The organism is Bacteroidales bacterium (genome assembly GCA_035647615.1).
GTDB lineage: Bacteria > Bacteroidota > Bacteroidia > Bacteroidales > 4484-276 > SABY01.
Genome location: DASRND010000025.1, coordinates 1 through 57,671, shown reverse-complemented (window position 1 = coordinate 57,671; position 57,671 = coordinate 1). Strand labels below are relative to the sequence as shown.

52 protein-coding genes (1 of these 52 running past the window's edge) are annotated in these 57,671 nt (G+C 44.6%); 19 read left to right on the top strand and 33 right to left on the bottom strand.

Annotated elements, in window-relative coordinates; all coding sequences use genetic code 11:
* The 3 genes from VFC92_08085 to VFC92_08075 form a co-directional block, all read left to right on the top strand.
* A protein-coding gene (locus tag VFC92_08085) for a GlmU family protein (protein ID HZK08147.1) crosses the window boundary here: on the top strand, positions 1 to 696 show its 3' portion. The gene continues 492 nt to the left of window position 1, outside the view; only the last 696 of its 1,188 coding nucleotides appear in the window; its start codon lies beyond the left edge, outside the window; it ends in the stop codon at positions 694 to 696.
* Positions 697 to 929: 233 nt separating this feature from the next.
* On the top strand, positions 930 to 3,401 hold the full coding sequence (gene lon / locus VFC92_08080) for an endopeptidase La (GenBank protein HZK08146.1): 2,472 nt from the start codon (positions 930 to 932) through the stop codon (positions 3,399 to 3,401).
* Positions 3,402 to 3,412: 11 nt separating this feature from the next.
* Positions 3,413 to 3,823 (top strand): hypothetical protein, encoded by a 411-nt coding sequence (locus tag VFC92_08075; protein HZK08145.1) that lies wholly within the window; start codon positions 3,413 to 3,415, stop codon positions 3,821 to 3,823.
* Positions 3,824 to 3,857: 34 nt separating this feature from the next.
* Here VFC92_08075 and VFC92_08070 read toward each other — a convergent pair whose 3' ends face one another.
* From VFC92_08070 to VFC92_08060, 3 genes are all read right to left on the bottom strand, one after another.
* Entirely contained in the window at positions 3,858 to 5,054 is a 1,197-nt protein-coding gene (locus VFC92_08070) for a mechanosensitive ion channel family protein (protein HZK08144.1), read from the bottom strand.
* A 459-nt stretch (positions 5,055 to 5,513) separates the two neighbouring features.
* Positions 5,514 to 5,738, bottom strand: a complete 225-nt coding sequence (locus VFC92_08065) for a hypothetical protein (protein ID HZK08143.1) — start codon at positions 5,736 to 5,738, stop codon at positions 5,514 to 5,516.
* Positions 5,739 to 5,819: 81 nt separating this feature from the next.
* Positions 5,820 to 6,581, bottom strand: a complete 762-nt coding sequence (locus tag VFC92_08060) for an RNA methyltransferase (protein HZK08142.1) — start codon at positions 6,579 to 6,581, stop codon at positions 5,820 to 5,822.
* A 372-nt stretch (positions 6,582 to 6,953) separates the two neighbouring features.
* On the opposite strand from VFC92_08060, the gene VFC92_08055 reads away from it, so the two are divergent.
* Genes VFC92_08055 through nqrF form a run of 6 tightly spaced genes read left to right on the top strand, consistent with a single transcriptional unit; the run spans position 6,954 to position 12,906 of the window.
* Positions 6,954 to 8,306 (top strand): Na(+)-translocating NADH-quinone reductase subunit A, encoded by a 1,353-nt coding sequence (locus VFC92_08055; GenBank protein ID HZK08141.1) that lies wholly within the window; start codon positions 6,954 to 6,956, stop codon positions 8,304 to 8,306.
* A 21-nt stretch (positions 8,307 to 8,327) separates the two neighbouring features.
* Positions 8,328 to 9,482: an NADH:ubiquinone reductase (Na(+)-transporting) subunit B gene (locus VFC92_08050; GenBank protein ID HZK08140.1), complete on the top strand. Its 1,155-nt coding sequence runs from the start codon at positions 8,328 to 8,330 to the stop codon at positions 9,480 to 9,482.
* Between the two features lie 44 nt (positions 9,483 to 9,526).
* Positions 9,527 to 10,282, top strand: coding sequence for an NADH:ubiquinone reductase (Na(+)-transporting) subunit C (gene nqrC, locus VFC92_08045; GenBank protein HZK08139.1), 756 nt, complete (start codon positions 9,527 to 9,529; stop codon positions 10,280 to 10,282).
* Positions 10,275 to 10,919 (top strand): NADH:ubiquinone reductase (Na(+)-transporting) subunit D, encoded by a 645-nt coding sequence (locus VFC92_08040; GenBank protein HZK08138.1) that lies wholly within the window; start codon positions 10,275 to 10,277, stop codon positions 10,917 to 10,919. Before nqrC ends, VFC92_08040 begins: the two co-directional genes overlap by 8 nt.
* A gap of 54 nt (positions 10,920 to 10,973) precedes the next feature.
* On the top strand, positions 10,974 to 11,591 hold the full coding sequence (gene nqrE / locus VFC92_08035) for an NADH:ubiquinone reductase (Na(+)-transporting) subunit E (protein ID HZK08137.1): 618 nt from the start codon (positions 10,974 to 10,976) through the stop codon (positions 11,589 to 11,591).
* A 58-nt stretch (positions 11,592 to 11,649) separates the two neighbouring features.
* Positions 11,650 to 12,906: an NADH:ubiquinone reductase (Na(+)-transporting) subunit F gene (gene nqrF, locus VFC92_08030; GenBank protein HZK08136.1), complete on the top strand. Its 1,257-nt coding sequence runs from the start codon at positions 11,650 to 11,652 to the stop codon at positions 12,904 to 12,906.
* A 222-nt stretch (positions 12,907 to 13,128) separates the two neighbouring features.
* Here nqrF and VFC92_08025 read toward each other — a convergent pair whose 3' ends face one another.
* From VFC92_08025 to trkA, 3 genes are all read right to left on the bottom strand, one after another.
* The gene (locus VFC92_08025) at positions 13,129 to 14,490 is read right to left on the bottom strand and encodes an MATE family efflux transporter (protein HZK08135.1); all 1,362 of its coding nucleotides are present in this window, start codon (positions 14,488 to 14,490) and stop codon (positions 13,129 to 13,131) included.
* Positions 14,491 to 14,671: 181 nt separating this feature from the next.
* Positions 14,672 to 16,174 carry a potassium transporter TrkG gene (locus VFC92_08020; protein HZK08134.1) on the bottom strand — a complete coding sequence of 501 codons (1,503 nt, stop codon included), beginning with the start codon at positions 16,172 to 16,174 and terminating at the stop codon, positions 14,672 to 14,674.
* 5 nt (positions 16,175 to 16,179) lie between these two features.
* On the bottom strand, positions 16,180 to 17,520 hold the full coding sequence (gene trkA / locus VFC92_08015; GenBank protein ID HZK08133.1) for a Trk system potassium transporter TrkA: 1,341 nt from the start codon (positions 17,518 to 17,520) through the stop codon (positions 16,180 to 16,182).
* 190 nt (positions 17,521 to 17,710) lie between these two features.
* Between trkA and VFC92_08010 the strand changes: the two genes are divergently transcribed.
* Positions 17,711 to 20,038 (top strand): hypothetical protein, encoded by a 2,328-nt coding sequence (locus VFC92_08010; GenBank protein HZK08132.1) that lies wholly within the window; start codon positions 17,711 to 17,713, stop codon positions 20,036 to 20,038.
* A 46-nt stretch (positions 20,039 to 20,084) separates the two neighbouring features.
* On the opposite strand, the gene VFC92_08005 is transcribed toward VFC92_08010, so the two are convergent.
* Positions 20,085 to 20,882, bottom strand: coding sequence for an amidohydrolase (locus tag VFC92_08005; protein ID HZK08131.1), 798 nt, complete (start codon positions 20,880 to 20,882; stop codon positions 20,085 to 20,087).
* The gene (locus VFC92_08000) at positions 20,870 to 22,024 is read right to left on the bottom strand and encodes a methionine aminotransferase (GenBank protein HZK08130.1); all 1,155 of its coding nucleotides are present in this window, start codon (positions 22,022 to 22,024) and stop codon (positions 20,870 to 20,872) included. Before VFC92_08000 ends, VFC92_08005 begins: the two co-directional genes overlap by 13 nt.
* Positions 22,025 to 22,379: 355 nt before the next feature.
* Here VFC92_08000 and VFC92_07995 point away from each other — a divergent pair, with 355 nt between their 5' ends.
* Positions 22,380 to 23,570 (top strand): phosphoglycerate kinase, encoded by a 1,191-nt coding sequence (locus VFC92_07995; GenBank protein ID HZK08129.1) that lies wholly within the window; start codon positions 22,380 to 22,382, stop codon positions 23,568 to 23,570.
* A gap of 799 nt (positions 23,571 to 24,369) precedes the next feature.
* On the opposite strand, the gene pyrF is transcribed toward VFC92_07995, so the two are convergent.
* From pyrF to VFC92_07980, 3 genes are all read right to left on the bottom strand, one after another.
* Positions 24,370 to 25,212: an orotidine-5'-phosphate decarboxylase gene (pyrF, locus tag VFC92_07990; GenBank protein ID HZK08128.1), complete on the bottom strand. Its 843-nt coding sequence runs from the start codon at positions 25,210 to 25,212 to the stop codon at positions 24,370 to 24,372.
* Positions 25,213 to 25,355: 143 nt separating this feature from the next.
* Positions 25,356 to 26,498, bottom strand: coding sequence for an acyl-CoA desaturase (locus VFC92_07985; GenBank protein HZK08127.1), 1,143 nt, complete (start codon positions 26,496 to 26,498; stop codon positions 25,356 to 25,358).
* A 363-nt stretch (positions 26,499 to 26,861) separates the two neighbouring features.
* A complete protein-coding gene (locus VFC92_07980; GenBank protein ID HZK08126.1) occupies positions 26,862 to 27,617 on the bottom strand; it encodes an NYN domain-containing protein in 756 nt (251 codons plus the stop codon).
* A 202-nt stretch (positions 27,618 to 27,819) separates the two neighbouring features.
* Between VFC92_07980 and VFC92_07975 the strand changes: the two genes are divergently transcribed.
* From VFC92_07975 to VFC92_07965, 3 genes are all read left to right on the top strand, one after another.
* Positions 27,820 to 29,013, top strand: a complete 1,194-nt coding sequence (locus tag VFC92_07975; GenBank protein HZK08125.1) for an amidohydrolase — start codon at positions 27,820 to 27,822, stop codon at positions 29,011 to 29,013.
* A gap of 294 nt (positions 29,014 to 29,307) precedes the next feature.
* The gene (locus VFC92_07970; GenBank protein HZK08124.1) at positions 29,308 to 30,180 is read left to right on the top strand and encodes an SPOR domain-containing protein; all 873 of its coding nucleotides are present in this window, start codon (positions 29,308 to 29,310) and stop codon (positions 30,178 to 30,180) included.
* A gap of 38 nt (positions 30,181 to 30,218) precedes the next feature.
* Complete coding sequence (locus tag VFC92_07965) at positions 30,219 to 31,133, top strand: glutaminase (protein ID HZK08123.1); 915 nt, start codon at positions 30,219 to 30,221, stop codon at positions 31,131 to 31,133.
* Positions 31,134 to 31,217: 84 nt separating this feature from the next.
* On the opposite strand, the gene VFC92_07960 is transcribed toward VFC92_07965, so the two are convergent.
* Complete coding sequence (locus tag VFC92_07960; protein ID HZK08122.1) at positions 31,218 to 32,444, bottom strand: bifunctional alpha/beta hydrolase/OsmC family protein; 1,227 nt, start codon at positions 32,442 to 32,444, stop codon at positions 31,218 to 31,220.
* A 480-nt stretch (positions 32,445 to 32,924) separates the two neighbouring features.
* On the opposite strand from VFC92_07960, the gene ssb reads away from it, so the two are divergent.
* Positions 32,925 to 33,266, top strand: a complete 342-nt coding sequence (gene ssb / locus VFC92_07955) for a single-stranded DNA-binding protein (protein ID HZK08121.1) — start codon at positions 32,925 to 32,927, stop codon at positions 33,264 to 33,266.
* Positions 33,267 to 33,351: 85 nt separating this feature from the next.
* Here the strand turns inward: ssb and VFC92_07950 are convergent, their stop codons facing one another.
* Entirely contained in the window at positions 33,352 to 35,262 is a 1,911-nt protein-coding gene (locus VFC92_07950) for a RecQ family ATP-dependent DNA helicase (GenBank protein HZK08120.1), read from the bottom strand.
* Between the two features lie 107 nt (positions 35,263 to 35,369).
* Here VFC92_07950 and VFC92_07945 point away from each other — a divergent pair, with 107 nt between their 5' ends.
* Positions 35,370 to 36,533, top strand: coding sequence for an AIR synthase related protein (locus VFC92_07945; GenBank protein HZK08119.1), 1,164 nt, complete (start codon positions 35,370 to 35,372; stop codon positions 36,531 to 36,533).
* Between the two features lie 326 nt (positions 36,534 to 36,859).
* Here the strand turns inward: VFC92_07945 and VFC92_07940 are convergent, their stop codons facing one another.
* A complete protein-coding gene (locus tag VFC92_07940) occupies positions 36,860 to 39,727 on the bottom strand; it encodes a PAS domain S-box protein (protein ID HZK08118.1) in 2,868 nt (955 codons plus the stop codon).
* Positions 39,728 to 39,963: 236 nt separating this feature from the next.
* On the opposite strand from VFC92_07940, the gene selD reads away from it, so the two are divergent.
* The gene (selD, locus tag VFC92_07935; protein ID HZK08117.1) at positions 39,964 to 41,022 is read left to right on the top strand and encodes a selenide, water dikinase SelD; all 1,059 of its coding nucleotides are present in this window, start codon (positions 39,964 to 39,966) and stop codon (positions 41,020 to 41,022) included.
* A 100-nt stretch (positions 41,023 to 41,122) separates the two neighbouring features.
* Here selD and VFC92_07930 read toward each other — a convergent pair whose 3' ends face one another.
* Genes VFC92_07930 through VFC92_07905 form a run of 6 tightly spaced genes read right to left on the bottom strand, consistent with a single transcriptional unit; the run spans position 41,123 to position 45,632 of the window.
* Positions 41,123 to 41,689, bottom strand: coding sequence for a hypothetical protein (locus VFC92_07930; protein HZK08116.1), 567 nt, complete (start codon positions 41,687 to 41,689; stop codon positions 41,123 to 41,125).
* 39 nt (positions 41,690 to 41,728) lie between these two features.
* Complete coding sequence (locus VFC92_07925; GenBank protein ID HZK08115.1) at positions 41,729 to 42,472, bottom strand: YjbH domain-containing protein; 744 nt, start codon at positions 42,470 to 42,472, stop codon at positions 41,729 to 41,731.
* Between the two features lie 50 nt (positions 42,473 to 42,522).
* The gene (locus VFC92_07920; protein HZK08114.1) at positions 42,523 to 44,064 is read right to left on the bottom strand and encodes a sugar transferase; all 1,542 of its coding nucleotides are present in this window, start codon (positions 44,062 to 44,064) and stop codon (positions 42,523 to 42,525) included.
* A gap of 40 nt (positions 44,065 to 44,104) precedes the next feature.
* Positions 44,105 to 45,145 (bottom strand): GNAT family N-acetyltransferase, encoded by a 1,041-nt coding sequence (locus VFC92_07915; protein ID HZK08113.1) that lies wholly within the window; start codon positions 45,143 to 45,145, stop codon positions 44,105 to 44,107.
* A 9-nt stretch (positions 45,146 to 45,154) separates the two neighbouring features.
* The gene (locus VFC92_07910; GenBank protein HZK08112.1) at positions 45,155 to 45,430 is read right to left on the bottom strand and encodes a type II toxin-antitoxin system YafQ family toxin; all 276 of its coding nucleotides are present in this window, start codon (positions 45,428 to 45,430) and stop codon (positions 45,155 to 45,157) included.
* Positions 45,423 to 45,632 carry a hypothetical protein gene (locus VFC92_07905; protein HZK08111.1) on the bottom strand — a complete coding sequence of 70 codons (210 nt, stop codon included), beginning with the start codon at positions 45,630 to 45,632 and terminating at the stop codon, positions 45,423 to 45,425. The genes VFC92_07910 and VFC92_07905 overlap by 8 nt, the downstream gene beginning before the upstream one ends.
* A gap of 829 nt (positions 45,633 to 46,461) precedes the next feature.
* Here VFC92_07905 and VFC92_07900 point away from each other — a divergent pair.
* Positions 46,462 to 47,124 (top strand): DUF6266 family protein, encoded by a 663-nt coding sequence (locus VFC92_07900; protein ID HZK08110.1) that lies wholly within the window; start codon positions 46,462 to 46,464, stop codon positions 47,122 to 47,124.
* A 515-nt stretch (positions 47,125 to 47,639) separates the two neighbouring features.
* Positions 47,640 to 48,059 (top strand): helix-turn-helix domain-containing protein, encoded by a 420-nt coding sequence (locus VFC92_07895; GenBank protein ID HZK08109.1) that lies wholly within the window; start codon positions 47,640 to 47,642, stop codon positions 48,057 to 48,059.
* Between the two features lie 139 nt (positions 48,060 to 48,198).
* Here VFC92_07895 and VFC92_07890 read toward each other — a convergent pair whose 3' ends face one another.
* The 13 genes from VFC92_07890 to VFC92_07830 form a co-directional block, all read right to left on the bottom strand.
* Positions 48,199 to 48,570: a VanZ family protein gene (locus VFC92_07890; GenBank protein ID HZK08108.1), complete on the bottom strand. Its 372-nt coding sequence runs from the start codon at positions 48,568 to 48,570 to the stop codon at positions 48,199 to 48,201.
* Between the two features lie 632 nt (positions 48,571 to 49,202).
* The gene (locus VFC92_07885; protein HZK08107.1) at positions 49,203 to 49,472 is read right to left on the bottom strand and encodes a Txe/YoeB family addiction module toxin; all 270 of its coding nucleotides are present in this window, start codon (positions 49,470 to 49,472) and stop codon (positions 49,203 to 49,205) included.
* Positions 49,456 to 49,683, bottom strand: coding sequence for a DUF2683 family protein (locus tag VFC92_07880; protein ID HZK08106.1), 228 nt, complete (start codon positions 49,681 to 49,683; stop codon positions 49,456 to 49,458). Before VFC92_07880 ends, VFC92_07885 begins: the two co-directional genes overlap by 17 nt.
* Positions 49,684 to 50,072: 389 nt before the next feature.
* Positions 50,073 to 50,387 carry a four helix bundle protein gene (locus tag VFC92_07875; GenBank protein HZK08105.1) on the bottom strand — a complete coding sequence of 105 codons (315 nt, stop codon included), beginning with the start codon at positions 50,385 to 50,387 and terminating at the stop codon, positions 50,073 to 50,075.
* A 68-nt stretch (positions 50,388 to 50,455) separates the two neighbouring features.
* Complete coding sequence (locus VFC92_07870; GenBank protein ID HZK08104.1) at positions 50,456 to 50,833, bottom strand: four helix bundle protein; 378 nt, start codon at positions 50,831 to 50,833, stop codon at positions 50,456 to 50,458.
* A gap of 129 nt (positions 50,834 to 50,962) precedes the next feature.
* Positions 50,963 to 51,850, bottom strand: coding sequence for a hypothetical protein (locus VFC92_07865; protein ID HZK08103.1), 888 nt, complete (start codon positions 51,848 to 51,850; stop codon positions 50,963 to 50,965).
* A 308-nt stretch (positions 51,851 to 52,158) separates the two neighbouring features.
* The gene (locus VFC92_07860; GenBank protein ID HZK08102.1) at positions 52,159 to 52,494 is read right to left on the bottom strand and encodes a nucleotidyltransferase domain-containing protein; all 336 of its coding nucleotides are present in this window, start codon (positions 52,492 to 52,494) and stop codon (positions 52,159 to 52,161) included.
* Between the two features lie 91 nt (positions 52,495 to 52,585).
* Positions 52,586 to 52,828, bottom strand: coding sequence for a hypothetical protein (locus tag VFC92_07855; protein ID HZK08101.1), 243 nt, complete (start codon positions 52,826 to 52,828; stop codon positions 52,586 to 52,588).
* 309 nt (positions 52,829 to 53,137) lie between these two features.
* Positions 53,138 to 53,527 (bottom strand): GxxExxY protein, encoded by a 390-nt coding sequence (locus VFC92_07850; protein ID HZK08100.1) that lies wholly within the window; start codon positions 53,525 to 53,527, stop codon positions 53,138 to 53,140.
* A gap of 153 nt (positions 53,528 to 53,680) precedes the next feature.
* Positions 53,681 to 54,679 carry a hypothetical protein gene (locus VFC92_07845; protein ID HZK08099.1) on the bottom strand — a complete coding sequence of 333 codons (999 nt, stop codon included), beginning with the start codon at positions 54,677 to 54,679 and terminating at the stop codon, positions 53,681 to 53,683.
* Between the two features lie 109 nt (positions 54,680 to 54,788).
* Entirely contained in the window at positions 54,789 to 55,727 is a 939-nt protein-coding gene (locus VFC92_07840) for a glycosyltransferase (GenBank protein HZK08098.1), read from the bottom strand.
* An 18-nt stretch (positions 55,728 to 55,745) separates the two neighbouring features.
* Entirely contained in the window at positions 55,746 to 56,561 is an 816-nt protein-coding gene (locus VFC92_07835; GenBank protein ID HZK08097.1) for a polysaccharide deacetylase family protein, read from the bottom strand.
* An 8-nt stretch (positions 56,562 to 56,569) separates the two neighbouring features.
* Positions 56,570 to 57,649 carry a hypothetical protein gene (locus VFC92_07830; protein HZK08096.1) on the bottom strand — a complete coding sequence of 360 codons (1,080 nt, stop codon included), beginning with the start codon at positions 57,647 to 57,649 and terminating at the stop codon, positions 56,570 to 56,572.
* Between the last annotated feature and the right edge of the window lie 22 nt (positions 57,650 to 57,671).

The window sequence follows — 57,671 nt, the reverse complement described above, 5'->3', positions numbered from 1 at the left end:
CTGATCATCGGCAAAGGCAAGCTTTTTATCCACCACGACGCCAAAGTGTTTGGGGCCACCATCAACACCAGCACCGGCTCTGTGTATATCGGCAAGGGCGCCGAAGTGATGGAAGGCTCCATGATTCGTGGCCCGTTTGCCTTGTGCAATAATTCCACCGTGAAGATGGGCGCCAAAATTTACGGCGCAACCACCATCGGTCCGCACTGCAAGGTGGGCGGCGAGCTCAACAATGTGGTGATTTTTGGTTATACTAACAAATCACACGAAGGTTTTATCGGCAACTCGGTAATTGGTGAATGGTGCAACATTGGCGCCGACACCAACTCATCCAACCTCAAAAATACCTACGACGAAGTGCGCGTGTGGAGCTATCCCAGCCAAACATTTGTAGCAACGGGCAAGCAGTTTTGTGGCCTCATCATGGGCGACCATTCCAAGTGTGGCATCAACACAATGTTTAATACCGGAACGGTGGTGGGCGTAAGCGCCAATATTTTCGGGTCGGGATTTCAGCGCCAATTCATCCCGTCGTTTGCCTGGGGCGGCACGGCAGGATTCAAATCTTACAACATCGACAAGGCGCAACTGGTGGCAAGCCGCGTGTACAAACGCCGTGAGGTGAGCTACACCGACGCCGACACAAAAATTATGGCCTACCTCAAAGAACTTACCGACAGCGGAAAACCTTTTTAGCAGTTAGTGGTTTGGGTGGCAGCTTTCCCGATGGTCTTTGCCAATATTTCAGACTACAGCCTGATGGAATGCAGATTGATAAAGGAAGCTTGCTATAAAATTTATTTGCTAATATTTTAATAAAGAATCACCTCATCAGCTATTTACAAGCCAACAGCAGCATTTATTACCGGATGAAGCTGGTGATAGAAATCCAATTTTCCTGACACATTGACGCAGAAGACAAAAAATATATGATTGATAAAATAGAGATCAAAAGCCAACGATTTACTGACATCATCGAAAACGACGCGGAATTTATCCCTTTGCTTTCGCAGGAAGACGAAGAGGTAATGAATGCCGAGGAAGTGCCCGATGTGCTTTCGATACTGCCACTGCGCAACACGGTGCTTTTCCCGGGCGTGGTGATTCCCATCACGGTGGGGCGCGACAAAAGTATCCAGCTTATCCGCGACGCCTACCAGACCAAGAAGCCCATCGGCGTCGTAGCACAAAAAGATCCCGAAATCGACGACCCGACCAAAGACGAGCTCTACCAGATAGGCACCATGGCCACCATCATGCGCATTTTGCAAATGCCCGACGGCAACACCACGGTGATCATCCAGGGCAAAAAGCGCATCATGATCAACCAGATGGTGACCGACCAGCCCTATTTTATTGCGCAGGTGAGCACTTTCGAAACGGCAGCGCGCCCCAGCGAAGATGAAAATTTCCACGCGTTGATTTCTTCGCTCAAAGACCTTTCGATAGAAATCATCAAGCTTTCGCCAAATATTCCCAGCGACGCTGCCTTTGCCATCAAAAACATCGAAAGCACAGTGTTTTTGGTCAATTTCGTTTCGAGTAATCTTAATATTGATATTGCTGAAAAGCAAAAGCTGCTGGAGGTTTCGGAACTCCGCGAACGCGCACACAAAGTGCTGGAGGCGCTGAGCAAAGAAAAGCAGATGCTCGAACTGAAAAACAAAATTCAGGACAAGGTAAAAGTTGACCTCGACAAGCAGCAGCGCGACTATATCCTCAACCAACAACTCAAAACGATACAGGAGGAGCTGGGAGGAACTTCGCAGCAACAGGAAATCGAGGAGCTGCGCGAAAAAGCCAAAACAAAAAAATGGTCGAAGGAGGTGGCAGAGACTTTTGAAAAAGAGCTGCTAAAGTTGCAGCGCATCAACCCCAACGCCATGGATTATTCCATACAGCTCAATTACCTGGAGACCTTGGTGGAGCTGCCCTGGAACGAATACACAAAGGACAACTTCGATCTGAAACATGCCCAAAAGATACTCGACGAGGATCATTATGGTTTGGAAAAGGTAAAAGAGCGCATCATCGAATATCTGGCAGTATTGAAGCTTAAAGGCGATATGAAGTCGCCTATCATTTGTCTGGTCGGCCCTCCGGGCGTCGGGAAAACTTCGCTCGGAAAGTCTGTAGCGCGGGCGGTGGAACGCAAATACATCCGTATATCGCTGGGCGGCCTGCGCGATGAAGCCGAAATCCGCGGCCACCGCAAAACCTACATCGGCGCCATGCCCGGACGTATCATCCAAAGTTTGCGCAAAGCTAAGGCTTCCAACCCCGTGTTTGTCCTCGACGAAATCGACAAAGTGCTGGGTGCCACCCACAGCGGCGACCCGTCGGCAGCGCTGCTCGAAGTGCTCGACCCGGAGCAAAACACTACCTTTTACGACAATTTTCTGGAGATGGAGTACGACCTTTCTCGCGTACTTTTTATCGCCACCGCCAACACGCTTTCCTCAGTTCATCCTGCCTTGCGCGACCGCATGGAAATAATCGACATCAGCGGATACCTGCTCGAAGAAAAAGTGGAGATTGCCAAACGCCACCTCATCCCAAAACAATTGGCAGAACACGGTGTAAAGCGGACGCAAATCTCCTTCCACAAAGCTATTATAGAAAAGGTAATCGAAAACTACACCCGCGAATCCGGCGTTCGATTGCTCGAAAAACATATCGCCAAACTCATCCGTGGCAAGGCACGTTTCATTGCCGAAGGCGAAAAATATACCAAAAAAGTTAGCGAAGAGGATTTGCAGAAAGGCCTGGGATCTGCCCGTTTCGACCGCGAACGTTCTATCAGCAACGACGTGGCCGGCGTGGTTACCGGTCTGGCCTGGACGGCAGTAGGCGGCGAAATATTGTTTATCGAGTCGAGCATCAGCCCTGGCAAAGGCAATCTCACCCTTACGGGCAACCTGGGCGATGTAATGAAAGAATCGGCAACGATTGCCTTCGAATGGATAAAAGCCCACGCCGATGAGCTGGATATTCCGGCAGCAGTTTTTCGCAATTACAACCTGCACATCCACATCCCCGAAGGCGCCACGCCCAAAGATGGCCCCTCAGCAGGCATCACAATGCTCACCGGACTGGCGTCGCTGTTTACACAACGCAAAGTACGCAGTAAAATAGCCATGACCGGCGAGATAACCCTCCGTGGAAAAGTGCTTCCAGTGGGCGGCATCAAAGAAAAAATTCTCGCTGCCAAGCGCGCCAAAATCACCAACATAATCATCTCCAAAGAAAACGAGAAAGATATCAACGAGATCAGCAGCAAATACCTCCAAGGTTTGACGTTTCATTATGTTGATAATATGCGTCAGGTGCTGAAACATGCGCTGCTCGACGAAAAGGTTGAAAATCCTGTAAAGTTTAAATTCGATTACAATATACCTTAAAAGCATCTCCTATGTCCGACAAAAAGCGCCGCATTCTACTGAGAAAAACGCTGGCCTATTTCCGCAACTACCGCTGGGCTGCCAGGCTCAGCGGATTTCTAGGGCTGGTACTAATAATCTCGTTTTTGTTCGGGCAGGGCTTTGCGATATTGCGTGACGCACACGCCTCCTTTGAGTTGCTGTTGGTGCTAACACTTCTCTCGCTGTCGATCTTCGGATATATTGCAGGATGGCTTATCGAGATTGCCGGCGGTGTTCTGCTCACGCTGGCTGGGTTAATCATCGGATTATTCACAGCTTTTTCTCCGGTTTTTGGGACCATACATTACGCGCTGTTGCTTTCGTTACCACTGCTTATCCCTGGCATTTTTTATCTGCTTTCGTGGTACAACAAAATCAGAAGGCGGGAGCTGGGAATTTAGACATCACGGCGTCCATAAAGGACGCCTCTGCTGATTACCTCGGGCTTTCTTTCAACGGATCGGGAGCACTGTCGGGTTGATGGTTGCTGTCGGTTATCTGATTACCCTCTTCTTTTTCGCGCAAGTCGCGCAGGCCAAAGTCGAGCGGGCGACTTTTGTCACCAGCTACATAAATAGTTTGTGTAGGATAGGCAAAATCGATACCAGCTGCATTGAACCGGCTGATAATGTCGAAATTCAGCTTTTCGGAGAAATCCATATATTTCCAATAATCGGGCGGATGGTACCAATAAACCACCAGAATGTTGAGCGAGGTGCTGTTGAGTCCGTTAAAATAAACCCTGGGCGGAAAGTTGGCATTCATACCTTCGTGATTATCGAGGAGTTTTTTGATGATATCGATACCTTCCTGAATTTTCCCAGGCGGGGTGTCGTATGTCACCGTTACATTCATCGTGCGTTTTATGAAAGGTCGTTTGCCAATATTCTGAATAGTCCAATTGGCCAGCTCTCCGTTGGGTATGGTCACCAGATGTCCATCGAGCGTTCGAATGCTGGTGCTCCTCAGCCCGATATTCTCCACAGACCCATCGTGGCCATCCACTTTCACGCGGTCGCCGATGTCGAATGGCTTGTCGCCGGCGATTGCAAATGAACCTATAAAATGCTTAAGGGTATCCTGTGCTGCCAGCGCTATCGCTAAACTACCAATACCCAACCCTGCGATAATAGTGGTGATGGGCTTGTTGCTCAAAATCTGAAGAATCTGCAACAAAATCAGAATCACCACCAACGCCTTCAGCGTCTTGCGGATCACCGGCACGAACATTTTGTTGATTGAGGAGGATTGCCGCCGCTCAATAAGTTTTTCAAACCACAATGCGGGGACTTCTACCAACTGATAAACAAACACTCCGATGGCAATCGCCATCAGTATCTGGCGACTGGTAGAAACCATGTCGTCGTACTTCGGCGGAAAGCTCAACAGGCCCAACCCTACTACCAATCCCAAACTTAATAATACTATCGTGGCCGACTTGGCAATGGCTTCCAAAAAACCGGCGTACAGCGGATTGTCGGCGATGAGATGTTTTTTCGACAATCGTCTGATTAGAAGCCGAACAACTTTACCGATAAAAAACAAGACAAGCAGGGTGACTGCAAGCACCAGATAGCGATGCAGGTCGCTGCTGTTACTCACCTGATCAAACCAAAACTCTATTTTTTCCATTTTTTAAAACAACTATTTTATTCGTAATTTTTAATTTCATTTTTCTGAAAAGGTCAGGCTAAAATTGTATTTGAAATTTCAAAAATACCACTCTTTACTGACTCTTCAGACATCCAAACAAGCTAATTTCTTTTTTTTAAAAATTGATTACTCTCCGGCCTGATGGCGTTGCCCAATCAACTCCAAACTTTCATCCTCTTGCTACGGGACAAAACAGGACATGGGAACTTTATAAACGGAAATGATTGGGTTTCGCAAGTCAAACCGTGAATTACGTCAGACCAGACAACAAAAGGTTGAGGTGTATGCTTTGGGCTTAAACAGCATTCACGGTGTGACTGATGGTATATTTTGACGTTTCTATGTCCTGCGGACGATAGAAAGCCGCAGTCATGCGGCATTCACATTGTGACTGGCGCCTGAAAGGAAATATTGGTTTGGGGATTTAAAAGAAGGAAACTATGCGGTGATCTCCTCATAATCCACTTCCTTGCGCTGGTGTTTGTTGTCGCAGCTATCGTCGCTGCTCTTGCCGCAGCTGCAGCCGATGCGCTGGCCCGTGCTCGGATCGACGCTTCCACAGGATTTTTGAAATTCGCCTCCTTTTTTCAGGAACATTTTGATGGCTAGACCAGCAATTGCCAGTCCTATTAATATGGTGGAAATGATGATGAGCTTAAGCATGATAAAATAATGTTTTAATATTTTAGAGCTAACAACCCGCTAAATGCAATGTTTATTGCTTTTGCAAAATAAAAAAAGAGTTCAGACCAAGCGGCGGCGCAGCTCGTAGCATATCAATGCTGCAGCAATGGAGGCATTGAGCGACTCCGGGCCATTGGGGTGCCATGCAGGAATGAAAAGCCGCCGGGTAAGGAAGCTTTCAACTTCTGCCCGGATGCCATGCGACTCGCTGCCAATTACAAAAACTCCTTTATCATCAAAGTTTATTTTCGGCAGAGATTCGCCAGCCAGCATTGCTCCTATCACAGGGATGTCGTCAGGAAGCTGTTGCAAAAATTTGACGACTTCCACATAAAAAATATTAATTCTGAAAAGCGATCCCATGGTAGCCTGCACCACTTTTGGGTTGAACAACTCTACTGTATCCATCGAACAGACAACATTTTTGAACCCAAACCAATCGGCGGTGCGCAAAATGGTACCCAGGTTGCCCGGATCGGAAATGCCATCGAGCATTAGCACATAATCCGCCCGGATATCGGCGCCGGGAGCCGCCTCGGCGGGCATACGCACCACGGCAAGCACACCGGGAGCAGTGGTAAAAGTAGTAAGGCGCCCAAGCTCCTTTTCGGTTGCCTCATGCAGCGGAATGTCTTCAGGCATAAGTTTTCGGTTTTTGGAAAGCCATTCTTTGGTGGCAATTACCTCCACAATTTGCCATGTACTGCTTGCCAATTCTTCCATCATTCGTGTACCTTCAACGATGAATATCCGATGCTGCTGCCGGTATTTCTTCTGATGCAGCTGACGTATAAATTGTATTTTATTTTTGGAGAGCATCATTCACTGCTTGCGTGTGCGGCAAAATTAATGGAAAAACCCAGTAGTCCGTTTATCTCGTGCTTCAATAATTTTTAACTGATTCATTGATCAAAATTATCGGTCAAATGTTATGAGAATTTTACTTTTAGTGAATTAGTTAACAATACATGTAAGTTTTTGAATATTTTTGCTGTCAAATATTTTTTTGCAATAACACGTAATAAAATGAAAGCATTTACTTGGATTATTGAAAAACGATAGTACATCATAACATTGTTATTCAAGTATCCTTTTACTGAAATAAATTAACAATATCCGCTCTGAGACAGATTTAATTTATAATATTGCACCACTTTTAGAAAGAAATCATTAGGTACTATTTGATTTTACGACATGTCAAAAAAAATAACGATTAAAAAAGGGTTCAACATTCCACTGGCCGGAGAAGCCGAGAAGACCATCACAGAGGTCGATGCGGGGCATTACGCCATCAAGCCGATTGATTTTGTGGGCGTTTTCCCAAAGCCATTGGTACACGAGGGCGACAAGGTAAAGGCCGGCAGCGAATTATTTTTTGATAAATACCGCGAGAACGTCCGCTTTACCTCGCCAGTGAGTGGCACAGTGAAGGAAATCCGCCGCGGCGCCAAGCGCGTATTGCTGGAGATCACCATCGAAGCTGACGGAATGCAGGAATTTGTCGACTTTGGAAAAGCCACCCCCGCTAGTCTTACCCGCGAAAAAATAGTGGAAAAGATGCTCAAAAGCGGCGTTTGGCCTTTCATCAGGCAGCGACCTTACTCGGTTATCGCCAATCCCATCGACGATCCCAAAGCAATTTTCATCTCCGGTTTCGACACACATCCGCTTGCACCCGATTACAATCTGATCGTACAGGGCCAGGGTGCAGATTTCCAAACCGGCCTCGACACACTGAAAAAACTTACCACAGGCATCATCCATCTCAACCTGCAGCAGGGAACTACACCTTCCGACGTTTTTACCAACGCAAAAAACGTTCAGATCAACTGGTTTGCAGGGCCGCATCCTGCAGGAAACGTTGGTACACAAATCAACAAAATTGATCCTGTTAATAAAGGTGAAGTAATTTGGAATCTGCGTCCGCAGGAGGTCATCACCATTGGCCGGCTTTTTAACGAAGGGCGCTTCAATGCCGAACGCATCATTGCCCTTACCGGCTCCGAAGTACTCAAGCCCCGCTACATCCGCACGCGTCTGGGCGCTACCATTGCCAGCATGATCCGCAACAATGTAAACTCGGGCAAGGTTCGCTACATAAGCGGCAACGCGCTTACCGGACGAAAGATCGACAGCATCGGATTCGTCGGCTTCTACGATTCGCAGGTGACCGTGCTGCCCGAAGGCGATTATTACGAATTGCTTGGCTGGGCGCTGCCGGGATTTGGGAAATTCAGCTTCTCGGATGCATTCCCTAATTTCCTTAACGGAAAAAATAAAAAATATCAACTCGACACCAACCTGCATGGTGGACACCGCGCTTTTGTAATGACCGGACGTATGGAGAAGGTTTTCCCTTTCGATATCTACCCATTGCAACTTATCAAATCCATCATGGTTGAAGATATTGATGAAATGGAAAAACTTGGCATTTATGAGGTGGACGAAGAGGATTTTGCGTTGATCGAATACATCGACACATCCAAAACTGAAATACAGACCATCGTGCGACAAGGCATCGACCTGATGAGAAAAGAAATGAGCTAACGAATAAATAAATTGTAGATAATGAATGGCTTAAGAAAATTTGTTGATAAGATCAAACCGCACTTCGAAAAGGGCGGCCGGTTCTCATACCTGCACAGCACCTTCGATGCTTTTGAGACTTTCCTGTTTGTGCCCAACCTCACAACGCGCATGGGCAGTCACATCCGCGACTACATCGACATGAAACGTACGATGAGCTTCGTGGTGATAGCCCTGATTCCTATCCTGCTTTTTGGGATGTGGAATGTGGGTTACCAGCATTTCCTTTCAATGGGTGAATCGGTTACTTTGTGGGAAAATTTCCTGTTCGGACTTGGTAAGGTATTGCCTATTGTGGTAGTATCGTACGCTGTGGGTCTGGGTATCGAATTCATCTTTGCACAGATACGCGGACATGAAGTCAACGAAGGCTTTTTGGTTTCCGGAATGCTCATCCCTCTGGTACTTCCACCCGACGTGCCGTTGTGGATGGTGGCGTTGGCTACTGCTTTTGCCGTGATTATCGGCAAAGAGGTTTTTGGTGGCACCGGTATGAACCTACTCAATCCCGCGCTGACGGCACGTGCCTTTTTGTTTTTTGCCTATCCATCGGATATGTCGGGCGACAAAGTGTGGATACACAGTCAAGGCGACGCTATATCCGGTGCAACCCCTCTTGGCAATTTGCTTACAGGTCATATGCCCACCGCTTCTGCCTCCGATATGTTCTGGGGCTTCATTCCCGGTTCCATTGGCGAAACCTCTACTTTTCTGATCCTTATCGGAGCACTATTTCTCATCATCACCGGCGTAGGCAGCTGGCGTATTATGGTATCGGTGTTTGCCGGTGGCTTTGGTCTGGCAGCCCTTTTCTGTGCTATCGCTCCATACATTGCACCCGACAATGCTTACATGGCTCTCCCACCGTGGTATCATCTCATCATGGGCGGCTTTGCCTTTGGCGCAGTGTATATGGCTACCGATCCGGTGACTGCTGCACAAACCAACCGCGGCAAGTGGATTTATGGCGTATTAATCGGGGTGATGGCCGTGCTCATACGCGTACTCAACCCGGCCTATCCCGAGGGCATGATGCTGGCCATCCTGCTGCTCAACGTCTTTGCTCCGCTTATCGACCATTATGTTGTGGAAGCCAACATTAAGAAACGTCTGAAACGTATTCCGGTGAAAGCCTGACCACGTGAACTATATTTTGTAAATCATCAAAAAAAGATCAGATTATGTTTTCAAACAAATATATTTTCACTTACGCCTCTGTGATGGTTATCCTGGTGGCAGCCATCCTCTCGTCGGCTTCGATGCTGCTCAAGCCCTATCAGGAGGCCAATGTGAAAGCTGAAAAAATCCAGGGCATTCTGGCTTCGGCCAATGTAACGACCGATCGCGATCAGGCCGAAAACATCTACCAACAGCACATCGTAGAAGAGCTTGCGGTAGATTCGTCGGGCAACGTGGTAAGTCGCTACCGCCACGACTCGCTGATAGAAGGCAAGGTGCGCCCTTTTAATATCGATGTAAAAGAAGCCCTCTTGCGCAAACAGGCTATAAAACGTGGCGAATCGACAGATCCACCTTTTTGGCCCATTTTCGTACTCGAGAAGGATGGTAAGAAATTTTACATCGTGCCGCTACGTGGCGTCGGACTGTGGGGACCCATCTGGGGAAACATCGCCTTTGAGAGCGATTTCAACACCATCGCCGGTGCCACCTTCGATCACAAAGGAGAAACGCCCGGGCTGGGTGCTGAAATCGCTACGCCCTCCTTCGAAAAGGAGTTTAAAGGCAAAACTATTTTTAATGAAAAGGGCGAATTCGTTTCGGTAAATGTGGTAAAAGGCGGAGCCGACCCTAATGCACCTCATGCCGTGGATGCCGTTTCCGGTGGTACCATTACCAGCAACGGCGTAAGAGATATGCTCCTGAACGGACTGGATAACTATATTCCTTACATCAAGAAAAACATCAACAATGAGTAATAAAGAACCATTATTTTCAGCTAAAAACCGGCGACTGCTCACTGCACCACTCGGCAAGGAAAACCCCATCACCATTCAGGTGCTCGGCATCTGCTCGGCGCTGGCAGTAACCGTAAAACTCGAGCCGGCCTTTGTAATGACCATTTCGGTAATCGCCGTGCTTGCCATCGGCAACGTGATGATATCTCTGCTGCGAAAAACCATCGCGCCGCGCATCCGTATCATCGTGCAACTGGTGGTAATTGCTTCGCTGGTAATCCTGGTGGATCAGGTGCTGAAAGCTTTCGTTTACGACGTCAGCAAACAGCTCTCAGTATTTGTGGGTCTTATTATCACCAACTGTATCATCATGGGACGCTTCGAAGCATTTGCCATGAGCAACAAGCCCTGGCCTTCGTTTCTCGATGGCGTGGGCACTGCTACCGGCTATGGCATCATCCTGATCATTGTGGCATTTTTCCGCGAACTTCTTGGCTCCGGTTCAATCTGGGGATACCAGGTCGTACCCGAGGCACTTTACAACTTAGGATACAAGGACAATGGCTTGATGATATTACCGCCGGGGGCGCTTATCGTTATAGGCATTATTATTTGGGTACAGCGTAGCCGCGACAAATCACTCGTCGAAGTAAATTAACATATGCTTTTTTAATAGCTAATATTTTTAGATAACGATCAAAAAATCATCATAATGGAAAATCTGATCAGCATATTTGTAAGATCCGTCTTTGTCGACAACATGATTTTTGCCTACTTCCTGGGGATGTGCTCCTATCTGGCGGTATCAAAAACCGTGAAGACCTCCGTGGGACTAGGCATTGCCGTGGTATTTGTACTGGGCATCACAGTTCCGGTTGACTATCTCCTAAATAAGTACCTGCTGGTGCCTGGCGCCCTGGCATGGCTTAGTCCGCAGCTTGCCGATGTAGATCTGAGCTTTTTGAGTTTCATCATTTTTATCGCTGTCATCGCTTCGATGGTACAATTGGTAGAGATGATCATCGAGAAGTTTTCGCCGGCCTTGTATTCGTCGCTGGGAATCTTCCTGCCGCTTATCGCCGTAAACTGCGCCATTTTGGGTGGCTCACTTTTCATGCAGGAGCGCGACTATGCCAACGTTGCCGAAGCCACTGCCTTCGGGTTGGGTTCGGGTGTAGGCTGGTTTCTGGCTATTGTAGGCATTGCGGCTATCCGCGAAAAGATAAGGTACAGCAATGTTCCGGCACCGTTGCGTGGATTGGGCATCACCTTTATCATCACCGGACTAATGGGTATCGCTTTCATGAGCTTTATGGGTATCAAACTGTAACAGCAGATAAATATCTTTTATTAATAAGAAAATGACAACGTTTAAAATATTTTTGAATATGATACTAGCAACCGGAATTGGTGGGGTGATGGGTATTAGCATCGCCATCTTCCTGACCATCATCATTCTGCTGGTGGGCATCCTGATTTATGCACGCAAAAAGCTGATGCCGCAGGGCAAAGTAAATATCACTATCAACGACGAGAAAGTGCTCGAAGTGGAACCGGGCAGCACGCTGCTCACTACGCTTTCCAACAATGAAATATACCTACCGTCGGCATGCGGCGGCGGCGGCACCTGTGCCATGTGCAAATGCCAGGTGCTCGAAGGCGGCGGAAGCATTTTGCCTACCGAAGTGGGTTATTTTACGCGCAAAGAACAAATGAGTAACTGGCGCCTGGGATGCCAGGTAAAGGTGCGCGAAGACATGAAGATACACGTGGCACCCGAAATTTTTGGTATTAAGAAATGGGAATGCGAAGTGGTGTCGAATAAAAACGTCGCTACTTTTATCAAAGAATTTGTGGTGAGATTGCCGAAAGGTGAAAACCTCGACTTCAAATCAGGCGGCTACATTCAGATAGACGTGCCACCCATGGAGGTGAATTTCAAAGACATGGAGATAGCAGAAAAATACCGTGGTGAGTGGGATAAATTCAACATGTGGGATTTGAAGATGAAAAATCCGGAGCCCGTATTCAGAGCCTATTCCATGGCCAACCACCCTGCCGAAGGCGACATCGTGATGCTCAACATCCGCATCGCGACACCTCCCTTCGATCGGAAAGCAGGCGGATTTATGAAAGTCAACCCCGGCATCTGTTCGTCCTACATCTTCTCGCGCAAGCCTGGCGACAAGGTAACGATATCAGGCCCTTACGGCGAATTTTTCATCAAACCCACTAACAAAGAGATGATGTTTATTGGCGGTGGCGCCGGCATGGCACCGATGCGCTCGCATATCTTCCATCTTTTCTATACCGAAAAAACCAAACGCAAAGCTACTTTCTGGTATGGCGGCCGCTCGCTACGGGAACTGTTTTATGTAGATCAGTTTGATCAGATTGCCAAAGAAAACGACAATTTCACTTTCAATATCGCGCTCTCAGAACCACACAAAGACGACAACTGGAGTGGCTACACCGGTTTTATCCATCAGGTAATCCTGGATAATTACCTGAAAAACCATCCCGAACCTGAGGAAATCGAATATTACATCTGCGGCCCCCCCATGATGAACGCCGCCGTTATTAAAATGCTCGACGACTACGGCGTACCGGAAGAAAACATCGCCTTCGACGACTTTGGAGGATAGAAAAAGAGATGAGTGGTGAGCGGTGAGAAGGTAGGATTTTTTAAAATTGAGACATATAAAATGAGAGGCTGTAAACGGCCTCTCTTTTTTTTTGGCTAAAATTATAGCTTTGGCTAATGCCCCACAAAGTTTTGCATCCTTTTACCCTCGACCAAGAAGCAGAGAGATAGTAACTCCTGCATCATTTTATCCCTGCTCTGAAAGTACTGGCTTAAGAAGTTTTTAAATTACCTTCTTCTGCCAGTTGCCATATTTGAGGTATAACCAGGAGCTGATGCCGATGACGGCATAATAAAGATACTCTGACGTCCAGATAAGCGGCAAAGACGCATGGAAAACATAGGTAAGCACGATTATGTAAAGAACATACAGGCCGATAGTAGCGGTTTCGATGGCCAAAGCACTGCGGGTATTGGCAGTACCTGAAACACCACTAAACCAGTTGATGGAAACCGACATCGGAACGATGGCGCCCAGTACCACCAGCAACACAGGTCTGGCATCGGCTATAAGCAACGGGTCGTCGGTGTAGATGCGGATGAGTAATTCGGGAATGAGCAAAGCCACTGCAAGCACCACAAAGGAAATAGCCATACCCATCCGGTTTACTTTATGTATTATCGGGATTACGGCATTTTTATGGCCTTCGCCGATAGCATTGCTCACCAGCGTATTTACCAGGGTACTGAAGGCCCAAATATGAATCATCAAAAGCGTGTAGAGACTTCGGATGATATTGGATACAGCAAGCGGTCGTTCGCCCAGATGCTCGATGAGCATAAAAAACAGAAACCAGGCAGCTATCGAAACAAAGTTTTGGAGCATAATAAAAACCGAGAGATTCCAGGTACGCCGGATAATTCCCCCATCAAACTTCGGCAGACGGAATATGTGATACTTGCGACTTGCCTTGCTGCTAAGGGTGGCAACAATAAAAAACAAAGCTGCAACTCCTTCAGAAATCACCGATGCCAGCGCAGCGCCGGAGATGCCCATTTCCGGGAAACCAAAATGTCCGAATATCAGCACATAGTCCAGCGAAATGTTGACGATGGCCATGATGGCTGCACTGATTCCCAATAAACCGGTGCGTGTGGTACCTACCAGAAAGGCGCGAAAAGCCACATTTGTAAAGGCAAACATGATACCCCATATCCGGTAATCGAGGTATTCGATGGATGCTTTGTAAATATCAGGCGACGTGATGAAGGCGCTAAGAAACGATGGTGCAAAAAACCATATCAGCACGATAAGCAGCACACCCATCGCCACAAAAATGTACATGGTGTGATAGAAGATACGGCCTACCTGCTTGTAATTGCCTTCGCCATTGCGACGCGCCATAAGTATTTGCGCTCCGTTACCAAAGCCAAAGCCCAGCATAAAAATCCAATAATAAAACAATCCGCCTATAGCCGAAGCGCCAAGTTCTATCTCCCCCACCCTGCCCAAAAAAGCGGTGTCGATTACAGCAATTAAATTTTGTGCCAGCAAACTCAGAATAATCGGATACGACAGATTCCATATCTTTCGATACGAAGGCACCGACTCCAGAGGCAATTTATTTTGGCTGAAAAGTTTCAAAAGAATTAGTAGCTATTAAAAACCAGTTGCAATATTAACAACTTACAAAACAAGAAATCTAAATTTTATTGCCGAAAGGCATCTGTCAGCGCATTTTTGTAAGGTTTTTAACGGGAGCGATGGAGGATTTTGTTATCCGCTAATCCGCGTCAATTCGTGGATGTTTTCCGCGAAAGCGGCATTATCTTTTCCAGAACACCGGTGAGAAAAGGATAAGCACCGTAAAAAGTTCGAGGCGTCCCAGTAGCATCAGAAACGAAAGAAACCATTTCCCGATGTTGGGTATTGCTGCAAAATTTCCTACGGGACCTACCGCGCCAATGCCTGGCCCTATGTTGCCTAAAGTTGCTGCCGTAGAACCAATGGCCGTTTCAAAATCAAGCCCCAGCAGCGACATTACAAAAGTGCCGATGGCAAAAATGATGATGTAGATAAGGAAAAATGCCAGCACGTTGAAGATAATGTCCTGCGAAACGGGCCGGCCATTCATTCGAACAGGAATAACGGCCTGGGGATGCATCAGCCGTTTTAGTTCCAGAAAACTATTTTTGAACAGCAGCACCTGCCGCACTACTTTGATGCCACCACCCGTAGAGCCAGCGCTGCCGCCAACAAACATCAGCATAAAAATCAAAAACCACAAAACCCCCGGCCACATCAGGTAGTCGGCGGTAACAAAACCCGTAGTAGTGATGATGGACGAAACGGTGAAGATGCTATCGCGAAAAGCCTGCTCCATATTCTTCCCGGAGCTACTAAAAACCAGTGCAATAGCAATGATAAAGGAGGTAATAAAAATTATGTAGATATAATAACGGTATTCTTCGTTGCGCCAAATTTCCTTAACGCGGCCATGCAACGCAAAATAATGCAGAGTAAAGTTGGTACCGGCCAGAATCATAAAAATGGCGATGACGTACTGGATGTAAGGCGAAAATCCGGCTACACTGGCGTTTCTGGTAGAAAAGCCACCGGTTGCCATGGTTCCGAAAGCGTGACAGATTCCATCGAAGAAGTTCATGCCTCCCAGCATCAGCAGCAGTGTCTCTACAAAAGTCAGCAGCACATAGATGCCCCAGAGCCGTTTGGCGGTTTGTGTGATGCGCGGACGCAGTTTGTCGGGCGTAGGGCCGGGCACCTCGGCCAGGAAAAGCTGCATGCCGCCGATGCCCAGAAAAGGCAGGATGGCAATCGACAGCACGATGATTCCCATACCACCGATCCAATGTGTGGTAGAGCGCCAGAAAAGCAGCCCTTTGGGCATGGCTTCCACGTCGGTGAGAATAGTGGCTCCGGTGGTGGAAAATCCGGAGATGGTTTCAAAAAAAGCATCGGTGTACGAAGGGATGCAACCGCTAAGCACAAAGGGCAAGGCTCCAAAAAGCGAAATCACCACCCAGGCAGTGGAAACGATGATGTAACCTTCGCGTTTGCCAATAATTTTGCTCGAATCTTTTCCGGGAATATGATACAACAGCAATCCCACCAGCAGCGTAAAAAAAGCGCTTATAGCGATAGACCAGAATTCGTGCAAACCATCTACAAAGCTCCACACAAAAGCTTCTTTCCCACCGTAATACGCCGCAAACCCCAAAGCAGTGGCCATGAAGACACCTTCGATGATAAGCAGTATCCCCAGGATGCGTACAATAATATCGAAGTTTATTTTCGCCGTGCGGGCCATCGCCGTTAGTTAAAAAGTTTGTCGATTTTTGCCACAGCCGATGGCAGCGAGAACACCACTACTTTATCGCCTGCCCGGATGCGAAAATTTCCCACGGCGATGTAGCTGTCTTCGCCTCTTACAATGCCGCCGATGATGGCTTCTTCAGGAAAACGGAGCTTGCGGATAGGTTTCTTGGTCACCTCCGAGTCGGCTTTCACCACAAACTCATACACTTCGGCATCGATGCCATGCAGAACCTTGGACGACAAAACCTCCGAACCCATCGTAAACCTGGCAATATAACTTGCCGTGATTATTTTTTTGTTGACGATGGTGTCGATGCCAATATTTTGGGAAATGTCGATGTAGTCGATATTTTCGACCAATGCGATGGTCTTTTTCACACCAAACTTGCGGGCATGCAAACAGGTGAGAATGTTGGTCTCGCTGTTGTCGGTAAGGGCGATAAAAGCATCCATGTCCTCGATACCTTCGTCCTGAAGCAATTCTATATCGCGTGCGTCGCCATTTATTACCAGCACATTGTTCAATTCGTTGCTCAGCAGTATGCTTTTTTCGCGGTCTATTTCCACCAATTTCATGTCGTAGACATTCTGCAGACGTGTCGCGGTTTTGTGCCCGATACGCCCTCCGCCGACAATCATCACTTTTTTAATTTCATATTCAATTTTTCCACCCAACTTCAACAGCGTCTTGATACCATCGGGACGCGAGATTACGTAGGCCAGGTCACCAATTTTAAACGAGTCGTTGCCACGTGGAATAATGGTTTTCGAATTGCGATGGATGGCAACAGCTCTAAAATCGAGGTATGGGAACTCCGAAGCGATGGTGTCGAGGGTTTTACCCACCACTTTGGCATTTTCGTCGAGCTTGATGAGAAAGAGGATAAGCTTCCCGCCCGAAAACCCATAAGTCTCGGTGGCGGCAGTCTGCTCGAGCAGATTTACTATTTCTTCGGCAGCCAGCCGTTCCGGACATACCAGATAATCCACGCCAAGCGACTTGAAAAGCTCACAGTTTTTAGGCTCCAGATATTCGGTGTTGTTCACACGGGCTATGGTGCGTTTGGCGCCAAGCTTCTTGCCGATGATTGCCGTCATCAGGTTGATTTGTTCGTCGTGTACCACTGAGATAAGCAGATCGGTATGACGGACGTTGGCACGTTCCAGCACATTGATGTGGGTGCTGTCGCCGGCGATAGTCATCAGGTCGGTGTGCGCCTCGATGAGCTTGAGCAGATCGCTGTTCGGGTCAACCACGGTAATGTCGTGGTTTTCGCTTACCAGCAACTTTGCCAGGTGAAACCCAACCTCGCCATCGCCAGCAATTATGATGTTCATTTTTTTCATAGAATACAGCCTGCGAAAGTAAATCTTTTCAGCACACAAAGAAATTGATGATTTCAGAAGAGAGAGAGATTAGAAAATAGAGGTCACTGTTTTTGACAATGAGAATAGTTTTTACTTTTGACGACTTGAAATTGAACCTTTGAAAATGAAATACGATTCGATAAATTTGAATTTTGATGTAATGAAAAAAAGATTCACTAGCCTATTGCCTTTTGCAATTATAACATTAGCCGGGATGGTCATCGTTGCTTCATTTTATGGCAAGGTTTTATCAAATCCAAATGACGTTATCTTTAGCGACAGCGGTGATGGGATAAAAAACTATTTCACCTATGCCTATCACATCAGGCACGACAGCACCTATACAAACTTTGAGGGAATGAACTATCCGTATGGGGAGAATTATTTATATACCGACTGTCACCCGATAGTATCAAACGCATTCAAGTTTCTGTCTGTCAAAGCACCATTTTTCATATCTCATTCTGTTGGGCTCTTGAACATTCTGATGATTCTATCCATCCTTTTCACTTTTGTCATTACTTATCTTCTCCTGGTTGAATTAAAAGTAAACAAATGGATGAGCGTGTTTTTCAGTATCAGCATAACATTGCTGGCCCCGCAAATATTTCGTTTAGGTGGACACCTGGCCCTATCATACAGTGTGGCCATTCCTTTATCGTGGCTAATTACCTTAAAGGTCATCAAAAACACACGTAAAATCTACCTTATCCTGCTCTTCATAAGCAATATCTTTTGGATGTTTATTCATGCATACCTGGGGGTCATTGTAATTTCATTTTTATTCTCAATAGCACTTTTGCAGATATTGTCGGACAAGCAAAGAAGGGAAAAACTAATCAACTACATCTTGCTTGCACTGGCGATAGTTCTGCCGGTTATTTTATTTTATTCGTATGCTGCTTTAACCGATACGCATGCCGGAAGAACGAATAATCCTTCAGGCTTTTTTCTTTACAATGCTGAATTCGACGATATTTTAATACCCCATCATAAACCTTTTGGCCCTCTGTTAAATAAATTAACCGGCGAGATTATAAGTTTGCAATGGGAAGCATGGGGGTATGTTGGTTTGTTTAATAGTCTGCTATTCATCGCTGTGGTAATCACATTATTGTTAAGCTTTTTTAATACAAACGCAAGGGCTTTGCTAAAAACCATTTTCGACAACAGACGATTAAACATCTCTTTATTTGCATCTTTTATTGTGCTTTTGTTTGCCATGGGAATACCATTTAAACAGTTCCCAAAACTCCTTGAACTATTGCCAATACTTAAACAATTCAGAGCAACAGGCAGATTTGTATGGCCATTCTATTTTGCTTTTACAGCTTTTGCAGCCTATGCTTTTCAAACAAAAGTTCTAAATCATAAGGATAAAAAGAAAAGGACTTTTGGAATATTATTCATTGTTTTGCTGCTTGGGACAAGCTATGTCGAGGGGTTTTACTACCACATTGATGTAGCAAAAAGCATAACAAAAACCCCTAACCTGTTTAATGAGGATCTGTTAACCCAGGAATTCACAAAATCCATCGCTCGCATTAACCCTGATGATTATCAGGCAATAATATCTATTCCTTTCTATTATCAAGGCTCTGAAAGCTATGCCCGACCAAGAAATGATGAAGCTATCCGAAACTCACTAGCCCTCTCCTACCATACCGGAATACCAAATGTTTGCGCCAATCTGACGCGGACATCTGTGGAGGAAAGTAAAAAAATCGTTCAAATAGTAACTCCTAATTATTATTCTAAAAAAATTACCGATAATCTTCCCAACAAAAAGCCATTTCTTATTGTAAAAACAGGAAATAGCTTTACGCAATACGAACAAATGATTCTTGAAAAAGGAAGATCAATCTCTAAAAATGACAAGTTCGAATTATTGCAAATTGAATTTGATGATTTGTTTAGCGATGACAGAAACAAAGTAATCAACGATTTTCAGGAAAAGTTATCCGACCTTGCGCAACAAGATGAATTTTATGTTACCAGGCCAGGTTCCGTCTTGTACTTTAATAACTTTGAAAACATAAGTTCGGACACCTCATTCAGAGGACAAGGTAGTTTTACATCAATTAAAAAAGGCAAGAACGTTTTTGCTGAATTTCCTCCAAATACTTTTCAGAAAGACAAAGAATATGAATTTAGCATGTGGATGTTTAATGGCGAGCCGGATGCATTGAATATGTGGTTTAGGGTAATTGTTGAAGAATTTGATGAAATTAACAACACGTGGTACACGACTACTTTTTTCCCTGATCAGGCAGAAGTGATAAACAATAATTGGTCGCTGGCAGAAGGCGTGTTTACGGTAAAATATCCTAAAAACAGGGTTTATATCGTCTCGAAAGGAAAAGAGGACGCTACAGCAAGTTTACATGTGGATGATTTATTAATAAAGGAAAGGGGTGTCGATGTTTATAAAATTGATAGCCTGGATAACTCCTTGTTTTTTAATAATCATAGAGTAAGCCTACGTTAGATATTGCTATTATGCTATTGGCTTTAATCAATAAACAATTTCGCTTTTACTCCACGCCCTTCACCTCAAACTCATCCCAATCCATATAAAAACCAAAGCGCTTGCGGTTTTCGAGAAGCTGGTCAGGGCTAAGGATGATGTTGGGTGCTGACGGAGTATCGTCTGGCGCCTGGTAAAGACATTTCCCCTCGGCGTCGAGGATGGCGCTGTGGCCTGTGTGGTGGATGTTGTTGCCGTCGGTGCCTATCCGGTTTACACCAACAACAAAAGACTGGTTTTCGATGGCACGGGCCATGAGAAGTTGCTGCCAGGCATGGCTGCGAACGGTTGGCCAGTTGGCAATATAGATCAACAAATCATAATCGAAGTTTCCATCGCGGTAGCGGTTGCGAGCCCACACCGGGAAACGCAGGTCGTAGCAAATCAGCGGCCTGATTTTCCAACCCTTTAGCGTCACGGTGAGCAAACTGTTGCCACCTGTAAACACCTCCCACTCCTTGGTCAATCTGAAGAGATGCCGTTTGTCGTAAGTCTGGTAGTTGCCATCAGGAGTTACCCAATAAAGGCGATTTAAATATTTCCCATTTTCCTCGGTGAGCACACTTCCGGTAACAACGCATTGCAACGACCGGGCCTTTTGTTGCATCCACGTGAAGGTGCGGCCTTCTGGTTTTTCAGCGAGATCGGAATTGATCGCAAATCCTGTGTTGAACATTTCAGGAAGCAGCACCAAATCTGTCGGCAGCGCTATTTTTGAAAGTTGTTGATCGAAACTATCAAGGTTGGCTGAGGTATCTTCCCACACCAAATCAGCCTGTACCGGTGTTATAATTAAATCTTGCATAATATCTCGCCTGCTTTACGAAGTGTTTCTTCTTTTTTAGCAAAACAAAAACGCAATATTTTATCGTCTTTGCCATCGTGATAAAATCGCGAAATCGGAATAGAGGCTATCTTGTGCTGCTTAACGAGCGTGGTGGCAAAATCCATTTCGCTGGCATCGGAGATGGCGCTGTAATCGAGGCATTGGAAATAGGTGCCGTGCGATGGAACCACCTTGAAACGGGAGCCGGCGATGAGATCAAGAAACAAGTCGCGCTTCTGCTGGTAAAAATCTGCCAGTGAAGTGTAGTTTTTTTCGTCTGCGAGCATATCGGCCAGCGCCATTTGTATGGGAGTGTTGGCAGCAAAGAGCACCCACTGGTGCATCTTTCTAAATTCTTTCGTCAAATTTTCAGGTGCCATCACATAACCAGTCTTCCATCCTGTGGCATGAAATGTTTTACCAAAAGAGCCAATCACCAGGCTGCGCTGCGCAAGATGAGGATAACGACAAGCGCTCTCGTGCTGAAAACCGTCGAAGATAAGATGTTCGTACACTTCGTCGCTCAGCACCAGAATGTCGGTATTTTGTGTGAGGCGGCTAAGTTGTTCCATATCTTCTGCACTAAAAACGGCACCGGTAGGATTGTGCGGCGTATTGATGATAATCATCCGGGTATGGCTGCTAACAAGCCGGGCAGTTTGCTCCCAGTTGATGGTGTAGTCGGGCATTTGCAGGTGGGCGTACTTTACGCGGCCACCATTTACTTTTACAGCTGGAGCGTAGGTGTCGTAAGCCGGCTCAAAAATAATGGCTTCGTCGTCGTCGCGGATAAAAGCAGCAATGGCAGTAAAGATGGCTTGCGTGGCTCCGGCCGTGACGGTGATTTCTGTCTCGGGATCGTAGGAAATGCCGTGAAGCTGCGACGCCACCTTGCTGATAGCCTTTCGCAGTGAAGGCACACCGGGCATGGGTGCATACTGGTTAAAGCCCTGCTTCATGTAATGATGCACACGGCTGATCATCTCTTCAGAGATATCAAAATCAGGGAAGCCCTGCGAAAGGTTGAGCGCCTGATGTTCGTTAGCCAGCGCCGACATAGTGGCAAAAATAGAAGTAGCAATGGTTGGTTGCTTACTGTGGATTGTTCCGGTAAATTTCATATAGAGTTTCTTTTATGCAAAGGTAGGAAACCTTTTTAACCCCGTTCCGAAATGTTACAAATGCTTTGGGTCTTGCTGGAATGGATCTTTCCTCTCACTTCCTGCATTTTATCAATAAATTCCAACCTCCGGTAGTCGGAGTAAACATTCCAAATAAATCTCAAAATCAAAAGCTCAATGTCCCAAACTCTCAGGTATTTTGATATTTGTTCTTTGTAATTTATTTGTGATTTGGAAATTGTGAACTATGACTTGTCCTTTTGTCTTTTCTCTTTTGTCCTTCAGAATTGTGCTGGTTTATCTTATTTTTGCATCGAATTATTAAATCCTAAAATTTAAAAAAAATAATTTTATTATGAAAACTATTGATAACCTTAATTTTAATGGACTTCGCGCCATCATCCGCGTCGACTTCAACGTACCACTCGACGAAAACCGCAACATCACCGACTTTACGCGCATCGATGCTGCCATTCCTTCCATAAAAAAGATTCTGAACGACGGCGGCATGGCCATCATTATGTCGCATCTGGGTCGGCCCAAAGAAGGCCCTGAAGAAAAATACTCGCTGAAACATCTTGTGCCGGCTTTGACAGAGCGGCTTGGCCGCGAGGTAAAGTTTGCCAGCGACTGCATCGGCGAAGTGCCGCGCCGCATGGCTGCTGCTATGAAAAACGGAGAAGTGCTGCTGCTCGAAAATTTACGTTTTTATAAAGAAGAAACCAAAGGCAACCGCAATTTTGCCGGCGAGCTGGCAGCACTGGCCGATGTGTATGTAAACGATGCCTTTGGCACTGCGCACCGTGCGCATGCTTCCACCACCATCATCGCAAGTTTTTTCCCCAACGACAAATATTTTGGCTATGTGATGGCCAACGAGCTGACGCACATCAACAATGTGCTGAAAAATCCAAAGCGCCCCTTCACAGCAATACTGGGTGGCGCCAAGGTTTCAGGAAAAATTGAGATCATCAAAAACCTGCTCGACAAAGTCGACAACCTGATTATTGGCGGCGGTATGATGTTTACTTTTATCAAAGCACAAGGCGGACAAACCGGCACCTCGCTGCTCGAAGAAGAACTTATCGACACCGCCCGCCAGGCCATTGCCGACGCCAAAGAAAAAGGGGTAGAGCTGCTCATCCCTACGGATGCAATAATCGCTGACAAATTCGAAAACGACGCCAACTACAAAACGGCCCCCGCCGATCAGATACCTGACGAATGGATGGGGCTGGACATTGGCCCGGAGAGCCGTAAACGCTTCGCTGAAGTCATTGGCAAATCCAAAACTATATTATGGAACGGCCCGATGGGTGTGTTTGAGATGGAGAACTTTGCCGAAGGAACACGCACTATCGCTGAAAAAGTTGCCGAAGCTACCGACAAAGGCGCCTATTCGCTCATTGGCGGCGGCGACTCGGTGGCAGCTATCAACAAATATGGATTAGCAAACCGTGTGAGCTACGTTTCTACCGGCGGCGGCGCCATGCTCGAATACATCGAAGGCAAAGAACTGCCCGGCGTAAAAGCCATTGAGGAATAATATTTAATGGAACGCAGGTGGCACAGATTAGGCGGGTATTCACGGATTTTTTAATTACTGTCCGATAAATACATCTTTTTATAAAATAGATTCTTCGCTCCATCCCGAAATTTCAGGATTTCGCTCAGAGTGATAGTCATTTGGGCTTTTAGGGAGGTGGTGGTTGGCGGCTTTGCCGCCAACCACCTCTTCCCTCTAGAACTCACAGAACATTTGTCATTCTGAGTCTCCAGACCAAAAAAAATGGTCCACATAATGATATGACAAGGGGTTTGATTCTGCCGAGCTGACTTACAGAATTCACTCTCTACATTTTTCTAAAATGTTCCGCTGCGAAGCACAGGAGGGCATTAAATTAGTTTTGTAGGTTTTCAAGGTGAGGATTCCGGCGTTGGCCTTTAGTAAGCAATTCAGAAGCATGCGTTGGCATGTGTGTCGGCGCGGCTTGTATCGCGTGGGGAATCCGAGCCGATAGAAAACCACAAAAGTAATTTTAAGCCTTGATCTTTTCTTTGTTACTTTCTTTTGTATCAAGACAAAAGAAAGTAAGCATGCATTTTGAAACAACAAATGAATTTTAGAATGACTCACATTATAACAGAAGCCACTACTTTTCAATTGTTTACAAAAACTTGTCATTAGTACTGAAAGGAGGAATCTACTGCATTCCAATTATTTACAAAAACTTGTCATTAGTAGCGCAGCGAAGAATCTGTAATTTTTAGTCGGACAATAGTGGTTTTTCTATCTGTGCTTTATCTGTAAAATCAGCGTCATCTGTGTTCTTTTTTTATAATAATCAGATCAGACCCACCCTTTCCAGCTCCTTATGCATCTGCTGACGCAACGTAAGTGCTCGTTCACGTGCAGCTTTAGCAAAATCTTCTACACCGGAAGCAAAGATAATTTCACGCGAAGAATTTATAATTAGACCACAATCAGACGTGAGGCCATAACGACAAACCTCCTGCAGGCTTCCACCCTGAGCGCCTACACCAGGCACCAAAAGAAAATGACGAGGAACAAGCTTGCGAACCGAACCGAGAAGCTCCGGACGGGTGGCACCTGCCACGTACATCATATTTTCGGCATCGCCCCACTGCTGCGAAACGCGCAGCACGTGCTCGTAGAGTGGCCGTCCATCGTGCATGGGCTGTGTTTCAAGATCGTCAGCTCCGGGGTTGGAGGTGAGCGCCAGCAAGATCACCCATTTATCATGATAAGATAAAAATGGAACTACCGAGTCGCTGCCCATATAGGGAGCTACCGTGATGGCATCGAAGCCAAGCCCTTCGGGTGGTGCGGCCAGAAATGCCCTGGCATATTGCCCCGAAGTGTTGCCAATATCACCACGCTTGGCATCGGCTATCGTAAAAATATTGTCGCCCAGAGTAGCAAGATATTCGATGGTGCGTTCCAGACTTCGCCAACCACGGCTCCCCTGGCTTTCGTAAAAGGCCAGATTGGGCTTGTAGGCTATAGCCAGGTCGTGTGTAGCATCGATGATCTGCCGGTTGAACTCAAAAATCGGATCATCTGTTGAAAGCAAATGGCGGGGTATTTTGTCCAGGTTGCTGTCGAGACCTATGCAAAGGAACGACTGCTTTTGGCGGATCAGATCGATCAGTTGTTGACGGTTCATCAGTAAATGTTTTCCCGCAAAAGTAAGACAATCCTTTGTCTGCCAGTTTAACGAAAGCAAATTTGTATTGTGCTTTCCGGATTTCTATCTATTGACATCTCGTGGTGCTGAACCTCTCAAACCTTTATCAACAAAACTTTGCCCTAAGCCAGTGCGGGTTGCTCCCCAATTCCGGTAACGGTATTTTGTTGTAAATCGTCACCGCGTCCAAGCTGGCGCAGCATCCGGTAATGATTGCGCAAAGCCTTTAAAAAGCTGCCTTGCTGATGATAGGGTAAATTATATTTGGCGGCTGCAGCTTGTACCATCGGAGCCAAATGACGGTAGTGAACGTGGCTGATGTTGGGAAACAAATGATGCTCGATCTGGTAATTCAGCCCACCGGTATACCACGAAAGCAGCCTGTTTCGGGGCGCGAAATCTGCCGTGGTCATTAGCTGGCTGATGGCCCAGCTATTTTCCAGGTTTCCTTGTTCGTCGGCTAACGGGTAGGAGGATGACGGCACCACATGAGCGGTTTGGAAGACAACGCCGAGGATAAATCCAGCTACAAAATGCATAGCGAGAAAAAAAGCCACCACCCAGTACCACGCCACCGGCAGAAAAATAATCGGCAACACCAGAAGAACAGTAAAATAAAGAATTTTGGCGATGATCAGATCGGTGAGAAGCCGCGGGAAGCTCTCTTTGCCTCCGGGCAACACATCCTGCCGATGATAGCCAACGAGTTGTTTGAAATCTTTGTTGATAGCCCAACTAATGGTCATCAATCCATAAAAAAACCATGCATACCACTGCTGAAAACGATGTATTCGGAAGAGCGGCTTGTGTGGCGAAAACCGTAAAATCCCTACCGGACTGATGTCTTCGTCGTGGCCTTCGATGTTTGTAAAGCCATGGTGCATTGTATTGTGCTGATAGCGCCAGTTGGGCGGGAACCCTCCTAACATGTAAATTGATTTACTCACCAAGCGGTTTAATCGCGGATTTTCGGAATAAGTGCCGTGGTTGGCATCGTGCATCAGCCCCATACCTATGCCTGCCATACCAACGCCCATTAATATCCACAAAGCGAGCAACACCGGAAAAGCAGTTACAACTCCCGTAATCATCAGCAAATAAGGAATGATGTAGAGCGCAAGCATCGCGATGGATTTGATAAACAGACTGCGATTGCCAAAACGTGAAATTTTCCGATCCTCGAAATAAGCACGAACGGTGGCACGCAGTTCTTTAATAAATTCAGGACTATCGTTCGTAGCGAATTTTATTTTTTTCTCTTGCATTTTGTACTAATTGATTGAATGAATAAATCGAAGAGTACATAGAAGGTTTGAAGGCATGCAATTGTTTTGTCGATGGATAAATTAAAAGTCAAAACCCCGTCTGCATGCGGAAAGTAGCCAAAAGAAATAATTAATAAAATTCACAACACCCGACCTGGCTTCTGCTTTTTAAAAACCTCTGCAAAACAAATCCCTGCAACAATTTCGCCGTGAATGCTGTCAGAGCTGCAGGGCTTGTAAAGACGCCCGACCCCCGATTGGTCGGAGCAGGCCGGGCGTCTCTTTTATGATCTGTTGGATTGTGATCTAACCTTACTCTCAGCGTTACTTTCATTTCCATAGCCCGCGAATTCAAGCAGGTCATTATTTTTTGCGTACACGCACATAAATGTGTTTGATGCGCTTATTCTCTACGTCGCGCTCGTCAACCTCAAAATATTGGTTTAGGGATTTTATCAATGGCGTCAGTTTCATGAAGCCGTAGTTACGTGGGTCGAAATCAGGTTTCTTTTTAATAATCAGATTGCCAAGGTCCGCCAGGAAAGCCCAGCCGCTGTCGTCTCCCAGATCTTCGACGGATGCTTTGAGCAAGTTTATAAAGCGCTGATCTATCTCTTCGTAATCCATAGTTTCAGACGTAGCAGATGTGCTGGTCTTAGATTTCGAACGCTCTTTGGAACCAATAATCTCGATGTAGATAAACTTGTCGCAAGCCACGATAAACGGATTGGGTGTTTTCTTCTCCCCCAATCCCACCACAAACATTCCCGATTCGCGCAAACGTATTGCCAGTCGCGTAAAGTCGCTATCGCTCGACACCAGACAAAATCCATTCACCTTTTCACTGTGCAATATGTCCATAGCATCGATGATCATGGCCGAGTCGGTGGAATTTTTGCCCGATGTGTAGCTATATTGCTGAATGGGCGTTATGGCATGTTCGAGCAGCGACGGCTTCCAGCCCGCTACGGTGGGGCGGGTCCAGTCGCCATATATTCGTTTGATAGTGGGCGTACCCAGCTTTGCAATTTCATCCAGCATCCCTTTGATGTTGGAGTATGGTATGTTGTCGGCATCGATGAGAACCGCAAAACGCATCTCTTTTGTATCTCTTTCCATTTGTTTTTTATGAAAATTATTTTTGTATAATAGCATTAATAACTCACAAAGAAGCGTTTTGTTGGTTTTTAAAGATTAATCGTCTTACAATTTTGCATCCCTCCAAAATAAGAATCTCCTGATGAAAGCGAAACTACAGAACATATTTTACCGCCAGATAGATTCAATCCTCTATTTTTGTTTTTTTTAATAAAGTCATTTTATGGATCAGATAAAGAAAAAGATACGCGCTTTGAGCAGGGAAAATCTGCAGCAATTTATTAATTGGCGCCGGCATTTGCACGCCCACCCCGAGCTGAGTATGCAGGAGTACGAAACAGCAGCTTTTGTATCGGCACGATTGACTGAAATGAATATTCCGCATCAAACGGGCGTTGCACAAACGGGGATCGTAGCGATGATCTATGGGCGAAATCCTAAGAAGAAAACCATCGCTTTGCGCGCCGACATGGATGCACTGGCCATAGAAGAAACCAATGACGTTCCGTATAAATCACAAAACCCGGGCGTGATGCATGCCTGCGGCCACGACGTGCACACCGCGTCGCTGCTGGGCGTGGCGCACATACTTTCGACGTTAAAAGATGATTTTGAAGGAACTGTCAAGTTGTTTTTTCAGCCCAGCGAAGAGCGTTACCCCGGCGGCGCCATACAGATGATTCGTGCCGGCGCAATGGAGAACCCGCGGCCCGCAAACGTTTTCGGGCAGCACGTGTACCCGGAGCTCGAAGCCGGAATGATAGGCATAAGAGCTGGCGATTATATGGCTTCTACCGACGAGATACACCTAACCATCACAGGAAAAGGGGGTCACGGCGCACAACCATCGCTGCATGTCGATACGGTGCTCATTGCTTCACATATCGTGGTGGCGCTGCAGCAGATCGTCAGCCGGCAGGCCTCGCCCGACATGCCCACCGTACTTTCGTTCGGACGTTTTATCGCCAACGGCCAAACCAACGTAATCCCCGATCAGGTAAAAATAGCCGGAACCATGCGCACCTTCGACGAGGCCTGGCGCCAGGAGGCTCATCGGCGCATTACCGCTATAGCGCAGAGTATTGCACAAGGCATGCGCGGTAGTTGCGAAGTATTTATCGATCCGGGTTATCCTTTTGTTTACAACGATCCTGAGGTAGCTACCAACGTTAAAAAGTGGGCTGAGGAGCTGCTTGGCGCAGATAAAGTAATCGATTTGCCGCTGCGTATGACCGGCGAAGATTTCAGCTATTTTGCCAACGAAGTACCTTCGTGCTTTTACAGACTGGGCGTGGCAAACAAAGAGCGCGGCATTACCTCCAGCTTGCACAGCAGCACTTTTGATGTGGATGAAAAAAGCCTGGAAACTTCTACCGCACTCATGGCGTGGATTGCTATTAACGCTCTGGCGAAGTAAAGAAATGCAGGACGCTCGGCGCTTGTCGCAAAGAGCTAAAATCAATATCGAACCGCAACTGTCCAAGCCGGCGTTTGGACGAAGCTGTTGTGGCTGAGCTTGTCGAAGCCCTCGTCCTTTCTATTTCTTTAGGCTTTGCCTATTAAAATACAGGAAACTTTTAAACAAGAAAACATACAGAGCCTAAGCTGAACTGTATTCCTAAAAAATTCTAAATAACAAACTCTCATTACTTCCATCATTACTTCCGTTGGCTTTTGCTATTTTTGCAAATAAATTATCTAATACACTGCCATGAAAAATTTTAAGCTGAAAATAGGTTTGCTGTTGCTGATGATGATCAGCGCCCTGACGCCAATTACCGCACAGCATCAGATTCCCGACGACTTCTGCATCACTGCCGACGAACTTCAGTTGTACAATCGTCTCAACCAATACCGCAAAGACAATGGGATGAGCGAGATACCACTTTCCAAAAGTTTGTGCTACGTGGCCAAGCTGCATGTAAGCGATCTGCAATACAACCGTCCTGACACGGGCAATTGCAACCTACACTCGTGGTCGGCGAAAGGCGACTGGGTGGAGTGCTGCTATGGCACAGACATTTTCAATAGTACCTGCATGACTTCCAAGCCCAAAGAAATGACCACCTATCCGGGCAAAGGCTACGAGATAGCTTTTTGGGAGAGTGTGGATGCGCGTCCCTCGGTGGTGTTCGACTTGTGGAGCTCCTCGCCGGCTTCACGCGATCTGATCCTGAACCGTGGCATCTGGAAGGAAATGACCTGGAAAGCCTTTGGCGTGGGCATGCTCGAAGGTTACGCCGTAGTGTGGTATGGCGCCGAAGCCGAAGCGGACGAAGGAGTAAAAATCTGCGGAAGCGACCAAACCGCCGGCCGTCTCATCGATAAAGTGAAGACAACAGAAACCACCGCTGGCACAGCAGGTGTGCGTTACCATCTGATTATTGCCAGCTATACTGACGAAGCCATCGCCCAACAACAGGTGCAGCAATACAAGGGTCGTGGTTTTAAAAGTCCATCGATAATAAAAGCCGGCGATAATTTCCGCGTTTCGTTGGGCAGCTATGCCACAAAGGAAGAGGCGCTGAAAGCACGCAAGAGCCTGGGTGAGAAGTATGAAAAAGCCTGGGTGATGAAAAACTAACGCCGCTGCTATTTTTATCTTTAACAAAAAAATAAATAATGAGCTCTCAGACACCCATCAAAACTGTTTTTGATACCATAATGAAGCAGGAAGACGCGGGCGAACTCGCGTCCTATATCCCGGAGCTTGCCCTCGTTGATCCAAATAAATTTGGAGTTTGCCTGAGCACGATCGACAACCGGCAATTCAGTTATGGAAATGCAACGGACCGCTTTTCGATACAGAGCATCGCCAAAGTGCTTGCGTTGAGCATGGCCTACCAGTTGCCGGGTGGCAAAATATGGGAAAGAATTGGAGTTGAGCCTTCAGGCTCGCCGTTTAACTCGTTGGTGCAACTGGAAGCCGACAACGGGATACCCCGAAACCCGCTTATCAATGCCGGAGCGTTGGTGGTTTGTGATATCCTGCTTAGCAATTTAAAAAATCCTCTGGCTGATTTCATGACTTTTATCAGGGATGTGGGCGATAACCCTTATCTCAATTATTCGCACAGGATAGCGGAATCCGAAAAATCGATTGGCTATCGAAACATTGCCCTGTGCTATTTTATCAAATCCTTTGGAAACCTCAATAATCACCCGAAAGATGTGCTGGAGTTTTATTTCATGCTTTGCTCCATCGAAATGAGTTGTGTGGAATTATCTAAAACCTTCCTTTTTTTGGCAAACCATGGTCGAAAAACAAGTGACGACAAAGAGATTTTAACTGTGAGTCAGGCCAAACGAATCAATGCCATCATGCAGATGTGTGGCTTTTACGACGAGTCCGGAGAATTTGCCTACGAGGTGGGGCTGCCAGGAAAAAGCGGCGTTGGCGGTGGAATCGTCGCCATCCATCCCAACACATACAGCATTGCCGTGTGGAGTCCGCGGCTCAACAAAAAGGGAAACTCATACCGCGGAATGAAATTTTTGGAACTTTTCACCACCGAAACGGCCTCTTCAATTTTTTAATCAAACTTGAAGCAAGCCGGGCAACCCTGCAACTTGATAACCTGACAACCTCTACTTTTCACAACATTCCCTCCCCTCACAGTTTTATTTTTCTTCCGGTTTCAGGGTTGTTTCTATTTGGATATCTGAGAGTAGGGTTCGGTGCACTGGACAGCGGTTGGCAATTTCGAGCAGGCGGCTGCGCTGCTTCTCGTCGAGGTCACCGCTGAGCGCAAGGTGTCGGGTAAATTTATCGATCTTCCCGGTGGCGCCATCTTCATTGGGCATTCCATCGTCAGCGTGGGTCTTAGCATGATCTACCATCACATCCACTTCGGTAAGTTTCCATTTTTTATGATCAGCATACATGCGAAGCGTCATGGCGGTGCAAGAGGCCAATGATGCTGCCAACAGATCGTAAGGTGAAGGACCGGAATCGCTGCCACCAACGCTTTGAGGCTCGTCGGCCAAAAACCGGTGCTGACCGCTGCGCAGGCGGGTAGTGAATTTATTTTCGCCACTGATGCGGGCTAATACCTGATGCTCTGTACCCGGCAATTCGGTCACCTGCAAATCGATGTATCGTCGTGCCCACTCAGCGATGAGATTTCCAAGATAGGTTGAGTCTGCTGTTTCGCTCAGCAAATGGTCAGCGCCATCGAGCGAGACAAAACTTTTGGGATGGCGTGCAGCCACAAAAATCTCCGCAGCATTATCGATGCCTACCACATTATCCTGCGGTGCATGCGCGATGAGCAATGCTTTTCGCAACTTCTGTAAAACCTGCTCCATGTTGGTTTCCTCAAGATCGTCGAGAAATTGTTTTTTGATGGTAAAATTCCTTCCGCCAATGTTTACCTCTGCCACTCCGGTTTTGATGATGTCCTTTTTCTGTGAAAGGATCATTTTTTTGAGATGTTTCGGACTCGAAGGTGTTCCGATAGTTACAACAGCTTTAACCGAAGGCAGCTCAGCAGCCGCATAAATAGCCGCTGCACCCCCCAGCGAATGACCGATGAGCATTGCCGGCGCCTGGTATCGCTCTGCCATCATTTCGGCAGCAGCCAACAAATCCTGTATATTTCCCGAAAAATTGGTGTCACTGAAATCGCCTTCGCTCTCGCCCAGACCTGTGAAGTCGAAACGCAGCACACCATAACCTGCAGCGGTTAGCGCCCGGCTAATGTTGTGCATGGCTTTGTAGTTTTTGTTGCATGTAAAACAATGCGCAAACAATGCAAAGGCTGCAGGCGATTGATCCACGGGAAGCTCCAGCCGTGCCGAAAGGTTCTGCCCGTCTTTATTCTTAAAAGTAATTTTGTTGGAAAGCATATTTTTGTTTTTGATAGGTTTTTATAATCTAACAAAAAAATCACATAAGGGTTGTCAACAAATGTTGCGAGTCATTTGGATTTTTAGAAAAGAGAAGTTAACTGCGGTAAATCATCAAAACGGAACACACCGCAAAGGCGAGAAGGCGCGGAGTAAACAATAAAAGCACTGCGTCTCGGCGGTAATCCCAAATAAAAGCTCTGCGCCTTTGCGTCTCGGTGGTAACTTCCATCAAAAAGAGAAATAAACCGCGAAGACGCAGAGAAAACAATAAAAAACTCTCCGTCTCTCCGCCTCTGCGGTAATTCTAATAAAAACCCAGCGCCTCCACACCCTGGATTTATCCGTTTGTAAACGGTTATAAACAACTATATTCGCTTTGAAACAGATACAAATGTTTATTAACCGAATCAGGCGAAAGCCCCGCCCTATCTTTGCTTCATAATTATTTATTCATTTATTAATTAAATACTTACTATCATGAAAAGTTTAAGAAACAGTGTTCACCTGATCGGAAACCTGGGGATGGATCCCGAAGTAAAAGAGATTGCTAATGGCCGCAAAATGGCTCGCTTCTCGCTGGCCACCTCCGACACCTACACCAACCAAAAAGGCGAGAAAGTAACCGAAACGCAATGGCACAACCTGATAATCTGGGGAAAGCTTGCCGAAGTAGCCGGACAATATCTTAAAAAAGGAAAGCAGATAGCCGTGGAAGGCAAACTGGAAACCAATGTCTTCGACGACAAGGATGGCAACCGGAAGTATTACACACAGATTGTGGTAAACGACCTGCTGATGCTCGACAGCAAAACAAATTAAATTTAGCAATGAACCGCCAAGACGCGGAGGCACAGAGAAAACAATAAAAAACCCTGCGCCTCCGCGCCTCTGCGGTAATTCTCAGCTACTCCGTATCTCCCCAGCGCAGGCATTGTTGCTTGTCGTAATGAATCTTGTCGTCGTCGAGCAACCACTCGAGTACCTGCATCAGCTTTTCTTCGGTAAGGTTTCGCACCAGCTTTGTCAGCTCTTCCGGAGTGCACGGCTGCTTTTGTAATAAAGATTTAATCTGTTGCACAGCGGCATCCAACTCTGCCTGCTTCAGGTCGGGTCGGTTGCGCTTTCGACACACATCACAGTGGCCACAATGGCTCGCATTACGTTGTCCGAAATATCCCAACAAAAATACGCTTCGGCAGGTTGAAGTGCTTTTGAGGAATGCCGTCAGAGAATTCAGCCGTTGGCGTGCAGTCTTGCGCCGCAGCTTGTAATTTTCGGGTGAGATGTAGAGGTCTTTTGCATCCAGACGCTCGATGGTGAGGATGATTTGCGGTTTGCTTTTGGACGGAATAAAGCTAATGACTTCGTACGCATCGAGCTGTTGCAGAAGTTTTACGGTTTGCTCAAGCGGTAGTTCTATTTTACGGGCGAGTTCATTGATATTAATTTTGACATACTCGCTGAATAAACCTGTGTAAAGCCGAAGAATTGTAGTAAGGAAGCCATCCAATGAAGCGTGCGTTGTGCGATAGCGGTACAAATCATCACCCTGAAGCTTAACGTGAATCCGTGCGGGAAAATGCAGCCCTTCGCTAAGGATGAGATAGCCTTCTTTTTCGAGAAATCGCAGAGCGTTGTATGCAATCACCGGCACAAAGTTATACTGACGGCTAAAGTCGGCAATGTCAAAATCAAAGCCCATATTGAGCCCGCTTCCTACGGCCAGCTTAAGGTAGTTGCCGAGGGCCTGATACACGTTGCGGATATCTTCGAGCGGTGGGAAAGCATTCTCAAATTGCTTTTCAGCATCCAAAATATCTGATTCCTGCCAGAGCATCACGGCATGTGCCGTCTTACCATCACGACCTGCACGGCCTGCCTCCTGGAAATAGGCTTCAACAGAAGTGGGCAGATCCACGTGAATCACCAGGCGCACATCGGGCTTGTCGATGCCCAGCCCAAAAGCATTGGTAGCAACCATAATACGCACTTCTCCACTCATCCAGCGGTTTTGCCGCTGTTGCCGCTGCTGGCTGTCGAGGCCAGCGTGGTAGTAATCGGCGGTGATGCCTCTTTTGTTGAGCCTCTGCGCCAGCTCATAAGTGCGGCGCCGGCTGCCGGCATAGACAATGGCCGAGCCGCGCATCTTTTGCAGAATCTCCAGCACTTTTTCGTTCTTACTTTCTTCTTCCAAAACATTATACGACAGATTCTCACGCTGAAAGCTTTGCCGAATAACGTTTTTAGTTTTAAAAAGAAGCTTCTGCTGAATATCATCCACTACTTCGGGAGTAGCCGAAGCAGTAACGGCAAGCAACGGAACGTCGGGGATGATCTGCCGAGCTTCGGCTATCTGCAGGTATGGCGGCCGAAAATCATAGCCCCATTGCGAAATGCAGTGCGCCTCGTCGATGGCCAGCAGGTTGACGGGGATATGGAGCAGCGCTTCGCGAAACAGTGGTGTAGCAAGCCGCTCGGGCGAAATGTAGAGGAATTTCCCTTCGCCATGCATCACATTATTTAGCGCAAGCTCAATTTCGTTGTAATGCATTCCCGAGAAGATGGCGAAGGCTTTGATATTCATTTTTTTCAGCCTGTCCACCTGGTCTTTCATCAATGCGATGAGGGGTGAAATTACAATGCAAACACCTGGCCGCGCCATAGCCGGCACCTGATAGGTAATGGATTTCCCGCCACCGGTAGGCATCAGCGCAAGCGTATCCTTACCATCGAGCACCGAGCGAATGATCTCTTCCTGTCCCGGACGGAAATCGGGGTAACCCCAATATTTTACCAGAACCTCTCTAATGTCCATGGCGGCAAAACTTTATAAAAATAAAATCCTTCATCCTGCTGTTAGCTAACGATTCCGGGATGGCCGATCGAAAAAATGTATGTTTGCATTCTGACATAAAAAAGCAAATGGAGAGCAAATATAATCAAAGAGGCGTTTCTGCAACAAAAGATGATGTTCACGCGGCCATCCGAAACATCGATAAAGGACTTTTTCCGGGAGCATTCTGCAAGATCGTCCCCGACATGTTGGGTGGCGATGCAAAGTTCTGCAACGTGATGCATGCTGACGGCGCCGGCACCAAGTCGTCGCTGGCTTATATGTACTGGAAAGAAACCGGCGACCTGAGCGTGTGGAAAGGCATAGCGCAAGACGCAGTGGTGATGAATCTGGACGATGTGATGTGTGTGGGAACTTCGGGCAGCATATTGCTCTCCTCCACCATCGGGCGCAACAAACATCTGATACCAGGCGAGGTGATAGGAGCCATCATCAGCGGCACCGAGGAATTTTTGGAGAAGATGCGCAGCCAGCGCGTTATGATTTACAGCACCGGCGGCGAGACAGCTGACGTAGGCGATTTGGTGCGCACCATCATTGTCGACTCTACGGTAACGACGCGTATGCCGCGCACCGAAGTGATCGACAACCGCCGCATCGGTGCGGGTGATGTGATAGTGGGGCTGGCTTCGGCTGGGCAGGCAACTTACGAAACCGAATACAACAGCGGCATGGGCAGCAACGGCCTGACGATGGCGCGCCACGAAGTTTTTAATCACGCGCTCGCCGAAAAATATCCCGAAAGTTTTGACGATCACGTGCCCAACAACCTCGTGTATACCGGCAAGCACAATCTTACCGATGTTACTGAAATAGCAGGCATGGACGCCGGACGCATGGTGCTGTCGCCAACGCGGACGTATGCACCCATCATCAAAAAGATTCTTGAAGAGCTGCGACCCAAAATTCATGGAATGGTGCACTGTACCGGTGGCGGCCAGACAAAAATTCTTCATTTCACGGATCGTTTGCACATCATCAAGGACAACTTATTTGACACTCCTCTCCTATTCCGAATGATCAATTCCGAAGGAAAAATACCCAAGCGTGAGATGTATCAGGTTTTCAACATGGGACACCGCATGGAAATTTACACCGATACCGCCACAGCAGCCAGCATCATCCAAATTTCAAAATCTTTTGATGTGGACGCGAAGATTGTAGGACGCTGCGAGAAAGCAGAAAAGCGCCGGTTGACGATTGTTGTGGAAGGAGAAAAGGTGGAGTATTGAGCTAGGCGCAAGGCGCAGGGCGCAGGGAGCAAAGAGCATGGCGCAGGGAGCATGGCGTAGGGAGTACGCGGGAGAAGGAAGAAGTTGTCGGGTTTTCAAATTTGGGTTGGGAAAGAAGTTGGATAACGAATCAAATACCATTACCACCTAAAAGTCGCATGTTAATGGGATGTGTACCAAATTTTGTGTTTTTTGTACATTTTAAAATCGGGTAATAAGGTTTCATTCTTTTCTAAAAACCTTATCAAAAATTTCAACCTTAGCAGAAAAACAAATCGTTTAATGTATTCAACGTTATTAGCTTATCATTTTAAAAATCGACTTTTTTAATGCTTTTTAGAAGCATCATAAACCGGAATGGTCACGTGAAAAGTACTGCCTGTGCCGACGGTGCTCTCTACCCAGATTTTGCCATGGTTTTTGTCGATAAATTCTTTACAGAGAATCAGTCCGAGGCCGGTGCCAGTCTCGCCGGCGGTACCTGCGGTGGTGTGTGTTTCGGTGAGGTTAAATAGTGTTTCGATTTTCTCAGGAGCAATGCCAATGCCGCTGTCGGCAATTGATAACCTCAGCATTTCGGGGCTTTCTGGATCGGAGCAGATGGTGATATGGATGATGCCAAAATCATAAGTGAATTTGATGGCGTTGGAGAGGAGGTTGCGGATGATGGTGCGCAGCATATTTACATCGGCGAAGACCTGATAATTAGCACAAGGCTCAAAAGTGAGACGGATATTTTTCTTGTCCGCGTTGGGTTTGAGCAGTGAAATGTTGAGGTCCACCAGGCTGTTGATGTTTGTCTCGACGGGATGATAGTCGATGGTTCCCACACGCAGACGCGACCATTCCAACAAATTCATCAGCAGATTGTAGGCACTTTCGGACGATTGGCGGATAGCGGTAATCATGGTAATTTTGTCGTCGTCATCAAAGTCGCTCCACTCATCGCACAGCAGGGTAGAAAATCCGATGATAGCGTTGAAAGGATTTTTGAGATCGTGAGCTATAATATTAAAAAACCGGTCTTTGGTAATGTTGGCATTGCGCAGCTCCTGCTCCGAGCGGCACAGCCTTTCCTCAGCCTGTTTGCGCATTATCGAAAGACTAATCTGTGGCGAGATAACCTGAAGTAACTGCCGATGCTCTTCGCGGATTGCACTGGCATCCTGATAGTTTTGCACCGCCATCACCCCTATCACACGCCCTTCGATCATAAGCGGAATACCCAGCCACACCAGCGGAATGGTACCAACAGCCTTTATTGTTCCCGCATCGATGAGTTGCATGATCTGCTCGCTAGTGAGTAAAAGGCTTTCTTTGGTTTCTATCACCAAAGCACTCGTTGAATTTTCGGCAGGGAAGCTATCGAAATGGTCTTTTTCGTCTATAAAATACGGCAGAGTCAGCCGGTTGGATGGTTCATCGTAAAGCGCCAGGAAAAAGTTACGTGTGTCGATGAGCGAAGAAATCTCAGTACGAATAATTTCAAAGAGGTCGGAAATCTGATTTGTAAAACTAACGGCTTTTGAAATATTGAGCATCACCTGGCTGGCTTTTTCACGCTGCACCCGCTCGGTGATGTCGCGCGCCACGCAGATGACAGTATTTAGCGAAAGCGGCGAAAGCTTAGCCTCAAACCACATCTCTTTGGCCTGGATCATCATGCTGTATTCCACCTTCACCGTTTTTTGTTCCTGCAGACAATTGTGAACATTTTCCATCAAGTAGGCCTCCTGTTCACCCTCAAAAAAATCGTGCAGAGACTTTCCCGGGAGTTCTTCGCGTGGTGCCGCCAGCAGCTCGTCATTAGAGGGCGCCACAAAACTATAATACCCTGCCTCATCAAAAATAAATACCAGGTCGTCCATGGCATCAAAAAGTGAGGCGAATTCGTTTTTACTTTTTAGCAAGGCTTCCTGTTCAAGCCGATGAGTGGTAATGTCGATCATGCTTACCAAAACATGGCTATAGTCGTGCACGGGAGAGGTGGGAACCCAGCGCACGATCACATGTTTAATTTCTCCGCTCACGGTTTTGAATATCATTTCGCGCTCAAAGGTATCTTTACCATCAGCGAAAGCCTGCATAGAGCTTACCTCCGATTCGATCGACCAGCTATGCGTTGTTTTAAAAAAGTCCGAAAATAAATCTTTTTTTTGGCTGTAGCCAAGAAGCTTTAAAGTGGCTGCATTGACGTTGTTAACACGGATCAGGCTTCGACAGCGCACAAGCTCATCGGGATTATCACCAAAGAACTTCTTCAGGTCGGCATGGGATTTTTTGAGATCATTCAAAACTATTTTCACCTGAGAGTAGTCGATTTCCCACATAGCTACCGGCGAATTCTCGAACATTGTGGCAAACTTCAGGAGGTTTTCATGCAGCTTGCGCTCGGCAATAATGCGTTCGGTGATGTCTTCGACGGTTCCTTCGAGAATCCACTGGCCAAGCTCCGTGTCGTACCGTGAACTCATATTAATACGACCATTAAAAGGTTTGCCCTGCCGGTTATTAAAAATAGTTTCATAGGATCGGATTTGGGACGAATGACCCACTTCGGCAACAATGGTTCGGCGCAGCTCGGGAGCATAATACACCTGTTGTTCGATATCGTTGATTTGTTTCAATACCTCATCGGCATTATCGAAGCCGAACATGTGCGCTAAAGTTTCGTTTACCTCCAGAAATTTGCCTTCGCGCAACGAGCGGAAAACGCCGACAGGCGCATGGCTAAATATGTTGTGGTAACGCTGCTCGCTGGCCTTTAGATCGCTCAAAAACCTGGTCGCTTCAGAGTAATCTATTCCAATAAGGATGGCATCGGAATCATTGCCGTTATCGTGCGGGATAATATCCAGGGAAAAGAGAAGTCGTTTCTTTTCGCCGGCACGCGTCACGATTTCGATCATCTTGTTAGAAAACCCACGCGAATCCTTTAAAATATTCAGACAAATATTTTTCAGGCGCAGACCTTTCGTCTTATCAGCAAAGAGTACCTCCCACAACAAATTGCCATTGGCAAACTCCTGTGCGGAGTATCCGCTAAGGCGCTCGGCAAAGCGATTGGTAAAGACAACCTGCCCCTCACTACCGATAATCTGAACCCATAGGCTAATGTCATTGATTAGGTTGCCAACAGGGATGTGCAACGCTGACTCCCCATTGGGCATGGTTTGGTTGAAACTACTACTCATTTTTCTGAAATTATGCCTGCTAAGATTGCAGAATCGCCAGTCTTCTTAAAAATTAACTGTCAAATGTATTCATAGTTTTTAACATGGCTAAAGGAAAAAGGGAGGAATTTTCAAATATTTAAAGTCGAAGTTTATTTACAGATTTCAAAGTGAAAAGCCAAATTTTCTAAAAAATTGCTGTCATCAAAGGTCAATCGAGTACATTTGCATATTTAACCGGAAATTCGAATTCCTTTATGAAACCAACAACACCAGAGATTACGCCGCTTAAACTCACCCAATTTTCCATAGCCGGAGGGTGTGGTTGTAAGGTACCAAACAACCAACTTTCAGGTATCATCAACAACATTACCACCCCGACTAACCCGATGATTCTTTCAGATTTTAGAAACAACGAAGATGCTGCCATCGTGAAGATTGACGACGAGCACTGCATGGTTTACAGCCTGGATTTTTTCACGCCCATTGTGGACGACCCGGAGCTATTTGGCCGTATCGCTGCCGCCAACGCCATCAGCGACATCTACGCCAAAGCAGCAACTCCCACATTCGCATTGGCCATTTTAGGCTACCCACGCGAGCTTGATGGCACCGATATCGCCGGTAAAATCATCAAAGGCGCCAGCGACTTGTGCCACGAACTCAACATTAACATTCTGGGTGGGCACACCATCTACAATCCACAGGTATTTTTTGGGATGTCGATAACGGGAACAGCTAAAATATCGCAGCTTAAGCTCAATGACAAAGCACAGGCAGGCGATCTGATTTATCACACCAAACCCATTGGAACAGGAATCATGGCGACGGCATTAAAAAAAGGCGTTTTGTTCCCGGAAGATGAGGAAATCCTGGTTAGCTATTTAAAACAGCCCAACAACTTTGGCGCGAAACTATCGGGTTTTGATTTTGTACACAGCATGACCGACATTACCGGCTTTGGACTTATCGGGCATCTGGGCGAAATTTGCCAGGCCAGCAATGTTTCGGCTCGTATTGACTTGCAGAAAGTAAAGTTGCTGCCCAACCTGGACGAATACATAGAGATGGGGCTACTTACCGCCGGCGGCAAAACCAATAACCAGAACTATTGTCAGCATCTGAACGGACTCAGTGAAAATACTAAGGCCATCGTCAGCGATCCACAAACCAACGGCGGACTGATGATCATGGTAGCCAAAGAAAACCGAAAAGCCTTTGAGGCGATAATGACTGCCAACGGATTACAGGATTTCACTACGCCAATAGGCGAGATTACCAAAAAAGGACAAGTTCTGGTAGAAGTGATTGAATAACCGTAGGCTTCTACAAAAAAATCCTCTGTTATCGAAAGACAACAGAGGATTTTTTTTAAGACCTGCACCTAACAGTCTGGCTCAGATCTTTTACTCTTCACTATCCCACATTCATCGCACGGATGCGTTCATCAATTTTATTTTCAATGAGGTATTGTGCTACAGTCCGGGGAACCATATGCTGCCATGGCTGCTGCGCAACAATAGCCGAGCGTATCTGTGAGGCGTTGATTCCTTTTTCGGCTTCCGGCTTTTTCCAGAGCAACTCTACCTGCAGGCCTGCGCCCTGCATCAGCTCGAGTTTGCGATCGCCCCAGGCATCGTAGATGGTATGGAAAAATACCGCATGTGCCGGGCAGTAGCTGGTGAGTAATTCGGGAAAGTTGATGGGAAACGGCACCACGCGAAAGCGCTCCTGCGGAATTCCGGCTTCTATCAGCGCCAGGCGCACCATCTCCAGCCGTTCGAAGTAAGTACAGGGATTGGCCGTAAGCTGCGAGCGGTTGCTGTCGGCGCCGTCAGCGGCAGTGAGGCTTGTGTCGGGATTGGTAATGCCAACATACATTAGCTCGGCTCGTTCGAAGGCCACCAGGATAAATTTGAGATGGTCGTTGTGCAGAGGTTGGAACCTCCCGTGAACCACACCAATCAGATATTTTTTAGACATGATAAAGTTTTTTTGCTTTGAAAAATAATAGTAATCCTTTTAAGGCAACTGAAACTTGTAGCTGATGCCACCGGAAAAAGCATCCATCCCCTCAAGCCCCGCCAGAATGACCACGTGTTTCAAAATCGTAACCCGTGCACCGGCATTCCACTTGTCGGCATCATACTCAACCATCAGCTCCAGGAAATCCATATTTTTCGGCGAGAAATTGATACCATAGAAGAGACCGAGAAATTGGTAATCGGCAGCAGTAAAAAGATCGGAACCGTAACCTGCCGTCACCCCCACCCTGTCGATAAAGGTGTTGAGACGGAAATTCTTAGTGAGAACAACATAGGTAGAGTTGAAATGAGAAGCACCGCCCGACTGCAGGGTGGTGAAAAAGTTTTGCAGCCCCACCACTACTGCAGGATGGTACCGGCCCTCTTTGAGCGGACGCACACGGATGGAAGCCATTCTATCGCCAACAGTACTCTTGTACAATTCTCCGGGCAAATCGATCATGCGGGAGTAACGCACCGAGAGTTCGACGAAAGGGATAAAAGTAGTGGTGACAAAGAAATCCATTGCATGATAATCGGGATTGCCCCATTTTTTGTATTCCTTGTTAAGCAAATTGGTTCCAACAAATAATGTACGATCGGGATAAATTTCGGCTGAGGGAATGTTGAAATATCCTGTAGTTCCGGGCAGAGATTGAGCCTTGCAGGCGTAGCTATTCAATAGGATGAATACCGTGCTCATAAGCACCAATCGAAAATATTTACCAAATCGAAGTGTCATAACCATTTACAAATAGGAAGCAAAAATAAAGCAAATAGTGCTTCGGGGTATTAATTGCTTCGTGCGTGCTTAAAAAAGATATTACCAACAGCAGCGAAAAAATAAGTAACGTCAGTTTTAAAGGGAGCTTTTTCGTAAGCCTCCAGATAGCGCATCTCCGACTCCATAATCTCATCCAGTTCTTTGGGCATATCTTTATAAAATGGAGGCACCAATCCGGGTTTGTGTTTTATTCTTTTTTGCTGCAGCTCGACAGAATACAAGTTGTAATAATGTTGGCTCAACGGTCGCACGCCCACGAGCTTTATTTCGCCCTTGAGCAGGTTAACAAGCATAGGCAGCTCATCAATCCACACCTTGCGCATAATCAGCCCAATGGTACTCACGCGAAAATCGTCTTTAAACTTGCCTCCTTCCTGCAGATCATTTAACTTATGAACGTAGGCCTGCAGGTACTCCGCAAAGGGATGCATGGTGCGCATTTTATACACATGAAACATCTTTCCATCTCTGCCCACACGGTTGAGCCGGATAATAGGGCCATACGTAGGTGATTTTGGAAACGATGGTTTACCCGTTTTTCGGGCTGCGAAAAACAAATGACCATTAATAAATTTTTCTTCCAGCACTTCAAAACCACAGGAATAAAGACGGCCAAGTGTTTCGGCACGTGAAAGCAAACGATTGTGCCCCTTCGTTATGCCAAAATAAATTTTCTTGAGACCCAGAACTTTAGGGAAGACCCGTTTCAAAATAAAATCGATTGTATAGATCGAATAGTTGAGCGGAAAAAAATACTTCTTCAGGATGCGTTCTTTACGATTTTTATGCGTTTCTGCTTTTCCCATAAAAAGCCCACCTATTGGCAACTTTGTATTAGCTTCCTCAAAAAATTTATTGATATACTGGATGTCGTTGATGCGATGAAGGTTGACAAGGCAGCCATAGGTATGCGACAGGATGGAAATATTAAAACGAGTGCTTGTTGAAACGATCTTAAGAAGCCCATTCGATTTTTTAATGTATTCACCAATGAAGGCTCCCACCTCCTCACCTTCTTCTTTATAAACGAGATCGAGCAGGGCAGTATCGATTTCCTGCTGCTCGCCCGGAGAACTTTTTTTCTGGTGCTTGCGCAAAGGCAGCCTTTGCTTTTTGTTGTAAGTATCCTGATAGATGTCTCCAACCGGCTTATCGTTATCATACTCTACAACCACAGAACTCTTAAAAACGTAAATGATGGCAGCTCCGGTAATCTCTACAATGGTTGTAATAATAACAGTTCCTAACAAAAGAAATCGTGAAAACTGATAGCCTCCAAAAAGGTACATGGCTGCTGTTGCCAAACCCACGATGATGAAATTGGAAAGAAGTATGGATAAAATTTTTTGTTTAAAAAAGCTAAACCTGTCTGAATCATATTTCTTAGCAAAATACGAAACAAAAACCCATACCAGTAAAAACAACAGGAACCAACCATAATATGTCGGCAGGATCACAGCCCGCGTTCCAGGCTTCAGCCATGCCAGCAAAAGGAAAGAAAAGGCGACAAAAATGATGTCGAAAAATAAAAAAAGTAACTTCCGTTTCATTAATCAATCCAAAAGATAAATGGCAAAATTAGCAAAACAACTATACTCTTTTCATTAAAGATAAAACATTGTAACCCAATTCGGCAAGGGTGTAAAGAAATTTATTGTTGATGCGGATGTACCTGCCATAGCTGACTACGGTGCCGCCAAAGCGCATTTTAAAATCGCGCACGCCGTATGGAACTCCCGGCTTTCCGACGCCCATGAAATCAAATCTGTAAAAATTATTGCCGGCAGCATAATCTATTGCTGCCCAGGTAGCCAACACCGATGGGTAGATATGCCTGCTGCGATATTCTTCATCCAGACCGCACACGTACCACTCAAACAGCGTGTTGCCTGTAAACCCCGGAGCCATAATTCCGCCGATGATGCGTTGCTGGTGCCGGATAAGAAAGATATGTCCGTTGTTACCGTCGCGGGTAGCTTCAAAAAAAGCACGAAAAAAACTCCTGTCGGGCAGCGGCTTCTTTACCTTGTGACGGTAAAGATCAGAAAGCAAAAGATAAAATTCATCAATCTGTGAAACCTTGTCGGGAACGATTATTTCAGCACCATTTTTAATGGATTGCTTTATCTGTCGCAGGCGCGATGCCGACATCTCATGTTTCACACGCTCACGATCGGTAGTATCCACCAGCAGGTTGAGACGTGGGGTATGATGAAAACCCAGCCGCTCAAACCCGGGTTGAAAAACAGAAAGATCGCAGGAAGGCCGAAACTGGATAAAGATAGAACGATGCTTTACCTCCTCCACAAGCCGCCGCAACAGCAGGTTAAAAACTTCCTGCTTCGCCCCTGCTCCATCCATTATCAGCGGACCACTATAAACCACAGTGCGCGACGAAAAAGATTTCTTCAGCCGGCCCTCTTCCCTTATCACCACGCCGAGCAGCAATCCGGCTATGGCATCTTGCTCATTAAGACAATAAATCAATACCGGATCGAAATTTAATGTGCTTTGAAAAAGCTGGTAACAAAAATGGCTTTGCAGCACGCTGCCATCAGGATGAGCACGAACAAAAGCATCCCATTGGCTGATAAAAGCATTATCAAAATCTGTTTTAACCTTTAGTTTCAAATCACTCTTTTATCTAAATAAATCAGAATGAGTTCCTGTACGAACTAATTCAATCGTTTGGGTGTTATCGTCTTGTTTCCAAATAAGTAACCAATCAGGTTTGATATGACATTCCCAATATCCGTTGTAATTTCCTGATAATAAATGAGGTTTATAATTCCGGGGTAAATTTCCTGAACTTTCAAGTATTTCAAGAACTTTTCCTAACAATTCCAGGTTGAAATTGCGCTTGGCACATTTTACAAAGTCTTTTTCAAATTTATTTGAGGCCTTGATTTTATACACCCGCTGATTTTTTTAGCGATGTCATCAGCTCTTTTACCGATTTATAAGATTTTGCATGCCCTGCTTCAACTTCTTCCATTGCCTTCAAAGTTTCGTTATTGGGTGTTTTTTCTTCCAAAACTTTGGCATAGCGAGTAGTTTTCAGGAACTCAAGTATTTTTTGTGCTTCAACAGATCGAGTATCTATAATAACAGTTGTCATGTTCACTATTTTAAAGGTTTGTTCAAAAATATTTTTTATCGAAAACCAATTTTTACAAAAGTAAGATTTTCATTTTAAATGATTTTCACGGTGAAGAGCTGAAAAGTAATTAAAAGGTGCTTCATTGAAAAACTTCCATCCCCGACTCAAAAGACATCCGAAAAGCTTTCTGATAAACTTTCAGAATTTTAAATCCCTGATAATCTTTCATCTTTATATTTTTTCTACATACTACTTACTACTTTTCCCCTACAGCAATGTTTGCTCCTACAAACCTCGATGAACGTATCTGTAAATAGTCTTCTACTTACTACCTACTAATTATTACTTTCTACCTACTACCTACTTCTTAACTTCCTCTACCCTTCTCCATACCATCGCTATACCATCGCCTTGTTGGTTGGCAAAAACAAAACGCAAAACCGAGCCTGGTAACTTCAAGTTTAGAATGTTAATTTAATGCCCTCCTATATTCTGCTGCGTAAAACATTTACTCTTATTTTGATTAAGACGATTTCTGTTAACCTTTCCGGGATGAGGATTTAAGAGAAGTTTCAGAGCTACCAACCTCTACCTTTGGCCGGGGCTTGCATCTCACAGATAAAAAAGATAAGACAATCGCAGCCAAAACAAGATAATGAATGCATGCTTATGCATAGTTTCGATTGCGACATTATTGCAGCTTTTGTCACTAACTGTGCATAAGGGGATATAACAATGCAAATACTAAGCAATGAAGCAGTTGCGCACACCTTTTGCCATAAGGAAAGCAACCACTTATAGAAAAACTAAAGTGGGAATTTAAATTAATCTTTTAAAAATTATAATTATGGCAACAATCAAAAAAGGCCTCCTTGGAGGCGTCTCAGGAAAAGTCGGCAATGTTGTCGGCGGCAACTGGAAAGGGATCGACTACTTGCGGATACTTCCTGCAAGTGTGGCAAATCCCAAAACTACCAAACAACTCAATCAGCGCACGAAGTTTCTCCGCGTAATCCGGTTTCTTCAGCCGCTGAACGAGTTCGTCCGCATTGGCTTCAAGGCCTATGCTATCAAAATGTCGGCATTCAACGCCGCCATGAGTTACAACTTCCACCATGCCATAGCGGGCAGCTACCCGGATTATGAAATCGATTATGGTAATGCACGTATCTCGCGCGGACAGCTCACCGGAGGCATGAATGCAAACTGCGCTTCGCCGGAACCAGCTAAGATATCGATCACCTGGGCTGACAATACCGGTCAGGGATCGGCACAATCAGGCGACAAAGCCATGGTGGTAGTCTATAATCCTATTACGGAAGAATCGACGATGGTGCTGGAGGCTGCCACGCGTATGGATGCTACCGCTGAGCTTATGGTTCCTACCTCCTGGAGCGGCGATGAGGTTCACTGCTATCTGAGTTTTAGTCTGCTGGAGTCGCTCATCAGCTCGGGCGGGAAGAAGGCTATTTCCGACAGTCTGTACTGTGGCGGGGTGGTTGTGAGCTAATGCTCAAGGTTATTGTATATGAAAACCGGCTTCTTATGGAGCCGGTTTTTTTATGCTGTTCGTTTTTTAGAATTTCACAGTGTTACACCGTGTTTTACACAGAGTAACACAGTGTAACTACTCTGCTGACTTTGACAAGCTGACTTCGACAGGCTGACTTCGACAGGCTGACTTCGACAAGCTCAGTCACCGCAGTCACCGCAGGGCAGGATGTGTTCGGTGTTTATTCAGGTTAAGGGTTCGTATAGCTATATTTTTACGGCAAGAGATGTGTCCTGTTTTTTGCTGCCACAGGTTATTCAGTTGAAGCGCAATGGATGCCGTTACATAAAAGTAACATGCCAAAGTAATATGCACGATATTTTGTTTTCAACAATAGCATGTTATCTTATTGTCTTTCAATGTTTAATGAGTTATACACAATGATTCGTTTACAACCCGCTGTATAACTTGAGCTAAACCCACTGTATCTTTGTAAATTGATTCTAAATAAGAAACCAAAACAGGAGGTTTGAATGAAAAATGAAAATGAATTAAATGATGTGTTTCAGCGCTTGATGAATGGCGCCCCTAAAGATGAACAGCATTATGCTCCACTAAATGGCGTCGATTGTAATAGCGACCTGTACCGATTATTCAACAGCATGGACCAGGAAGCGGCGGTGGCCTGCCGTAAAATAATGGCACAAATAGATAAAGAGAAGCCCCAAAGACCCATCAACCCTGAAGTATGGCTGAAGACAGCCGACGTGATGAGTTGCTGTCAAATCTCGAGAAGGACTGTTGCCAATTATAGGGATCAAAAGAAATTGGCTTTTACGAAAATTGGAAATAAATGCCTTTACCGCGAATACGATGTCGTAGCGATGATGTTCTATAAATACAACGGCAAGAAGGTCGAAACCGGGGGAAAGCAGGCTGGGGAAAGTAAGTAGTGGGATGGGAAAAGTAAGTAGTAGGTAGGGGAAAAAAGTTGGTAGTAAGTAGGATTTATCCAGATTGTTGACCATGGATTCCAGCATTTGTTATCTGTGTCAATCCGTAACATCCGCGTCATCTGTACTTCGACTACGCTCAGTAACCACGTTCTTTTTTTATTGAAACACGTAGCTGCCAGATCGACACCAAAATAAAACTCAACACTACCCCCAGCGCATTGGCGATCATGTCGTTGATGTTGAAGGCGCGGTAGGGAATGAAATATTGCAGACTCTCAGCAGCTAAAGCAAAAGCTACTCCTGCCAGCAACCACCACCACTTCGACAAATCCAACCCGGGTTTTAGAAAACACCAGGGGACGAAGAGCAGCATGTGCACGATATAGTCGCCACGGAGACGAAGCAGAAATATGCTGTTAAGACTTTTCACGTTTTCGTTGCCCACAGGAATGGCTACCAATACAACGATTGCGATGAGATAAATTAGTAGGAGGGTGCGACGTGACATAAAGAAGTAGATGAGCGAGGAGAGGTGAGAGATGAGAGATGAGTGGGGAGAGGTGATTTTTAGTGGCAGAATTTTACTGGGTTGTTGATCATGGAAATGAGCGAGGAGAGGTGAGAGATGAGTGATGAGAGATGAGTGGGGAGAGAGGAGAGATGAGAGATGAGAGATGAGAGATGAGCAAGGAGAAGCGATTTTTAGTGGCAGAATTTTTCGGGATTATTAATCATTGATATTAGCATATTTCTTACTTCATCATATTGATTCATCAAATCAGAATGCAAATCTGCATCAATGTAGCCGCAATCTTTAGAATAATCCAACCATCCTTCGGTTTCGTATTCCTCGCCTAACGAATCACTCAATTTGCTCACAAATGATTTTACATAAATTTTCTTCGCCCGACCTCACAAAGATTTGATATCAATGACCTTGATCATCTGAGAAAGCAATTCTGCTTTACGAATTGCTACAGGTATTTTTTACGTATTATTAGGAATGTGTTTTACGAATTAACAAAATGATTAAGGGTTTGTTGTGCTATGATCCTATTGATCTTTCCGATGAATAATAAAACGCCAAAGCCTAAAAGAATCCCCATCACATTGGCCAACATGCAAAACCTTATAAATCCGTTAATAATGACCGTAGGCTGATACTAAAAGTACAGTTACCTTTTCTTCTTCAATCCTATAAATCAACCTGTTCTTTTTATCAATACGCCGGCTCCAATAACCTTTAAGCTCATATTTAAGTTCTTCCGGCTTTCCAATTCCTGTTGTAGGGTGAATACTGAGATCTTTAATAATAACCATTATTTTTCTGATTGCAGCCTTATTACCTGCCTTTTGGTAAAACCGGATATCCTTATCAGCTTGTGGCAGTATTTCAATCTTGTACCTCATTGGCAAGATTATTAAAATAGGTATCTATATCGTCACCGCTGTTTAAAACCAAAGCCTGATGACGTTCTTTTTCTGCCTCTAAAACCTTGTTAATAAAGTCTTGGTCATAGAGGCTTTCCCGCTTAACAAAAGGAATCTTTAAAGCCTTCAATACAGCTTTAACCGCCTCCATTTGTTCATTATTTTCAGGATGAATTGTTAATACTTCCATTGTTGTACTATTTAGTTTTTCCAAACACAAAGTTATTATTTTTATACAACTGAATAAGTGGGAGGAATGTTGTAGGTATGCGTCGTTGCTGCCTGGCTGCTATGCTTTCAAATTGATTGTATGTTAGGGGGCAGGCTGCTTCGTCGCTGCGCTCCTCGCAGACTCTGGCGTTGTAGGGTCTTTATAGTGTCGCTGCGCTCCTCGCAGACTCTGGCGTTGTAGGGGACATTATGCTGTTACTCCCATGCGAAGCATGGTTATTGCGAGCGAAGCGAAGCAATCTCAGAGATGAGCGGTGAGAGATGAGAGATGAGTATTTCATTTTAACGACAGAATTTTTCAGGATAATGAGCAAGGAGAGATGAGCGGTGAGAGGTGAGTTGATCATTTTACTTACAGAATTTTTCGGGATTATTAATCATTGATATTAGCATCTTTCTTACTTCATCATATTGATTCATAAGATCAAAATGCAAATGTGCATCAATGTAGCCGCAATCTTTAGAATAATCCAACCATCCCTCAGTTTCGTATTCCTCCCCCAAAGAATCGCTAAGTTTACTCACGAATGATTTTACGTAAATTCTCTTTGCCCAGGCTTCGCAAAGGTTGGAAGTTACCGATCGGGATGATCGCCTGATTTGATCAGTAAGTGAATATCGCTCATCCTTTGGAAAATTCTTTGTGATCTCAAAAATCCTCATCGCCAATTTGTATTAAAACAGTAAGTAGTATTTAGTAGGTAGTAGGTAGGAGTTAGGCGACAGATAAGCTAATGGCAAAATTTATCAGGGCTGTTAATCATTGATTCCAACATTTTTTGAATTTCGATATTCATTCCCGATAATTCATCATATTTTTTTTGATCGATATATTTTGCTGCTATGGCAGTATCCAACCAATGCGTAGTCTCGAATGATTCACCCTGAGAATCGATTAACTTGGCCACAAAAGATTTTACGTATCGTCTTCTCGCCCACGCCTCTCCTAAATTTGCTCCCACTGACCTAGAAGATCTTCTAATTTGATCAGTTAATGAATAAATTTCCTCTTTTGGGAACAACTTCGATACCTCAAAAACGTCCATCGACAAGCGGAAAGCCTTCTGATATACAATCAGATCCTTAAAACCCTGATAATTTTTACTCATAATGTACTTGTTTTTTCAAATTACCAAATGCCACTTTTCTCTTTCTACTTACTACATCCTACCTACTTCTTACTTCTTACTTCCTCCTACCTACTTCTTACTTCCTCCCTACTTCTCCCTACCTACTAACTACTTCCTAACAAGAAACCTCTTCACCTGATTCTTCGCATTCTGCCATACCAGCTCCTGCATCCACGGGATCAATGCATCATTCCACCTTTGAGGATGAAAATTAAGCATGGCTCTTCGCGGGAAACTCCCTGCCTCCAACGCATTGATAATATCGGCGGTATGCCTGTACCTTAGCTTTAGGAATTCGGGATTGGTTACAGGGTTTTCTTTGGTGGCTTTGTCCCTAACATTGAACAGATGGCCATCCCAGCGGCGGCCGGTGTCGGTGATATAAAACAGCTCGTTGAAGTTGATGTCGAAGTAAGGCTCTGCGATGATGCCAAAATCGCGGTAACTTTTTTTAGAGTTAAGCGATGAGTGATGAGCAGTGAGTTTTTCTTCTTTCTCACCTCTCATCTCTCGCCACTCATCTCTCACTTCTTCTCTTCTCCATAGATCACGGTTATCATATCTCGACAGCGGAGCACCTTCCATGGTGATGGTTTTTACAGGTGCGATTTCGCGAAGGTAGGCCAGATTTTTCTTAAACCGCTCGTATGCCCTTCCGTAATCTCCCCTGCACTCACTAAGGTCGTCGTAATGGTAACCAATTTCGTGACCCAGGGCTGCAATTTGTTTTATGATACTTCCATTAAAAGACTTTGGCATAAGCCTAAAGTAGTAGCTCCCGCGAATATCCATTTCATGCTGTATTTGGGCAAAGCGCAGCGCATTGCTATAACGTTTCTCCACATCATGACGAAGGATTATAAGCGATGAGTGGCGAGAGGTGAGCGATGAGCTTGCAGTGCTATCGTTTATGTACTCCGCAAAGGTATAAAACGAAAAACCCTGAGATTTCAGGGTTTGAAGGAGTTGGGTGTATTGTTTAATCGTGAAGTCCATAGAAAATTATTTTATTCAGTATCAAGCTGAAAATAAATTAAATCAATTTCTAATATTCTGGCCATCGCTTAACATCGTTCAGTTATTTGAACACTGATCCACCAGCGGTCGGACAAGTTGACGCGGATTCAACTGATTAACACAGATCAGTCTAAATCCGTAATAAATGTTCTGCTTTCTATTTTTATCAAGTGAAACTCGTTTAATATAACTGATGTCCTCAAAATCTGAAACATAAAGTTCGTTATTAGAATGTTAAACTTAGCATCAAATTGAACACTTCTGTTTTTTATATTGCCCGATGAATATCAGACAAATATTTCAGCCCCTGATCCGTCATAAATTAATACTTTACCAGAATCAATACTTTTTCTTAAAAATGGATTTTTGATAGATGCGTCCGTTAATAAATCAACTTTTCTATTAAAAAAACGTTCAAAAGCATCCCACAGCGAAAGTAACTTCTCGCCCCGTTTCACGGGATCAGCTTCATCAATTTCGACGACCAGATCAATGTCACTGCTTTGAAAATTGAAGTGATCGTTGGTGGCAGATCCAAAAGCATACAAGGATTTTACGTCATGCGCTTTGCACAAACGTCTGAATACTTCTTCTCCTTTTGATATTTCGTCTCTTATTATCACGAGTCAAAATTAACTCTTATTTCCAACATCTGTCTTTCAGCCCAGTCATTAAAATCATCGAAAGCGCTACCTCTGAAAAGAATATACCTCATTATGGTTTTAGCGTTTTATCCGCATACTTCCTGAACTCTTCAGCGGTAAATTGCATTGCCGGTTCAGCAACGCTATTTTCAAGAATATGCCTTTCATTTGCTTCACTCGACAGAAGGTATTCCGTTTCATCCAGAGGGGTACTGATACGTATGATAACATCCTTTTCATTAAACATCTTTTTGATCGCCTCAACGAACGCCCCATCAATCTGCTTAACGTTTAGTTTGAAAATTGCTTCCATTGTTTTAATGATTTTGAATCAGAGCAAAGGTAATGGTTTTCCGACATTAATTACTAAAGTTAACACCGCTAAATTAACGGAAAAAGAAAAGTCCGCAGATTAACGCAAATTGCACGCAGATAAACGCTAAAAATATTATTAGCGAAAATTGGCGTAACATTAGCGAAAATTAGCGGGTAATTGGCGTGTATTCGCGGTAAAAGTTTGTCCGCAGATTTACGCGGATTGCACGCGGATAGACGCTAAAAGGATTTCTATTCGCAAAAATTAGCGTTTGATTGGCGTGTATTCGCGGTTATTTTAATTGCATTAGCGGTCATTCTTTGTATTTGCAAACCGCTGGTGCTGTAGTTTACTACTCCCGAAATTCACTAAAATTCCCAGAGGGCTACTGGTTCCTTTAAGATAATTAAGCACCTGTGCCTGATGATCCGAACAGAGATTTTCTAAAGCTTTGATCTCAACAATGATATTTTCGTAGCACAAAAAGTCGGGGAAGTACTTCTTCCTGAGTTGTCTTCCTTTGTAATTTATCGTCATCTCAGCAAACTCAACAAATGGGACGCCCTGTTCAGTAAATTCCATAGCAAGAGCCTCCTGGTAAACTGCTTCCATGAAGCCAGGACCAAGATGATTATATACCTCAAAACAACAGCCGATTATCTTGTAAGATTCATCTTTAAAAATTAAATCTGTCATAATGTTAGGTTTAAAATTAACGAAGAAGGAATATCCGCAGATTTACGAGAAATGAAAGACCGCGAATGAACGCGGATAAACGCTAATATTTATTTTTCGAAAATTAGCGTATCATTAGCGGAAATTAGCGGTGGTTTAGCGTGCATTAGCGGTTTATTTGAAGTTGTATTGATAATCAGGGTTTTCTTTCATGATGCGTTTGCTGTAAGGGTAGTTTTCGATGAACCAGGTCAGAAAAGCTGTAACATCAATTTTATCTTTAAGCATCTGATTTTTTCGCTTTTGAAATTTATCTCTTAGATTTGGTTCGGTTATCAAGGCGTTAAACTTTTCTAACAAGCCAGCCACATCGGAGGGTTTAATCCCAAATGTAAGATCATAAGTATGTTCCAATTCTTCTAATACCGAAATTTTACCCATGAAGTCTGAAACCCTGATTGAAGGAACCCCTAGCATTGCTGCTTCTACGCTCATGCTTTGACTATCAGATACGAGTAATGAAGCATAAGCCAAAACATGGTGCAGATCATTTGGATCAATGTTAAGTTTATAGTTATTAAACTCAGCATTTAGCTCACTTTCGGATGAAATGTAAATGTGGAAATTTTTCATTTCGGCAACTTCAATCAATTTTTTCAAGCTACTTTCACTTAATCCTTTTATTCCAAAGTCATGATGGGCAGTTAAACGCGCCAGGCGAAAGATGATATAATTATCTCCTAAGTGGTATTTTTGTTTTATTGAAGGATTAGGATTAAAAACATTTGGGTGCAGGTAGCCAAGTTTCATATAACCCTGATAACCTATCTTTTTCTGATGATACTTGCCTACGGAACATACTTCGGGACAAAGTATTGTTTGTGTAAACGGATATGTGAGATCGGCTAAAGCTTTAATGACATTGTAATCATCTTCTGTAATTGAAATTCGGTTTATTTGCATAATCTTGCCAAGAATAGCAATAGAAGCATCAGTGCCGACCAGCAGATTTGGTTTTTCCTTTACAATGATTGGTAAAATTTTAAATAATCGTTTAATTAGGCTGCTTAGGATTGCTAATTTGGACAAACCACGTTCAGTTGGAAGTATATTAATGTAGCTGATTTTATCCTTTATTAAAATACTTTCAAGAACATCCTTAGTCTTGATCAAAATTATTACATCATGACTCGACTGTCTTAGAAGATTTATCGTAGCACGAAGAAATAGGTATTGAGCAGGATGGCCGAAATAGAAAAGAACCTTCATATTATTAAAAACCTTAGCGCTTTAAAATTTGACTATATATCTCAACTATTCGTTTCGCCACGCTATTAGAATCTAATTCCAATTGAATAATACGGTCTCTTCCATTGGTATGCTGATAATCGTGAGAAAAATTAATAGCCTCCATTATCTTATCAGCAACATCTCCTGGTTCAAAACCAGTAAGATAATGGCCATGCAAATCACCAAAAAGCCATCTTACATCACCAACATCAGTAGAAACGATTGGACGATTGCAAGCCATTGCTTCTTTTATCACATTTGGGCTTCCTTCCCATAAACTTGTGAGCATCACTACATCAGAGGCGTTTAACAATAATGGAATAACCACAGGGTCAATATTATTCAAAGCGTGTGTTTCAACATTTTTGTTTCCTATTTTTTTAATTGCTGCTTGTGTTAAAGTGAAGTTTTTCTCGGGTCGATTTACATTTGCCCCAAATAATATGTGTTTTTTATCATTACCCCACCCCAAAAGGTTTTGGGCTGTTTCCTTTTGCATTGGAATAAATCTAACGATATCTACTCCATTCGGAATAAGAAATGCTGTTCTCAGGTTTAAGCTTTCACGCATTTCTTTTGATTTAACAATGCACTCTCGCCAAAAAAAAACTGAAAAGAACTTGATAAATAGATTTGAAAAAAAACCATGCTTTGAGTCGCTTCCCATCAAAGAAACAACCAAGGGTTTACTACCGGCTAATGTTGCCACAAATCCAGCTAATGAATAATGGGCATGAATTAAATCATACTTTTTGACACTTAAGTGCTTTTTAAGTTTAACTATATGAATTAAATAGCTTCGTAAACCTTTACCAACAATTGGAAAATAAAAAACCTCAACATTAAAGTTTCCCAATGATACGCCCTGGCTTCTGGTGATAGGGGATATTCCATATAGTGTATTTCCGCTACTTACAAAAAGTACATTCAAAATATGATTCTATTAATTTTAAATCTCGGACAGCGTAACAAATTTAGCATCGCGCCTAATCGCTCTCTCAATAAGTTCAACATAAGTTTCCAGATAACCCGGAAAGTCATACCTACTGAAAACATGTTGATGAAAATTTATCACCATAATTGCTTCTTTTTCTTCACATTGATCAAGAAGTTTTTCATACCTTACCCATCTGTCAGGTCTAGCCATAAAACAAGTATCCATTATGGTGAGAGGTATTACTTTAAAATGGTTGTCCAATGGATGGAAAGGTAAGTATTTGTCTTCTTTAAACCCGATATCTCTTGTATAGCCCCAGGATGAATCATATAGGAATCCTGCTTTTTGTTGAAATTGCCAGGTATGTTCGTTCAAATTGAGGTAATGTTGTCTGATTCCAGAAATGGGATGCCCGACTATTTTCTCCAAGGTTTCTTTCTCCTCTTTTAGAAGCTCAAAATTTTTAAAGGAATTGAATGACCCATGCACTCCAATCTCCCATCCATTTTGGTCAAGATAATTTATTACCCCTACAATTCTCGGATCGAGAATTTTATATCTCCCTAAAGATAATTTATAAGACTCCAGATCAAAAGGATTCAATTTAATTGATTCATTCAAGAAAAAAACGGTTGACCTTACATTGTATCTTTTTTCAATTTCAATAAATTCATCAAATGTCCAATAAGGTTTCTTTTTGCCTATTGACCTAATTTGACCAGTCAAACCTTTTGCATTTAATTTGATTAAATGCGCTAAACTTTTTGTAAAATACTGATACGTTTTATCAACACGATCAATGTCGTGGGAGAGAGCTATTTTCAACATATCAAAACCTATATTCCTTCATTCCAAAGGTTATTAATATACCAATCTTCGATATTAAAAAACGCATCACCTTCGGAGTGCGTAAAATTGCGCAATACAAAATGATTAGGCCCTTTGGTGCTAAAAAAACCAATTTTTCTGAGAAATGAATCTACATACAAATTAAGCTCATTCGCAGAGTTGAAATTGTAATAAAGCATTCTTAAATTCTCATTTTTTATTATATCAATAATCTCACGTATTAAAGCATGACCATGAGCATCCTGAATAAATGTTAAGTCTGTTACTTCAGTGTAACGCTCATGATATGTCAAATAAAAATAACCAACTAACTCGTTATCAACATACAGAAACCGTTTTTTAATTTTAAGGGGCGAAAGCAATATTCTCCAGTTATAGTATTCATAATCTTGATTTATATGAATCAACTCTGGATACTTTTCCCTGATTTTTTCAAACAATGCTAATAAATCGTTTTTATTTTGCAAAGAGTCTGTAAAACTTCCAGATGTACCTTCGGCATTCTTGATTTTTAAAACTGCATATTTCAATAAAACCTTTGAAGAAATTGTAGCCATAACCGAAGTCAGAATGCCGGCTATTTTTTTGTAAGCTGGCTGTTTCTTATTACGTACAAGATTTATCACATTCAACAAATCCAGGGATATGATGGATCTTTGAATAACGTTAAAATACACCCTAAACCCTGCTCGCTGAAGAGGAATTATTGCCTTTCTGGAAAACCCCCACAAACAGGTTATTTTTTCTTTGTGATATTCTTGTAAGGCAAAATCGTAAAGCTTTTTGCTTAATCCGGTCATCCTTAATGATTCATCAACTAATAGGGATTCGTTTTTACCGGTTAATTCAATACCATCGGAGGTTCTTAAATTAATTGCAAACATTCCTTGGGTAGCAATTAACACATTTGAAATCTTACCTCCAACCAAAACAGAGGGAAATGGATTGGTAGCACCATACTGCCAATCCCAAACATAATTTGATCTTTTTTCACCAGTATATTTTTTATGAAAGAGATAAACTTCATTTAGTTCTGAAGCCGGGATTCTGCTGAATACTTCATTCATAATATAAATAATCTATTTTAAT

What these genes read in the sequence shown, in the direction of transcription:
- lon (HZK08146.1), top strand. Translation starts at nt 930, where the DNA reads ATGATTGATAAAATAGAGATCAAAAGCCAACGATTTACTGACATCATC.
- VFC92_08075 (HZK08145.1), top strand. Translation starts at nt 3,413, where the DNA reads ATGTCCGACAAAAAGCGCCGCATTCTACTGAGAAAAACGCTGGCCTAT.
- VFC92_08070 (HZK08144.1), bottom strand. Translation starts at nt 5,054, where the DNA reads ATGGAAAAAATAGAGTTTTGGTTTGATCAGGTGAGTAACAGCAGCGAC.
- VFC92_08065 (HZK08143.1), bottom strand. Translation starts at nt 5,738, where the DNA reads ATGCTTAAGCTCATCATCATTTCCACCATATTAATAGGACTGGCAATT.
- VFC92_08060 (HZK08142.1), bottom strand. Translation starts at nt 6,581, where the DNA reads ATGATGCTCTCCAAAAATAAAATACAATTTATACGTCAGCTGCATCAG.
- VFC92_08055 (HZK08141.1), top strand. Translation starts at nt 6,954, where the DNA reads ATGTCAAAAAAAATAACGATTAAAAAAGGGTTCAACATTCCACTGGCC.
- VFC92_08050 (HZK08140.1), top strand. Translation starts at nt 8,328, where the DNA reads ATGAATGGCTTAAGAAAATTTGTTGATAAGATCAAACCGCACTTCGAA.
- nqrC (HZK08139.1), top strand. Translation starts at nt 9,527, where the DNA reads ATGTTTTCAAACAAATATATTTTCACTTACGCCTCTGTGATGGTTATC.
- VFC92_08040 (HZK08138.1), top strand. Translation starts at nt 10,275, where the DNA reads ATGAGTAATAAAGAACCATTATTTTCAGCTAAAAACCGGCGACTGCTC.
- nqrE (HZK08137.1), top strand. Translation starts at nt 10,974, where the DNA reads ATGGAAAATCTGATCAGCATATTTGTAAGATCCGTCTTTGTCGACAAC.
- nqrF (HZK08136.1), top strand. Translation starts at nt 11,650, where the DNA reads ATGATACTAGCAACCGGAATTGGTGGGGTGATGGGTATTAGCATCGCC.
- VFC92_08020 (HZK08134.1), bottom strand. Translation starts at nt 16,174, where the DNA reads ATGGCCCGCACGGCGAAAATAAACTTCGATATTATTGTACGCATCCTG.
- trkA (HZK08133.1), bottom strand. Translation starts at nt 17,520, where the DNA reads ATGAACATCATAATTGCTGGCGATGGCGAGGTTGGGTTTCACCTGGCA.
- VFC92_08010 (HZK08132.1), top strand. Translation starts at nt 17,711, where the DNA reads ATGAAAAAAAGATTCACTAGCCTATTGCCTTTTGCAATTATAACATTA.
- VFC92_08005 (HZK08131.1), bottom strand. Translation starts at nt 20,882, where the DNA reads ATGCAAGATTTAATTATAACACCGGTACAGGCTGATTTGGTGTGGGAA.
- VFC92_08000 (HZK08130.1), bottom strand. Translation starts at nt 22,024, where the DNA reads ATGAAATTTACCGGAACAATCCACAGTAAGCAACCAACCATTGCTACT.
- VFC92_07995 (HZK08129.1), top strand. Translation starts at nt 22,380, where the DNA reads ATGAAAACTATTGATAACCTTAATTTTAATGGACTTCGCGCCATCATC.
- pyrF (HZK08128.1), bottom strand. Translation starts at nt 25,212, where the DNA reads ATGAACCGTCAACAACTGATCGATCTGATCCGCCAAAAGCAGTCGTTC.
- VFC92_07985 (HZK08127.1), bottom strand. Translation starts at nt 26,498, where the DNA reads ATGCAAGAGAAAAAAATAAAATTCGCTACGAACGATAGTCCTGAATTT.
- VFC92_07980 (HZK08126.1), bottom strand. Translation starts at nt 27,617, where the DNA reads ATGGAAAGAGATACAAAAGAGATGCGTTTTGCGGTTCTCATCGATGCC.
- VFC92_07975 (HZK08125.1), top strand. Translation starts at nt 27,820, where the DNA reads ATGGATCAGATAAAGAAAAAGATACGCGCTTTGAGCAGGGAAAATCTG.
- VFC92_07970 (HZK08124.1), top strand. Translation starts at nt 29,308, where the DNA reads ATGAAAAATTTTAAGCTGAAAATAGGTTTGCTGTTGCTGATGATGATC.
- VFC92_07965 (HZK08123.1), top strand. Translation starts at nt 30,219, where the DNA reads ATGAGCTCTCAGACACCCATCAAAACTGTTTTTGATACCATAATGAAG.
- VFC92_07960 (HZK08122.1), bottom strand. Translation starts at nt 32,444, where the DNA reads ATGCTTTCCAACAAAATTACTTTTAAGAATAAAGACGGGCAGAACCTT.
- ssb (HZK08121.1), top strand. Translation starts at nt 32,925, where the DNA reads ATGAAAAGTTTAAGAAACAGTGTTCACCTGATCGGAAACCTGGGGATG.
- VFC92_07950 (HZK08120.1), bottom strand. Translation starts at nt 35,262, where the DNA reads ATGGACATTAGAGAGGTTCTGGTAAAATATTGGGGTTACCCCGATTTC.
- VFC92_07945 (HZK08119.1), top strand. Translation starts at nt 35,370, where the DNA reads ATGGAGAGCAAATATAATCAAAGAGGCGTTTCTGCAACAAAAGATGAT.
- VFC92_07940 (HZK08118.1), bottom strand. Translation starts at nt 39,727, where the DNA reads ATGAGTAGTAGTTTCAACCAAACCATGCCCAATGGGGAGTCAGCGTTG.
- selD (HZK08117.1), top strand. Translation starts at nt 39,964, where the DNA reads ATGAAACCAACAACACCAGAGATTACGCCGCTTAAACTCACCCAATTT.
- VFC92_07930 (HZK08116.1), bottom strand. Translation starts at nt 41,689, where the DNA reads ATGTCTAAAAAATATCTGATTGGTGTGGTTCACGGGAGGTTCCAACCT.
- VFC92_07925 (HZK08115.1), bottom strand. Translation starts at nt 42,472, where the DNA reads ATGACACTTCGATTTGGTAAATATTTTCGATTGGTGCTTATGAGCACG.
- VFC92_07920 (HZK08114.1), bottom strand. Translation starts at nt 44,064, where the DNA reads ATGAAACGGAAGTTACTTTTTTTATTTTTCGACATCATTTTTGTCGCC.
- VFC92_07905 (HZK08111.1), bottom strand. Translation starts at nt 45,632, where the DNA reads ATGACAACTGTTATTATAGATACTCGATCTGTTGAAGCACAAAAAATA.
- VFC92_07900 (HZK08110.1), top strand. Translation starts at nt 46,462, where the DNA reads ATGGCAACAATCAAAAAAGGCCTCCTTGGAGGCGTCTCAGGAAAAGTC.
- VFC92_07895 (HZK08109.1), top strand. Translation starts at nt 47,640, where the DNA reads ATGAAAAATGAAAATGAATTAAATGATGTGTTTCAGCGCTTGATGAAT.
- VFC92_07890 (HZK08108.1), bottom strand. Translation starts at nt 48,570, where the DNA reads ATGTCACGTCGCACCCTCCTACTAATTTATCTCATCGCAATCGTTGTA.
- VFC92_07885 (HZK08107.1), bottom strand. Translation starts at nt 49,472, where the DNA reads ATGAGGTACAAGATTGAAATACTGCCACAAGCTGATAAGGATATCCGG.
- VFC92_07880 (HZK08106.1), bottom strand. Translation starts at nt 49,683, where the DNA reads ATGGAAGTATTAACAATTCATCCTGAAAATAATGAACAAATGGAGGCG.
- VFC92_07875 (HZK08105.1), bottom strand. Translation starts at nt 50,387, where the DNA reads ATGAGGATTTTTGAGATCACAAAGAATTTTCCAAAGGATGAGCGATAT.
- VFC92_07870 (HZK08104.1), bottom strand. Translation starts at nt 50,833, where the DNA reads ATGAGTAAAAATTATCAGGGTTTTAAGGATCTGATTGTATATCAGAAG.
- VFC92_07865 (HZK08103.1), bottom strand. Translation starts at nt 51,850, where the DNA reads ATGGACTTCACGATTAAACAATACACCCAACTCCTTCAAACCCTGAAA.
- VFC92_07855 (HZK08101.1), bottom strand. Translation starts at nt 52,828, where the DNA reads ATGGAAGCAATTTTCAAACTAAACGTTAAGCAGATTGATGGGGCGTTC.
- VFC92_07850 (HZK08100.1), bottom strand. Translation starts at nt 53,527, where the DNA reads ATGACAGATTTAATTTTTAAAGATGAATCTTACAAGATAATCGGCTGT.
- VFC92_07835 (HZK08097.1), bottom strand. Translation starts at nt 56,561, where the DNA reads ATGTTGAAAATAGCTCTCTCCCACGACATTGATCGTGTTGATAAAACG.
- VFC92_07830 (HZK08096.1), bottom strand. Translation starts at nt 57,649, where the DNA reads ATGAATGAAGTATTCAGCAGAATCCCGGCTTCAGAACTAAATGAAGTT.